The organism is Flavobacterium orientale, from assembly GCF_014638005.1.
Classification (GTDB): domain Bacteria; phylum Bacteroidota; class Bacteroidia; order Flavobacteriales; family Flavobacteriaceae; genus Flavobacterium; species Flavobacterium orientale.
Window position 1 is genome coordinate 322,092 of the sequence record NZ_BMFG01000001.1, and the last position, 57,671, is coordinate 379,762.

Annotated in this window: 60 protein-coding genes and 1 tRNA gene (2 of these 61 cut by a window edge); 26 read left to right on the forward strand and 35 right to left on the reverse strand. The window is 34.9% G+C overall.

Annotated features, from left to right (window positions below; all coding sequences use genetic code 11):
- The 6 genes from IEV15_RS01355 to IEV15_RS01380 form a co-directional block, all read left to right on the forward strand.
- A protein-coding gene (locus IEV15_RS01355) for a hypothetical protein (protein ID WP_188360694.1) crosses the window boundary here: on the forward strand, positions 1-649 show its 3' portion. It extends 101 nt beyond the left edge of the window; the window shows 649 of its 750 coding nt (coding positions 102-750); its start codon lies off the left edge, out of view; it ends in the stop codon at positions 647-649.
- Positions 650-656: 7 nt separating this feature from the next.
- Positions 657-1,757 (forward strand): glycosyltransferase family 4 protein, encoded by a 1,101-nt coding sequence (locus IEV15_RS01360; RefSeq protein WP_188360695.1) that lies wholly within the window; start codon positions 657-659, stop codon positions 1,755-1,757.
- Positions 1,754-2,899 (forward strand): glycosyltransferase family 4 protein, encoded by a 1,146-nt coding sequence (locus IEV15_RS01365; RefSeq protein ID WP_188360696.1) that lies wholly within the window; start codon positions 1,754-1,756, stop codon positions 2,897-2,899. The genes IEV15_RS01360 and IEV15_RS01365 overlap by 4 nt, the downstream gene beginning before the upstream one ends.
- Before the next feature lie 6 nt (positions 2,900-2,905).
- Entirely contained in the window at positions 2,906-4,315 is a 1,410-nt protein-coding gene (locus tag IEV15_RS01370) for an O-antigen ligase family protein (RefSeq protein WP_188360697.1), read from the forward strand.
- Positions 4,215-5,234: a glycosyltransferase family 4 protein gene (locus IEV15_RS01375; RefSeq protein ID WP_188360698.1), complete on the forward strand. Its 1,020-nt coding sequence runs from the start codon at positions 4,215-4,217 to the stop codon at positions 5,232-5,234. The genes IEV15_RS01370 and IEV15_RS01375 overlap by 101 nt, the downstream gene beginning before the upstream one ends.
- 192 nt (positions 5,235-5,426) lie before the next feature.
- Positions 5,427-6,821 (forward strand): exopolysaccharide biosynthesis polyprenyl glycosylphosphotransferase, encoded by a 1,395-nt coding sequence (locus IEV15_RS01380; RefSeq protein WP_188360699.1) that lies wholly within the window; start codon positions 5,427-5,429, stop codon positions 6,819-6,821.
- A gap of 6 nt (positions 6,822-6,827) precedes the next feature.
- On the opposite strand, the gene IEV15_RS01385 is transcribed toward IEV15_RS01380, so the two are convergent.
- Positions 6,828-7,973 carry a lipoprotein N-acyltransferase Lnb domain-containing protein gene (locus tag IEV15_RS01385; protein WP_188360700.1) on the reverse strand — a complete coding sequence of 382 codons (1,146 nt, stop codon included), beginning with the start codon at positions 7,971-7,973 and terminating at the stop codon, positions 6,828-6,830.
- Between the two features lie 86 nt (positions 7,974-8,059).
- The gene (locus IEV15_RS01390; RefSeq protein ID WP_444542645.1) at positions 8,060-9,127 is read right to left on the reverse strand and encodes a putative type IX sorting system protein PorV2; all 1,068 of its coding nucleotides are present in this window, start codon (positions 9,125-9,127) and stop codon (positions 8,060-8,062) included.
- A gap of 150 nt (positions 9,128-9,277) precedes the next feature.
- Here IEV15_RS01390 and IEV15_RS01395 point away from each other — a divergent pair, with 150 nt between their 5' ends.
- Both IEV15_RS01395 and IEV15_RS01400 read left to right on the forward strand, forming a co-directional pair.
- Entirely contained in the window at positions 9,278-10,015 is a 738-nt protein-coding gene (locus tag IEV15_RS01395; protein ID WP_188360701.1) for a CDP-alcohol phosphatidyltransferase family protein, read from the forward strand.
- Between the two features lie 12 nt (positions 10,016-10,027).
- Positions 10,028-10,903: a glycoside hydrolase family 25 protein gene (locus tag IEV15_RS01400; protein ID WP_188360702.1), complete on the forward strand. Its 876-nt coding sequence runs from the start codon at positions 10,028-10,030 to the stop codon at positions 10,901-10,903.
- Here IEV15_RS01400 and lptB read toward each other — a convergent pair.
- From lptB to IEV15_RS01420, 4 genes are all read right to left on the reverse strand, one after another.
- Complete coding sequence (gene lptB, locus IEV15_RS01405) at positions 10,900-11,640, reverse strand: LPS export ABC transporter ATP-binding protein (protein ID WP_188360703.1); 741 nt, start codon at positions 11,638-11,640, stop codon at positions 10,900-10,902. The genes IEV15_RS01400 and lptB overlap by 4 nt on opposite strands.
- A 120-nt stretch (positions 11,641-11,760) precedes the next feature.
- Entirely contained in the window at positions 11,761-12,108 is a 348-nt protein-coding gene (locus IEV15_RS01410; protein WP_188360704.1) for a carboxymuconolactone decarboxylase family protein, read from the reverse strand.
- A gap of 2 nt (positions 12,109-12,110) precedes the next feature.
- Positions 12,111-12,935 (reverse strand): twin-arginine translocase subunit TatC, encoded by an 825-nt coding sequence (gene tatC, locus IEV15_RS01415; protein WP_188360705.1) that lies wholly within the window; start codon positions 12,933-12,935, stop codon positions 12,111-12,113.
- Positions 12,935-13,900 (reverse strand): KpsF/GutQ family sugar-phosphate isomerase, encoded by a 966-nt coding sequence (locus tag IEV15_RS01420; RefSeq protein WP_188360706.1) that lies wholly within the window; start codon positions 13,898-13,900, stop codon positions 12,935-12,937. The genes tatC and IEV15_RS01420 overlap by 1 nt, the downstream gene beginning before the upstream one ends.
- A gap of 84 nt (positions 13,901-13,984) precedes the next feature.
- Between IEV15_RS01420 and recQ the strand changes: the two genes are divergently transcribed.
- From recQ to IEV15_RS01435, 3 genes are all read left to right on the forward strand, one after another.
- Positions 13,985-16,180: a DNA helicase RecQ gene (recQ, locus tag IEV15_RS01425; RefSeq protein WP_188360707.1), complete on the forward strand. Its 2,196-nt coding sequence runs from the start codon at positions 13,985-13,987 to the stop codon at positions 16,178-16,180.
- A gap of 43 nt (positions 16,181-16,223) precedes the next feature.
- Positions 16,224-17,561 (forward strand): amidohydrolase family protein, encoded by a 1,338-nt coding sequence (locus IEV15_RS01430; protein WP_188360708.1) that lies wholly within the window; start codon positions 16,224-16,226, stop codon positions 17,559-17,561.
- 178 nt (positions 17,562-17,739) lie between these two features.
- Positions 17,740-18,507, forward strand: coding sequence for a hypothetical protein (locus tag IEV15_RS01435; protein WP_188360709.1), 768 nt, complete (start codon positions 17,740-17,742; stop codon positions 18,505-18,507).
- Between the two features lie 99 nt (positions 18,508-18,606).
- On the opposite strand, the gene IEV15_RS01440 is transcribed toward IEV15_RS01435, so the two are convergent.
- Positions 18,607-18,846, reverse strand: coding sequence for a hypothetical protein (locus tag IEV15_RS01440; protein ID WP_188360710.1), 240 nt, complete (start codon positions 18,844-18,846; stop codon positions 18,607-18,609).
- A 29-nt stretch (positions 18,847-18,875) separates the two neighbouring features.
- Here IEV15_RS01440 and IEV15_RS01445 point away from each other — a divergent pair, with 29 nt between their 5' ends.
- From IEV15_RS01445 to IEV15_RS01480, 8 genes are all read left to right on the forward strand, one after another.
- Positions 18,876-19,928 (forward strand): DUF2891 domain-containing protein, encoded by a 1,053-nt coding sequence (locus IEV15_RS01445; protein WP_188360711.1) that lies wholly within the window; start codon positions 18,876-18,878, stop codon positions 19,926-19,928.
- Between the two features lie 36 nt (positions 19,929-19,964).
- Complete coding sequence (locus IEV15_RS01450) at positions 19,965-21,527, forward strand: NAD(P)/FAD-dependent oxidoreductase (RefSeq protein ID WP_188360712.1); 1,563 nt, start codon at positions 19,965-19,967, stop codon at positions 21,525-21,527.
- Between the two features lie 94 nt (positions 21,528-21,621).
- Positions 21,622-22,149 (forward strand): isopentenyl-diphosphate Delta-isomerase, encoded by a 528-nt coding sequence (gene idi, locus IEV15_RS01455; protein WP_188360713.1) that lies wholly within the window; start codon positions 21,622-21,624, stop codon positions 22,147-22,149.
- A gap of 23 nt (positions 22,150-22,172) precedes the next feature.
- Positions 22,173-22,583 carry a 6-pyruvoyl trahydropterin synthase family protein gene (locus IEV15_RS01460; RefSeq protein ID WP_188360714.1) on the forward strand — a complete coding sequence of 137 codons (411 nt, stop codon included), beginning with the start codon at positions 22,173-22,175 and terminating at the stop codon, positions 22,581-22,583.
- Position 22,584: 1 nt separating this feature from the next.
- Positions 22,585-23,040 (forward strand): peroxiredoxin, encoded by a 456-nt coding sequence (locus IEV15_RS01465; RefSeq protein ID WP_188360715.1) that lies wholly within the window; start codon positions 22,585-22,587, stop codon positions 23,038-23,040.
- A gap of 61 nt (positions 23,041-23,101) precedes the next feature.
- Positions 23,102-24,064: a type I phosphomannose isomerase catalytic subunit gene (locus IEV15_RS01470; protein WP_188360716.1), complete on the forward strand. Its 963-nt coding sequence runs from the start codon at positions 23,102-23,104 to the stop codon at positions 24,062-24,064.
- 71 nt (positions 24,065-24,135) lie between these two features.
- Positions 24,136-24,402, forward strand: a complete 267-nt coding sequence (locus IEV15_RS01475) for a hypothetical protein (RefSeq protein ID WP_188360717.1) — start codon at positions 24,136-24,138, stop codon at positions 24,400-24,402.
- A gap of 80 nt (positions 24,403-24,482) precedes the next feature.
- A tRNA-Thr gene (locus IEV15_RS01480) sits at positions 24,483-24,556 on the forward strand.
- Positions 24,557-24,604: 48 nt separating this feature from the next.
- On the opposite strand, the gene IEV15_RS01485 is transcribed toward IEV15_RS01480, so the two are convergent.
- From IEV15_RS01485 to IEV15_RS01540, 12 genes are all read right to left on the reverse strand, one after another.
- Positions 24,605-25,093, reverse strand: coding sequence for a PAS domain-containing protein (locus IEV15_RS01485; protein WP_188360718.1), 489 nt, complete (start codon positions 25,091-25,093; stop codon positions 24,605-24,607).
- Between the two features lie 253 nt (positions 25,094-25,346).
- The gene (locus tag IEV15_RS01490; RefSeq protein WP_188360719.1) at positions 25,347-26,066 is read right to left on the reverse strand and encodes a DUF4369 domain-containing protein; all 720 of its coding nucleotides are present in this window, start codon (positions 26,064-26,066) and stop codon (positions 25,347-25,349) included.
- A gap of 29 nt (positions 26,067-26,095) precedes the next feature.
- Positions 26,096-27,400, reverse strand: coding sequence for a DUF819 family protein (locus IEV15_RS01495; protein ID WP_188360720.1), 1,305 nt, complete (start codon positions 27,398-27,400; stop codon positions 26,096-26,098).
- A gap of 122 nt (positions 27,401-27,522) precedes the next feature.
- Positions 27,523-29,379, reverse strand: coding sequence for a M61 family metallopeptidase (locus tag IEV15_RS01500; protein WP_188360721.1), 1,857 nt, complete (start codon positions 29,377-29,379; stop codon positions 27,523-27,525).
- Between the two features lie 85 nt (positions 29,380-29,464).
- Positions 29,465-30,859, reverse strand: coding sequence for an alpha/beta hydrolase family protein (locus IEV15_RS01505; RefSeq protein ID WP_188360722.1), 1,395 nt, complete (start codon positions 30,857-30,859; stop codon positions 29,465-29,467).
- 65 nt (positions 30,860-30,924) lie between these two features.
- Positions 30,925-31,212, reverse strand: a complete 288-nt coding sequence (locus IEV15_RS01510; protein ID WP_188360723.1) for a TIGR03643 family protein — start codon at positions 31,210-31,212, stop codon at positions 30,925-30,927.
- A gap of 69 nt (positions 31,213-31,281) precedes the next feature.
- Positions 31,282-31,554: a TIGR03643 family protein gene (locus IEV15_RS01515; protein WP_188360724.1), complete on the reverse strand. Its 273-nt coding sequence runs from the start codon at positions 31,552-31,554 to the stop codon at positions 31,282-31,284.
- A gap of 108 nt (positions 31,555-31,662) precedes the next feature.
- Positions 31,663-32,487, reverse strand: a complete 825-nt coding sequence (locus IEV15_RS01520) for a sterol desaturase family protein (RefSeq protein WP_188360725.1) — start codon at positions 32,485-32,487, stop codon at positions 31,663-31,665.
- Positions 32,488-32,561: 74 nt separating this feature from the next.
- Positions 32,562-33,164, reverse strand: a complete 603-nt coding sequence (locus IEV15_RS01525) for an alpha-ketoglutarate-dependent dioxygenase AlkB family protein (protein WP_188360925.1) — start codon at positions 33,162-33,164, stop codon at positions 32,562-32,564.
- A gap of 66 nt (positions 33,165-33,230) precedes the next feature.
- A complete protein-coding gene (aqpZ, locus tag IEV15_RS01530; RefSeq protein WP_188360726.1) occupies positions 33,231-33,938 on the reverse strand; it encodes an aquaporin Z in 708 nt (235 codons plus the stop codon).
- Between the two features lie 15 nt (positions 33,939-33,953).
- A complete protein-coding gene (locus IEV15_RS01535) occupies positions 33,954-34,313 on the reverse strand; it encodes a DoxX family protein (protein WP_188360727.1) in 360 nt (119 codons plus the stop codon).
- Positions 34,314-34,390: 77 nt separating this feature from the next.
- Complete coding sequence (locus IEV15_RS01540) at positions 34,391-35,293, reverse strand: EamA family transporter (RefSeq protein ID WP_188360728.1); 903 nt, start codon at positions 35,291-35,293, stop codon at positions 34,391-34,393.
- A 139-nt stretch (positions 35,294-35,432) separates the two neighbouring features.
- Between IEV15_RS01540 and IEV15_RS01545 the strand changes: the two genes are divergently transcribed.
- On the forward strand, positions 35,433-36,023 hold the full coding sequence (locus IEV15_RS01545; protein ID WP_188360729.1) for a murein L,D-transpeptidase catalytic domain-containing protein: 591 nt from the start codon (positions 35,433-35,435) through the stop codon (positions 36,021-36,023).
- 4 nt (positions 36,024-36,027) lie between these two features.
- Here IEV15_RS01545 and IEV15_RS01550 read toward each other — a convergent pair whose 3' ends face one another.
- The 4 genes from IEV15_RS01550 to htpG form a co-directional block, all read right to left on the reverse strand.
- Positions 36,028-36,510, reverse strand: a complete 483-nt coding sequence (locus tag IEV15_RS01550; protein WP_188360730.1) for a hypothetical protein — start codon at positions 36,508-36,510, stop codon at positions 36,028-36,030.
- A 1-nt stretch (position 36,511) separates the two neighbouring features.
- The gene (locus IEV15_RS01555) at positions 36,512-36,901 is read right to left on the reverse strand and encodes a DUF2721 domain-containing protein (RefSeq protein ID WP_188360731.1); all 390 of its coding nucleotides are present in this window, start codon (positions 36,899-36,901) and stop codon (positions 36,512-36,514) included.
- A 96-nt stretch (positions 36,902-36,997) separates the two neighbouring features.
- Entirely contained in the window at positions 36,998-37,558 is a 561-nt protein-coding gene (locus IEV15_RS01560) for a hypothetical protein (RefSeq protein ID WP_188360732.1), read from the reverse strand.
- 109 nt (positions 37,559-37,667) lie between these two features.
- The gene (htpG, locus tag IEV15_RS01565) at positions 37,668-39,554 is read right to left on the reverse strand and encodes a molecular chaperone HtpG (protein ID WP_188360733.1); all 1,887 of its coding nucleotides are present in this window, start codon (positions 39,552-39,554) and stop codon (positions 37,668-37,670) included.
- A 163-nt stretch (positions 39,555-39,717) separates the two neighbouring features.
- Between htpG and IEV15_RS01570 the strand changes: the two genes are divergently transcribed.
- From IEV15_RS01570 to IEV15_RS01585, 4 genes are all read left to right on the forward strand, one after another.
- Positions 39,718-40,188, forward strand: a complete 471-nt coding sequence (locus IEV15_RS01570) for a lipocalin family protein (RefSeq protein WP_188360734.1) — start codon at positions 39,718-39,720, stop codon at positions 40,186-40,188.
- A 25-nt stretch (positions 40,189-40,213) separates the two neighbouring features.
- Positions 40,214-40,909: a YiaD family glycine zipper/OmpA-like lipoprotein gene (locus IEV15_RS01575; RefSeq protein WP_188360735.1), complete on the forward strand. Its 696-nt coding sequence runs from the start codon at positions 40,214-40,216 to the stop codon at positions 40,907-40,909.
- Positions 40,910-41,048: 139 nt separating this feature from the next.
- Entirely contained in the window at positions 41,049-41,720 is a 672-nt protein-coding gene (locus IEV15_RS01580) for a TetR family transcriptional regulator C-terminal domain-containing protein (RefSeq protein WP_188360736.1), read from the forward strand.
- 6 nt (positions 41,721-41,726) lie between these two features.
- A complete protein-coding gene (locus tag IEV15_RS01585) occupies positions 41,727-43,040 on the forward strand; it encodes an ABC1 kinase family protein (RefSeq protein ID WP_188360737.1) in 1,314 nt (437 codons plus the stop codon).
- A 134-nt stretch (positions 43,041-43,174) separates the two neighbouring features.
- Here the strand turns inward: IEV15_RS01585 and IEV15_RS01590 are convergent, their stop codons facing one another.
- Positions 43,175-43,981 (reverse strand): hypothetical protein, encoded by an 807-nt coding sequence (locus IEV15_RS01590; RefSeq protein WP_188360738.1) that lies wholly within the window; start codon positions 43,979-43,981, stop codon positions 43,175-43,177.
- Positions 43,982-44,359: 378 nt separating this feature from the next.
- On the opposite strand from IEV15_RS01590, the gene IEV15_RS01595 reads away from it, so the two are divergent.
- A complete protein-coding gene (locus tag IEV15_RS01595; RefSeq protein WP_188360739.1) occupies positions 44,360-46,036 on the forward strand; it encodes an SBBP repeat-containing protein in 1,677 nt (558 codons plus the stop codon).
- A gap of 119 nt (positions 46,037-46,155) precedes the next feature.
- Here IEV15_RS01595 and IEV15_RS01600 read toward each other — a convergent pair whose 3' ends face one another.
- From IEV15_RS01600 to IEV15_RS01645, 10 genes are all read right to left on the reverse strand, one after another.
- A complete protein-coding gene (locus IEV15_RS01600) occupies positions 46,156-46,938 on the reverse strand; it encodes a hypothetical protein (protein WP_188360740.1) in 783 nt (260 codons plus the stop codon).
- 200 nt (positions 46,939-47,138) lie between these two features.
- Complete coding sequence (locus tag IEV15_RS01605) at positions 47,139-48,020, reverse strand: hypothetical protein (protein ID WP_188360741.1); 882 nt, start codon at positions 48,018-48,020, stop codon at positions 47,139-47,141.
- Between the two features lie 47 nt (positions 48,021-48,067).
- Positions 48,068-48,538: a hypothetical protein gene (locus IEV15_RS01610; RefSeq protein WP_188360742.1), complete on the reverse strand. Its 471-nt coding sequence runs from the start codon at positions 48,536-48,538 to the stop codon at positions 48,068-48,070.
- Positions 48,539-48,828: 290 nt separating this feature from the next.
- Positions 48,829-49,329 carry a barstar family protein gene (locus IEV15_RS01615; RefSeq protein ID WP_188360743.1) on the reverse strand — a complete coding sequence of 167 codons (501 nt, stop codon included), beginning with the start codon at positions 49,327-49,329 and terminating at the stop codon, positions 48,829-48,831.
- Positions 49,330-49,406: 77 nt separating this feature from the next.
- A complete protein-coding gene (locus IEV15_RS01620) occupies positions 49,407-49,841 on the reverse strand; it encodes a hypothetical protein (protein WP_188360744.1) in 435 nt (144 codons plus the stop codon).
- A 202-nt stretch (positions 49,842-50,043) separates the two neighbouring features.
- Positions 50,044-50,457: a hypothetical protein gene (locus IEV15_RS01625; protein ID WP_188360745.1), complete on the reverse strand. Its 414-nt coding sequence runs from the start codon at positions 50,455-50,457 to the stop codon at positions 50,044-50,046.
- A gap of 305 nt (positions 50,458-50,762) precedes the next feature.
- On the reverse strand, positions 50,763-51,290 hold the full coding sequence (locus IEV15_RS01630; RefSeq protein ID WP_188360746.1) for a hypothetical protein: 528 nt from the start codon (positions 51,288-51,290) through the stop codon (positions 50,763-50,765).
- Between the two features lie 353 nt (positions 51,291-51,643).
- Positions 51,644-52,177: a hypothetical protein gene (locus tag IEV15_RS01635; protein ID WP_188360747.1), complete on the reverse strand. Its 534-nt coding sequence runs from the start codon at positions 52,175-52,177 to the stop codon at positions 51,644-51,646.
- Between the two features lie 166 nt (positions 52,178-52,343).
- A complete protein-coding gene (locus tag IEV15_RS01640; protein WP_188360748.1) occupies positions 52,344-53,303 on the reverse strand; it encodes a hypothetical protein in 960 nt (319 codons plus the stop codon).
- Positions 53,304-53,771: 468 nt separating this feature from the next.
- Positions 53,772-55,640 carry a T9SS type A sorting domain-containing protein gene (locus IEV15_RS01645; protein WP_188360749.1) on the reverse strand — a complete coding sequence of 623 codons (1,869 nt, stop codon included), beginning with the start codon at positions 55,638-55,640 and terminating at the stop codon, positions 53,772-53,774.
- 687 nt (positions 55,641-56,327) lie between these two features.
- Between IEV15_RS01645 and IEV15_RS01650 the strand changes: the two genes are divergently transcribed.
- Complete coding sequence (locus tag IEV15_RS01650) at positions 56,328-57,260, forward strand: ABC transporter ATP-binding protein (RefSeq protein ID WP_188360750.1); 933 nt, start codon at positions 56,328-56,330, stop codon at positions 57,258-57,260.
- Positions 57,261-57,326: 66 nt separating this feature from the next.
- On the opposite strand, the gene IEV15_RS01655 is transcribed toward IEV15_RS01650, so the two are convergent.
- On the reverse strand, positions 57,327-57,671 hold the end of the coding sequence (locus IEV15_RS01655; RefSeq protein ID WP_188360751.1) for a prolyl oligopeptidase family serine peptidase. It continues 2,058 nt past the right edge of the window; only the last 345 of its 2,403 coding nucleotides appear in the window; its start codon lies off the right edge, out of view — the gene reads right to left on this strand; its stop codon occupies positions 57,327-57,329.

A 57,671-nucleotide genomic window follows, 5' to 3' on the forward strand; every position in this document is an offset into this window, starting at 1 on the left:
TTTACATAATTTAAAAACAAAATACTCGGAAAAGAAAAAGATAGTTGTTTTGGCAAGCGGGCCCTCAGCAAATGAAGTAGCGTTGAATAAAGATACACTTTATGTTGTGACAAATTCCGGGTATAGATTGGTTAAAAATTTTGATTATTTGTATTTTATTAATGATGGTTTTTATGTTAAAAAAGTTCTGGCAATTGGCGATTACTTTTTAAAAGATACGCAAGAAATTGTGTTTTTTTATCAAAATTCTGAATTGCATAAAAAAGGGTTTTGTTTTCTGAAAAAACATTTGACAAAACTTTCAAAAAAAAATAAATACATGATTTCTGAATTGGACAGTCATTCAGCATCTTTAGAAAATTGGAATCATTTCTCAGGGTTTTACAAACAAAGAAACCTGCCGATTAAGATTCAAAACAGTGGTGTTTTTTTACTCTTGTTTGGTTATTTTTTGGCTATTGAGATGCAATTACCTATCGAAGTTTATGGCTTGGATTTGGGAGTTGGTGGGGTTAAACATTTTGACAATAAAGGGGTGGCAGGTAAAAGCGTTACTAATGACAGGGTGCGTTCTAATGTTAAAATGTATTTGGATTTCATGACACAAGAACATACTGAATTTGTGAATTTTTCATATTTCAAAGGTTGATACCTCTATGAACAAAAGGCTACTTTTACTTACCTCAGAATTTCCTCCCTTACCGGGAGGCATAGGGACTCATGCTTTTCATTTGGCATCGGAACTCTCAGAAAAAGGCTATACTGTTCAGGTTCATACCAACCGAAGGATGACTGATTATGAAGAGGAAGCTGCTTTTGACAGGTCGCAATCCTTCACGGTTCGTCGCACGGAACGAAAAAATTGGGGGCGTACTTACTTGTATAGAATTGCAGCAGTTTTACAAATCGTTAAGCAAAAGCAACCTCATATACTAATAGCTTCCGGTAAGTTTTCCCTTTGGATGGGTGCTTTAATCTCGCTTTTTTTTACAAGTATAAGCAGTGTAGCCATTATTCACGGCACTGAATTAAAAGCCGGTGGCTTTTTTAGCCGGTGGTTTACTAAAATGAGCTTAAAACGATTTGAAAAAGTAGTGGCGGTTTCTCATTTTACAAAGAATAAAATAGCAGCTATTTTACCTGATGTTTGCGTAACGGTCATTCCTAACGGAATTGTTTTGCCAGCTGCCTCTTTTTCAGACGTACAAAAAGAGCTTCCTGTTTCGTTAGTGACTGTAGGCAATCTTACCCGTAGAAAAGGACAGCACAATGTGATAAACGCTTTGCCGGAATTGCTTTCTTGGAAGGCTACGATTCAGTATCATTGTGTAGGTTTGCCGACAGAACTTGAAGCGATTAAAGCGAAAATAAATGAATTACAATTGGGAGATAGTGTTATTTTTCATGGTGTATTGACCGAAACAGAAAAACGAGTACGACTGCAAAAAAGTCATGTGTTTATAATGTTGAGTGAGCATTTAGCCAATGGCGATTTTGAAGGGTTTGGTATTGCTGTTTTAGAAGCCAATGCTTTAGGCTTACCGGCAATAGGCTCTGTCAACAGTGGCATAGCAGATGCAATACAAGAGGGGTATAGCGGTAAATTGGTTGATCCCCATGACCCAATAGCCATCAAAGCGGCATTGATTGAAATTTATGCAGACTATGAGACGTATTCAAGTCAAGCAAAAGTATGGTCACAACAATTTCAATGGAAAGATATCATTGAAAAGTATACAACTATAATTGAATCATGAAGCGAAAGAAACTAGTTATTATATCCCATACGGAGCATTACACCGATGCTTCCGGCACCATTTGTGGTTGGGGTCCTACGGTGCATGAAATCAATTATTTGGCGGATTATTGGGAAGAAGTGGTTCATGTAGGGTGTTATTATAGTTATTATCCACCACCAAGTTCTGTGGCTTATACTAAAACCAACATTACCTATGTTCCCATTCCTGCTTATGGCGGTAGTACCTTGAGGAAAAAAATAGGTATTTTAAAGAAAATGCCCGGCATCATTCGCACTGTAAAAAAGCAACTGATTGGGGCTACCGAAGTGCAATTACGAACACCTACCGCCATGGGTTTGTTTTTACTACCCTTGTTTACTTGGTTTTGGAAGCGGGATTATATTTTTTGGGTCAAATATGCCGGCGACTGGGAGCAGGAGAAACCACCCCGTTCCAATGGTTGGCAACGTTGGTTTTTGCAAAAGAAGTGGATTGATTTTCCGGTCACCATCAATGGGTTTTGGCCTCACCAAGCCCCACAATGTTATTCTTTTGAAAATCCCTGTTTGACAGAGGAAAATATTGCTACAGGTAAACTTATTGCAGCTACTAAAAAGTTTGAACCACCCTACGTGTTAACTTTTGTTGGCAGAATTGACCATGTTAAGGGAGTAGATAGAATTTTAAAGGCATTATCCCCTTTACCTCATGGGATAATTGAGGCGGTTCATATCATTGGGGATGGTCCTGAAAGAGCGTTGTGCGAAAAACTAGCCAGTCAGTTACCTATATCTATTATTTTTCACGGTTATTTAGATAGGGCTACTGTGCATCAATTTTTATCAGCTTCCCATTTTTTTTTACTGCCGAGTTCGAATGAAGGATTCCCTAAGGTCATTGCGGAAGCTGCTTGTTATGGTATTGTTCCAGTTGTTTCTAATGTTAGTAGTATAAAACATTACTTGCATGAGAATAATGCTTATGTTTGGGATATAAATGGTCAGCAAACTTTTGAATCTGTTTTGGGAGAGGCAGTTTTTTCAGAAAAGTTGCAACTTGAACAAAAGTCAAAAAAAATACAGGAATTAGCAACACTTTTTACTTACACTAGTTATTTTAATAAATTAAATAAATTGATATTTAAAGAAACATTCAACTAATTTAAAATGAACAATTCCAACTATATACAACTCATTGGTTTGCATTTTATAATTGGATTCTTGATCTTTTTTTTCAAGCCTCTTTCTTATGTATATACCCATTTGATAATTTTTGGGGGTATAATTTGGGTTTTAAGGAATAAGAATGCCAACGAAGAAGCTTTATTAGTTGCAGCTTATATTGCGGGTTCTGAACTTTTGATTCGAATGACGAAAGGTTATTTCTTTTGGGAATATGCCAAGTATAGTATTATTATTGTGCTATTTATTGGCATGTATTTTAAGGGATTTGCAAGAAATGCACTGCCTTATTGGATTTTTAGTTTGTTGCTTTTGCCTGGAATCATTATAGGAATGATAGAATTTGGAAGTGATCCACGTTTACGACAAAGCATTTTATTTAATATTTCTGGTCCAATCTGTTTGTTTGTAGGATCACTTTATTGCTATACAAGAGCTATTAGTTTGAAAAAGTTTATGAAAGTGCTATTGATAGTTGCTTTACCTATAATAAGTTGTGTGGTATATGCCTTTTTATATACTCCAGATTTAAGAGAAGCTTTAGTGCATACTGGTTCAAACTTTGCCACTTCAGGAGGTTATGGACCCAATCAAGTGGCTACTTTTTTAGGTTTGGGAATGTTTGTTTTTTTTACAAGAGCTTTATTCTCCTCTCCTACTAGGTTACAGTTTTTGATTAACTTGGCTTTGTCATTGGTTTTAGCTTATAGAGCATTGTTGACTTTCTCGAGAGGGGGTTTAATAACAGGATTGTTTATGATAGTACTTTTTTTAGGAATTGTTTTTTTTAAAGGAGGTACTAATGTTCGTTCAAAGTTGAGTATGGTAATGGTTTTACTTGGAATAGGTATGTTTTTTATTTGGATCTATACAATTGCAATAACTGGAGGTTTAATTGAAAAAAGATATAAAAATCAAGATGCTCAAGGGCGAGCAAAATCAAGTGTTTTGTCTGGAAGAGAGGAAGTCGCGATGAGCGAAATTCAACTTTTTTTAGATGAACCTTTTTTAGGTGGTGGAGTAGGAAGCGGTCACAAATATCGAGAGGAGCATTTTGATATTTCAATTGCTTCCCATAATGAAGTTACGAGAATGCTAGGTGAACATGGTTTTTTTGGGATAATAGGTCTTTTATTGTTAATTATTACACCCTTAATTTTGTATCTTGATAATAAAAGCCATTTCTTTTTATTAAGTTTATTGGCTTTTTGGTTTTTAACTTTAAATCATGCTGCTATGCGAACGGCATTACCTGCCTTTATCTATGCCTTAACTTTACTTAAAATACACATTCATGAAATCCCTATTGTATATTGGAAACAAACTCTCCAAGCAAGGCAACAATCCCTCAACGATAGAAACGTTGAGCCGGCAACTACAACAGGAGGGGTTTAAGGTTACGACTGTATCCGATTATCAAAACAAAGTCTTCCGGTTGATGCACATGTGGATTGCAATTGTGTTACATTCCCGTAAAGTAGATGTGGTACTTATAGATGTGTACAGCACGTTGAATTTTTGGTATGCTTACAGTTGTAGTTTGTTATGCCGTGTTTTTGATATCCCTTATATCCCCATCTTACATGGTGGAAATTTGCCTGCTCGTTTTCAAAATAATCCTAAAACAGCCATGGCTTTAGTTAACTATGCCTATAAAACAGTCATCCCCTCTGCCTATTTAAAAAAACATTTAGCTTCTTTTAACTTGCCAAGAGTGGAGGTCATTCCTAATACTATAGAACTGGCAAACTATCCGTTTAAACAACGAAGTGCGTTACAGCCCCATTTACTTTGGGTCAGAGCTATTGATTCGATTTATAATCCTGAAATGGCTTTGCAAACACTGGCTCTTGTTCGAGAAGAATTTCCAGAAGCTCAATTGACCATGGTGGGACCGTATAAGTCAATTTCGGAAACAGCTTGGCAACAAACGTTGCAAAAATACCAGCTACCGGTTCGAATGACCGGGAAATTGACAAAAGAGGAATGGATTGGGTTAGCGGCATCTCATACGGTATTCATTAACACCACCAGGATTGATAACATGCCTGTAAGTGTAATTGAAGCAATGGCACTTGGATTGCCGGTGGTTTCCACTGATGTAGGTGGTATTCCGCATTTGATACAGCACGAAGTCTCGGGTTTGTTGGTGCCCACTAACGATGCACCTGCTATGGCTCAAGCTGTGCTTCGTTTGTTGCGTTCGGAAGGCTTAACTGAAAAACTCACTTTAAACGCCAGAAAAGAAGTAGATAAATATGATTGGAGAGCGATTGCAGTGCAGTGGAAAGCACTGTTGGAGGGTGGTATTTAGTGTTCAGTATTTCAGTATTTCAGTATTCCGTGTTTAGTGAATTAAGGAGAGGTTGTAGCGGTTTTAAAAGGATTGCTTTTAAGTGACATAAATTTACTATTACGCAACCATAAATTTTTAATTATCCTATTGTTTACGCTATTGTCAATGTCATTGATTTTTGTAACTTGCCCTCTAAATTGAATTTTACCAATGAAATCCAACAAAAAAATTCATTTTGAAATATCCGAGCGTAAAATTCTTTTGCGGGTATTTGATGTGTTTTTTGTTTTGGGAGCTTTGTATCTGGTAGGCGGTATTTTTAACTTCAGTTATTTCTATATCACCCCTTCCAATTTTTACTGGACATTGGTATTGGGACTTTATTTGTTGTTTTTCGGAACGGTGTTTGAAGCTTATAACCTCCAAGTGGCCAGTAATCAATTTCAAATGATACGGAGTGTGACTATCACGGCTTCCACTACGGTTTTGTTTTATTTGCTGACTCCTATATTGACTCCTACCTTACCCAACAATCGGATTCAAATTCTCTATTTCTATTTGGCCGTATTGTTGGCCTTATTGATATGGCGATTGCTGTATCAAGTGTTTTTTGCATCGTATCGCTTTGAGAAAAAAGTGTTGTTGGTTTGTGATCATGAGGCGGTTTACGACTTGGTTTCGGGTTTGCAAAATGCCGATCCACATTATAAAATAGTAGGTTATGTGGCAACTGATACAAAAGAGGACTATGTGAACACCGCTCTTACCATTCCTTCAGTAAATACGCTACATTTAGAGTCATTTGTAAAACAAAATGGCATTTCTGAAGTGGTGATTGCTACTGAGAAAACCGAAGCCATAACGGTAACTTTATACAACAAACTGCTTCTTTTGTTAGAAAATGGTTTTGTCATTCGAGAATACATTCAAGTCTATGAAAGTTTGACCCAACGCATTCCAGTGCAATTTGTAGCCCGTGATTTCTACCGCTATTTTCCATTCAGCAGGAGCAATCAAAACCAATTGTATTTGATCATTGTTCGCTTTTTAGAAATAGCAGTTTCTTTGGTTGGCATTGTTGCCGGCTTTTTAGTGGTCCCTTTTTTAGTAATCGGAAATGCTATTGGCAACCAAGGTAATTTATTCTATACCCAACAACGGGTAGGCAGAAACGGCGAGGTGTTCCGCATCATCAAATTCAGAACTATGGTAAAAAATGCCGAACAACACGGTGCTGTTTTTGCTACTGCAAATGACACACGTGTCACTCCGTTTGGTAAGTTCTTGCGAAAAACCAGAATAGACGAAATCCCACAGTTTATCAATATTTTATTAGGACATATGGCTGTTATTGGCCCGAGACCGGAACGACCTGTTTTTGTAGAGGAAATAGCGGCAGTCATGCCATTTTATCAAACCCGCCACGTAGTGAAACCCGGTTTAACGGGATGGGCTCAAGTGAACTATGCCTATGGTGATTCCATCAATGATAGTTTGATTAAACTGCAATATGATTTGTATTACATCAAACACCGAAGTATCTTTTTGGATATTAATATTGTGATTAAAACGATTAGTACGGTGTTGTTTTATAGGGGGCAGTAAAAAAGGTTAATCGTTTATAGGTTCCGGGTTTGGTGAAAACCATTTGTTTAGGCGGTAGAGGAGTATGGCGTGGGTTCCGATAAAAGGGACGAGCAATAAGAAATGGGCTTTGAATGCTAAATAGATAGTATAAATTAGTAACAACACAAGGCTTAGTAGCCACACTCTTTTAAATTTTGTTGCTTTCTTTTGCCAAAAATAGGCCACTAAGGAGAGGTAGAGCGGATTAAAAAGTAAGGCGTTATAATTCCACAAAACTTCGCGGTGTAACGAATATAAGCCTACTAGTAACAGAAAAATACCCAAGACGCCTACAGTTATCAAGTAGGTGGTATATACTTTTTTATTATTCGAAAAGATGACAAGTAGTAATCCAAAAAGCAAGGTGTAGGGTGTGTTCCACCAAGTCGTTTCTATTTTGGATTTGTCTTGGAGGTTATGGGTGATGGTGTTGGAAACCAGCGAATTGTTGTTGGGTTTTGCTGTTGCAAGACTTTCAAAGAATTCATTGGGTAAGAACAATTGCTTGGCTTCGGTGTCAGGGCGGTGTCCAAAAATGATATTGATCCCTAATTTCTCATAAAACAAGTTGTCCAAATACGGATTCAAAACATGACGGTAACTTTTTTCGTAAGGTTTGTTTTTTTCAATCGTATACGATGGTATTACCCGATTTACTTTGTCTACAGCCATTGTAGTACAGTTTTTATCAATGAATTTGTATCGATAAAACCTTTCTTCGGAATATACATTCTTGGTGAGTAACTCAAACAATTCTTGCTTTTGAGCGGGGGATAAGGCTAATTCTTGCTCAAAAACATCTCGATTGCCTTGTTGGTATTCATAAATAAACTGCTCAAAAGTGGCGGTGGTCAGCACGTAATCCAAATCTCCCTTTACAAATTTCAAATAGAAGTTAGGTGTATTAAAATCAAAAGTACCGTAGTTGTAAATGATATCTAAATCAATCGCTTCATCTGCTACCCGTATGGCGGTATGTCCGAAGATGGAATACAATTGATCGCCACTACCGCAGGTGATTACACTTATTTTTGCTTGGTCAGACAGCCGATAACCCTGTGCGAAAAGTGCATTCGAAAACGAAAGAAGTATAACGAGTAGAAAACTAATTTTTTTCGTAGTAGTAATCATGTAAATTATATTATTTTTTCCCTTAGTCCCTTAGTCCCTTAGTCCCTTAGTCCCTTAGTCCCTTAGTCCCTCAGCACCTCAAGTACTTACCTAAAAATCCCCAAATCTACTTTAACTGAAAAAATATTAGAATACAAAGCGGCACTTTGGTCGCCAATGTCCGTTAAAGCATAATCAATTTGAATGCCTCTGTATTTGAATCCAATACCAATATTGGGTTGGAAACCTATTTTTTCAGTGTCATCAATCTGTCGGACGTTTTGAAAGTTACCAACGCCACCTCTGACAAAAACCAAATCAGTATAGCCAAATTCAAAACCAACAGCCGGATCAATACTCACTACGTCGGTGGAAATAATATCGTTGGTTCTTGCAAAACGCATGTTTAAATTAGTAGCCGCTAACAAACTGTAATCGTGTCTTATAATCCATTTTCGGGCTATTCCCAGTTGTGCTTTCGGTAAGGTGATTTCTGACTTTTCAGGAAGTTCTTGGTTTTCACCCGGGATCGCATCGGCTATCTTTTGATATTCTTCTTCGTTGATGTTCCAAATGTTGTACGTTGTCGTAATATCGCGAACCATCACGCCAATCATCCAATCGTTGCGTTCAAATTGAAGTCCTACATCAATACCAAACCCCCAGGAGTTGGCGAATTTTCCAATAATTCTTCGAATTACTTTAGCATTTACGCCATATTGTAAACCGGGAACTTGCAATCTTCGAGCATAGGAAAAGGTAGCGGCATAATCTGCGGTAGAAAACAAACTTATTCGATTGTAATCAATATTTCCGTCGTTGTCAATTAATTGGGTAGTGTTTAAAATATCGTCAACACCAAATCGGATGATGGAAGCACCCCAAGCACTTCTATCGTCAATTGGCATTGCAAATGCAGCATAATTGTATTGGGCAATATTGGCAAAATAGCTGGCATGCATTAAACTGATTTGGCTGTCTTCTAAGTTTACTAAACCCGCGGGATTCCAATACACAGCATTCACATCCATACTGCTAGCCGTTACCGCATTAGACATTCCCAATGCCGCAGCATCTACGCCAATATTCATGAATTCATTGGAATATTTTCGTATGGCTTGACTGTGTGAAATGCCGCTTATTAAAAGAATAAAGGCGAGTAAGCTGTTTTTCAAAGCATTTTTTATTTATACAAACCGAGATTTGTCAATTTTTTTTCAAAAGTAAAATATTTTATTGAGATTCTACTATCCCTGAAAATTACCTTTACAAAACGTAAGGAAATGTTAGATATTGTATTAAATTTGTTTTCAAAGCAATCAAAAATGAGTATAAAGAAACACCTACCCAATTTTATCACCTTATTAAATTTACTTTCAGGTTGTATTGCCTTATTATTTGTGTCTTCCCATCGGTATGAGTTGGTTTTCTTTTTTGTTTGTTTGGGCATATTCTTTGATTTTTTTGATGGTTTTTTTGCACGCCTTTTTAACGTTCAAAGTCCGATAGGTTTGCAATTGGACTCCTTGGCTGATATGGTTACCAGTGGGTTGGTTCCGGGTTATGTGATGTTCCAACTTATTTTTGACTATCAAAATGCCGGTATGTCGGTTTTAGATCCTTATTTTCCGGTGAATCATGTGCTACCTCTTTTCGGCTTTGCTATTACTTTAGGCTCGTGTTATCGCTTAGCAAAATTCAATGTAGATACGCGTCAAACGGATTCTTTTATTGGTTTACCCACTCCGGCTAATGCGTTGTTGATTCTAAGTTTACCTTTAATTATCACTTCTACGGAATCCGATATTGCGATTCAGTTGCTGACTAATCCGTATGTGTTGATGGGCATTTCGCTGTTAAGTGTGCTATTGTTGAATGCTGAAATCCCTTTGTTTTCATTAAAAGTAAAAGGATTTTCTTTTGAAAAAAATAAAGTGCAATTGGTGTTTTTAGCACTGTCAGTAATTTTGTTGGTGTTTTTAAAAATCACGGCAGTCCCTTTGGTTATCCTATTGTATGTACTGTTATCTCTTATTTCCAATCGCTTTGCTGCAAAGGCATAAGGTCATTTTGTAATGCGGAAACCCACCCGACGCTCCAGTTCTGTTTCTAAAAGGACAACCCGAAAGAAAAAAACGACTTCCAAATCGTTTTTGGGATATGGTATAGGTTTGTTTTTGATTGTAAGTATTGCATTAGCGGCCTATCATTATCGAACGGCTTTAGCCTATTATTTTAGTTTCCGTTCCCGTCATCACATTGAAACAACGGAAGCTTCAAAAGTAGAAGATGCCCGTATTTTTCAAATAGCCAAAAAGCACCATCCAAAAGTGTTGGGTTTTGATGTTTCAGAATATCAGGGTAAAATCGATTGGACGCAAGCTAAGAAATTGGAAGATACGTTTCCATTGCCTTTTGTTTTTATTCGTGCAACGGCAGGAAAGGACCGAGTGGATAAGCAATTTAAAACAAATTGGGAAAAATCAAAAGCAAACGGACTGATTCGTGGTGCCTATCATTACTATCGTCCCAATGAAAATTCCATCAAGCAAGCCGACTTATTTATAAAAACGGTTCGCCTGGAAAAAGGAGATTTACCTCCGGTTTTAGACATTGAAAACTTACCTAAAAAACAATCCATGGATAGTTTGAAAGTGGGTTTACAACGATGGTTAAATCGAGTGGAATCCCATTATGGTGTAAAACCCATTATTTATTCCGGAGAACGTTATTATGTTGATTTTTTAAAGAATGATTTTAAGGGCTATACTTTTTGGATTGCCAATTATAATTTTTTTGTTGAAACCATTAAAGACGACTGGCTGTTTTGGCAATTTACGGATAAAGGAAGTGTTCCCGGTATAAAAGGACCTGTGGATATTAATGTGTATAACGGGACACCTAGGATGTTAGGGTATATGACAATTGGCGGAAGAATAGTAAGCGATTAAAATTCCAATTTCTTTTTTCGCAATTCGAAATTCTGACCTAAATATACTTTTCTAACCATTTCATCTTCTGCAAGTTCTTCAGGAATTCCGGCTTTCAGAATTCCACCTTCAAACATCAGATACGTTTTGTCGGTAATCGCTAAGGTTTCTTGAACGTTGTGGTCGGTAATTAAGATACCGATGTTTTTATTTTTTAATTGAGCCACAATGCGTTGGATGTCTTCCACAGCAACGGGGTCTACTCCGGCAAAAGGTTCATCCAATAAAATAAACTTAGGGTCTGTTGCCAAAGCTCTCGCAATTTCGGTTCTTCTTCGTTCACCACCTGAAAGTAAATCACCTCTGTTGGTTCTGATGTGTTCCAAACTAAACTCGTCGATTAAACTTTCCATTTTGGCAATTTGTTCCGCTTTAGAAAGCTTAGTCAATTGCAACACACTTAAGATGTTGTCTTCAATACTTAGTTTTCTGAAAACGGAGGCTTCTTGAGCCAAATACCCAATACCGTGTTGTGCTCTTTTATACATTGGAAAATCGGTAATTTCCATACCGTCTAAAAAGATTTTTCCGCTGTTTGGTTTTACTAAGCCTACAATCATGTAGAAAGAGGTGGTTTTTCCGGCACCGTTAGGTCCTAAAAGACCCACAATTTCTCCTTGATTTACTTCCACAGAAACGCCTTTTACAACGCTTCTCCCTTTGTAGGTTTTGACAATATTTTCGGCTCTTAATTTCATTTTATCTGAGTTGCTGAGTTACTAAGGTTCTGAGATGCTGAGGTTCTGAGATGCTGAGTAACTTGGGTGCAAATTAACAATTTTATTGTTTTGAAAATACTTCGTTAACAGTAGTTTATCTTATTTTTGATTTTCCAGTGCTTCCCAAAATTCATACGCTCTTCTTAAATGTGGGATAACGATGGTGCCGCCAACCAGCGTTGCAATTCCCATCGTTTCCATCATTTCCGCTTTTGTAATGCCGTTTTTGTAGCTTGTTTCCAAATGGTATTTGATGCAATCATCGCATCGTAGCACGGCAGAAGCTACTAATCCGAGTAGTTCTTTCGTTTTTACGTCTAAGGCACCTTCAGCATAGGCATTGGTGTCTAAGTTGAAGATTCTTTTAATGATTAAATTGTTGTCAGCCAATAATTTGTCGTTCATTTTAGAACGGTAGTCGTTAAATTCCTGAACTAAATCTGCCATGGTTATACTGTTTTTGTTGCTTTTTCTTGTCTTCGAATCACTACAGCACTTATAAAAATGCTGATTTCATATAATATCATAATGGGAATGGCCACAATGATTTGACTAATAATGTCGGGAGGCGTAATTATAGCTGATAAAATTAATACAATGATTAAGGCATACTTTCTGTATTTTCTCAAAAATGAAGGTGAAACCAAACCAATTTTTGTTAGGAAATAGATTAAGACAGGTAATTCAAATAATAAGCCACAAGCTATCGTTGACGTTTTTATCATACTCGTATAGGATTCTAAATTGAATTCATTGATAATCTCCGAGCTCGCAGAAAAGGAACCAAAAAAGTAAACGGATAGTGGTGTTATGATAAAATAGCCAAAAGCCACTCCTAAGAAAAATAAAAAGGAAGAAACGATAATGAATGCCCGAGCATATTTCTTTTCATTTTTATAAAAAGCCGGACTGATAAACTTCCAAAACTCCCACAATATATAGGGAAATCCAACTATGAATCCAACGGTAATACATGTCCAAATTAAAAAGGAAACCTGTCCACCCATTGCGGTATTTTGAATGATAAACGGCATCTTAGCATCACATATTTCCGCTCCTTCTACACCAAAATATTGTGTGATTTGACAAAAAAACCGGTAGGTAATAAAATTAGGGTCTTTGGGGCCAAAAATAATTTGATTGTACACAAAGTCTTTTATGAAAAAAGCTCCGCCAGCCAGAACCAATATAGCAACGGTACTACGCACTAATACCCATCTCAATTCTTCAAGATGGTTTAAAAAAGACATTTCCTTGCCGGTGTTTTGTGTCATTATATAATGCCTTCTTTTAAAATGTCATGCAAGTGAATTACGCCTTTGTAGTGGTCGTTTTCTGCTACAATTAACTGTGTTATCGAAAAATCTTCCATTATATTTAAAGCATCCACCACACGGTCGGTTGGTTTGATGGTTTTGGGATTTTTAGTCATAATATCTCGAGCAGCAATACCTGTTATTGTTTCCGTTTTACTCAACATTCTTCGGATGTCACCATCGGTTATGATACCAATAATTTTATCATTTTCCACTACAGCCGCAACGCCCAAACGTTTTTCAGAGATTTCAAAAATAGTAGTTCTGATATCGCTTTCCGGACCCACTTGTGGTTTTTTGGAACTATCTAACATATCCCCTACGCGAAGTAATAGTTTTTTGCCTAACGCACCTCCCGGATGGTATTTGGCAAAATCTTCGCTGGTGAAATTTCGCAGTTCCATCAAGCAAACTGCCAAACAATCTCCCATAACCAATTGAGCGGTTGTACTGTTTGTTGGTGCTAAATTATTAGGACAAGCTTCGCTTTCCACTGTGGTATCTAAAACAAAATGGGAGTTTTTAGCCAAATAGGAAGTTAAATTACCTGTCATTGCAATTAAGGTATTGCCGAATTTTTGTAAAATCTGAACCAATACTTTAATTTCAGGACTATTACCACTTTTAGAAATACAAATAATAACATCACCCGGTTGTACCATTCCTAGATCCCCATGAATTGCTTCCGATGCATGAAGAAAACACGAAGGTGTTCCTGTAGAATTTAGCGTAGCAACCATTTTTTGAGCAATGATGGCACTCTTTCCGATTCCTGTAACAATTAATCTTCCATTAGCTTGAAAAATGGTTTCCACTGATTTTGTAAAATCTTCAGTTAGTAAATCAGCCAAATTAGCTACAGCATTACTTTCTGATAGTATGGTTTTTTTGGCCAGTGATAATAGAGCTTCTGTTGACATCAAAACGTTTCTAGATTAAATTTGTATGAATAAAAGAAAGTTGTATATTTATGGTTGCAAATTTAATTAAAATACCCATATATAAGAATGATTCCTAACGAAATTGATATTCACAAAGAATTAAAGAAATATTTTGGTTTTGACCAATTCAAAGGTCTTCAAGAGCAAGTGATTACAAGTATTTTATCTAAAGATAATACTTTTGTAATTATGCCTACCGGTGGTGGAAAATCCTTGTGTTATCAACTCCCTGCATTAGTTCAGAACGGTACTGCTATTGTGGTTTCGCCTTTAATTGCCTTGATGAAAAATCAGGTTGATGCCATTCGAAGTCTTTCTTCTGAGGAGGGAATTGCTCACGTTTTAAATTCCTCTCTTACAAAAACAGAAATCAATAAAGTAAAAAAAGACATCGTTTCCGGTATTACCAAATTATTATATGTGGCACCGGAATCTCTAGCTAAAGAAGAATACGTTACTTTTTTTAAATCGGTTCCCGTTTCCTTTATAGCAATTGATGAAGCCCATTGTATTTCAGAATGGGGTCATGATTTCAGACCGGAATACCGTAATCTTAAAAACATCATCAAGCATTTAGGTAATATTCCGGTGATTGGTTTAACCGCCACCGCTACGCCAAAAGTGCAAGAAGATATATTGAAGAATTTAGACATGTCGGATGCGGTTACTTATAAAGCATCGTTTAACCGTCCGAATTTATTTTATGAAGTACGACCCAAAACCAAAAATATTGAGTCGGACATTATTCGTTTTATAAAACAACACAAAGGTAAATCGGGGATTATCTATTGTTTGAGTCGTAAAAAAGTGGAAGAAATTGCACAAGTATTACAAGTAAACGGAATTAGTGCCGTGGCTTACCACGCAGGACTGGATGCTAAAACCCGAGCAAAACATCAAGATATGTTTTTGATGGAAGATGTAGATGTAGTAGTAGCAACAATTGCATTTGGTATGGGAATTGACAAACCCGATGTTCGATTTGTCATTCATCATGACATCCCTAAGTCGTTAGAAAGTTACTATCAAGAAACCGGAAGAGCAGGTCGAGATGGAGGAGAAGGTCATTGTTTGGCTTACTACTCCTATAAAGATGTAGAAAAATTAGAAAAGTTCATGTCAGGAAAACCTGTTGCTGAACAAGAAATAGGCTTTGCCCTTTTACAAGAGGTTGTTGCTTATGCAGAGACCTCCATGTCGCGTAGAAAATTCTTATTGCATTATTTTGGAGAAGAATTCGACAATGAAACCGGCGACGGTGGTGATATGGATGATAATGTCAGAAATCCAAAAACCAAAGTTGAAGCCAAAGACAATGTGGTAAAAGTGTTGGAAGTGGTTCGTGCTACCAAACATTTATATAAGTCCAAAGAAATTGTTTTTACTTTAATGGGTAAAATAAATGCAGTTATCAAAGCACACAAAACAGATAGTTTGTCGTTGTTTGGCTGTGGAAAAGACCACGATGAACGCTATTGGATGGCTTTAATCAGACAAGTGTTGGTTGATGGATTGCTCACCAAAGATATTGAAACCTATGGTATTTTGAAGTTGTCTGAAAAAGGAGCAAATTATATTAAAAATCCCACCTCTTTCTTCATGACCGAAGACCATGAATACAGTGAAGAAGAAGATGAAGCTATCGTTACAGCAGCCAAGTTTACAGGAACTGCCGATGAAGCTTTGATGGCCATACTAAAAGATTTACGTAAAAAAGAAGCCAAGAAATTAGGTGTTCCCCCTTTTGTGGTTTTTCAAGACCCTTCACTAGAAGATATGGCTTTAAAATATCCGATATCTATTGAAGAATTGAGTAATGTTCATGGTGTTGGTGAAGGAAAAGCAAAAAAATACGGCAAGCCGTTTGTGGATATCATTGCTCGTTATGTTGAAGAAAACGAAATTATCCGTCCTGATGATTTGGTGGTGAAATCAACCGGAGCCAATTCTGCCAACAAATTATACATCATTCAAAACATCGACAGAAAATTGTCTTTAGATGATATCGCAAAAGCGAAAGGTTTTACGATGGATATTTTGCTGAAAGAAATGGAGCAAATTGTTTATTCCGGGACCAAATTAAATATCAAATATTGGATTGATGATATTTTGGATGAAGACCAACAAGAAGAAATTTACGATTATTTCATGGATTCTCAAACCGATAAAATTGAAGAGGCCCTAAAAGAATTTGATGGCGATTATGATATTGAAGAATTGCGTTTGATGCGTATTAAGTTTATTAGTGAAGTAGCGAATTAGTTGTTAGTTTGAGGTATATTATTTAGTATTTCCATTTTATCAAATGAAAACAAACCTGTTAGGCTTTGTATTGATTTTTTTTGCTGTTTTTTTTACTCATGCACAACAAAGTCAAGATACAATTGTAATAGAGAATGTCAATGTTGTTCCAATGACATCAGAAATTGTTCTGTATAATCATCGGGTTTTAATTTCAGCCGGTAAAATTATTAAAATAGAACCCGCTTCTCATCCAATCAAAAATAAAACTACCGTAACTATTGACGGTACGGGTAAATATCTAATCCCCGGTTTATCCGAAATGCATTACCATTATAGAAGTGATGATATCCAAAGCGATTTTAAGCTTTTAATTGCAAACGGAATTACGAACGTCAGGAATATGGCGGAATTTGAAAACCAAGATCATATTGCCATAAAAAGAAAAGTAAGTTCAGGAGAATTGTTGGGTCCCAATTATTTCACTACCGGCCCGTACCTTAGCAATGATGATTTACAGACTATTGATGATGTTGTTGCCATTGTTGAAAAACATAAAAAAAGAGGTTATGATTTTTTAAAAATTGCAGCTAGTTTACCGCAGCCTATTTACTTAAAACTTTTGGAAGAATGTGAAGTTAATAAAATTCCAATAGTTGGGCATGCACAAAGAACCCTGCCTTTAGAATTTTCCCTTCGAATGAAATCTATTGAACATGTTGAAGAATTTTTATATTTATCAGATGGCACAAATGATACCTATTTTAAACAAAGTGAATCAAATCTTCAATTATTAGCAAAACAACTACACGAGAGCGGTATTTATATTGGTACTACTTTGAGCGTGTTTGAGTTTATTACTGCTTGTTTAAATGATGAAAAATTTACCAATCTACAAAAGCATGACCATGTAAAATACCTTGCTAAAAATCAAAGAGAAGGCTTTTTGACGGAGAAGAATGATTATCGTAAACTAAAAAATCAAACATTTTCCGGCTTCAAAGCACCTGTCTTATTTGATGACTATTTTTTATGGATTCAAAAATTTTCGAAACTACTTTCTGATAATCATGTCAACTTGTTGACCGGAAGTGATACGTATGGTATGGTGATAGTTGGCTTTTCGTTACACAGAGAATTCACTTTATTACAAAGAGCAGGAATGAGTCCTTATAAGATATTATTAGCCAGTACTGTAAATCCTTCCCGATATTTAAATCAATACGCATTTGAAGGAACTATTACAGAAGGAAAAAATGCTAATATGGTTTTACTAAATCGGAATCCATTAGACGACATAGAAAATACAAAATCCATTGAAATGGTGTTTTTAAAAGGTAAATGGTACGACAGAAAAGTATTAGATAAAATGCTTGAAGAAGTTCAAGAATCTTTCAAATGAAAGCTTTAAGAAGAAAGATGAAATTCTAACTTTTACCACTGTCCTTCTTTGTATTGTTCTATTTAAGGTAACTCAAGTCCGATTTTTTCAGTTTTAATTTCCTAACTTTTTTTATTTAGCATTTGCTATCTCAAAAAAATACTGTTAATTTGTGTTAAAACCTTTAATAAACTAGAATATGTCAGAAAATCAAAACGTATGGAAACCAACAGAAGAAGCAAAAGGTAAAGCAGTACAATTACGTTTGTTTGCCGGTCTAATGTGGCTTGTTGCTATAGGATTACAAACTTACACAATATTTTTTGAACTTAAAAAAGACCCTATAACCATGTGGTTAATTATCGTTTTAATGACGATAGTATTACTCTTATCTCTGGTAGGTTCTTATTTGTGGAAAAAATCAAATAGATTGGATCCTGCCTCAGAAAAAGAAAAAGTAAAGTTCTTTATTCAAAATCAATTGGGGGCAATTCTGGGTGTTTTAGCCTTTTTACCACTTGTGATTTTAGTCTTCACCAATAAAAACTTAGATGGGAAACAAAAAGGTATTCTTGGTGGAATAGCAGCTTTATATATGGTAATTGCCGGAATTGGTGGAGCTGATTTTAATCCGCCTTCAGTAGAAAAATATACAGAAGAAACCGGAATGGTAGAAGCTTTAACCGGCACAAATAATGTGTATTGGACCAAGTCTGGTGGGCGATATCACATCTATGATGATTGTGGTTATATCAAAAACAGTACAGAAAAAATGAATGGTACCGTTGCACAATCTTATGAAACTAAAGGGATTGATCAATTGTGTCAACGATGTAAAAATCAAAAAATGAAAGAACAAAATCTTTCTGAAGAATCATTGTTAGACAAAGTGAAACAATTGAATCCTTCTGAAGAGTCAAATGACGCACCAGCGGAAGAAACGGCATCAGAAAAAGAAGCTGCTTAACTTTTTGAAAGTTATAAAATGAAAAAGCTGACTAAAAGACTTAAAACTTATAGTCAGTTTTTTTTATAGTTATAAAGTATTTTGATTTAAAAATAAGTTTTAATTTTCATATAGTTCCCCTCGATGCGGTTTCAATGCATCGCGAACGGCAATCATGTTTTCTTCGAAAACTACCATAAAAGCAATAGCATGCATTTCATTGTACGTTTCAAAACCTGTAATGTGTAAAGGTAATTTTTCGGCAACTATGAATTCTTTTAAATGAATTTCATGATGTGCTGCTGTTTTTTCAGAGGTAGGCCCTCTAAAATCCCAAATTAGTTTTATCTTTCTAGACATTTTTTTATTGCAAAAATAAATTCATTTTTATGAAAAACTTCCTAATAGGCTTACTTTTATTTTCAAACGGAATAATTGCTCAGAAACTGTCGTTGGAGCAAGCAAATCATTTGGCAACGCTTCCGCTAAAATGTTTGCAACAAGAATATCCTAACAAATTGGGGCAATTGCTTTTAGATGCCACCGAAATTCATTCACCAAAAAAACTACATCCTGCTTTTTACGGTTGTTTCGATTGGCATTCGTCTGTTCATGGTCATTGGAGTTTGGTGTATTTATTGAATAATTTTCCGGATTTAAATAATAAAGAAGAAATAATTCAAAAATTACAAACCAATCTTTCCAAAGAAAATATTCAAGTTGAAATTGATTATTTTTCTAAAAACCACGAAAAATCATTTGAGCGTACCTATGGTTGGAATTGGTTATTAAAACTCCAATTGGAATTAGAAATCAGTGCAGCACCGTTTGCTGAAGAATTGGCTCAGAATCTCAAACCACTGACGGATTTATTAGTTACACGTTATCATGAGTTTTTGCCTAAATTACTTTATCCCGTTCGAGCCGGAACACATAATAATACTGCATTCGGACTCACGTTTGCCTGGGATTATGCACTATATTCAAACAACAAAGAGTTTCAGAATTTGATAATTGAAAATGCCAAACGATTATTTTTATCTGACGAAAATTGTCCAATAAATTGGGAACCCAGCGGCACCGATTTCCTCTCGCCATGCCTAGAAGAAATTGGAATAATGAGTAGAGTTTTACCGGAGAAGGAATTTTTAATTTGGTTGAAAAAGTTTAATAAATCAATCTTCAAGAAAGATTTTAATTGGGAAGTAGCACGCGTTTCCGACCGAACAGATGGTCATTTAGTGCATTTAGATGGTTTAAATTTTAGTCGTGCTTGGAATTTTTATCATTTGATAAACTTATATCCAAAACAATTTTCTCACTTAAAACCGTTGGCAGATAAGCACCTTAATTTCTCACTTCCTTCTGTTGTTGATGGAAATTATGAAGGCGAACATTGGTTGGCTTCGTTTGCATTGAGGGCTTTTGAGGAAATAAAATAGATTTCTTTTATTTACTTTTGCCAAAAAAAGAATAGTATGCCGAAAGAACTTCTTATTCAAGTTGCACCCGAAGTTGCCGCCAATGATTTTTTATTAAAAGATCACGTGGCAAAAATGATTCGGACTTCGGTTTCAGAAGTTCAACATATTTCCATTCTTAAGCGTTCGATTGATGCTCGTCAAAAAGCCATCAAGATCAATTTAAAGTTGCTGATTTTCTTTCAGGGAGAACCTTTTTCTGAACAGAAAATCGAATTACCTAACTATCCCAATGTTGCCAATCAACAAGAAATAATCGTTATTGGTGCCGGTCCTGCCGGACTTTTTGCAGCACTTCAACTCATTGAATTAGGTTTGAAACCCATCGTAATCGAACGCGGAAAAGATGTTCGTGGTCGTCGTCGTGATTTGAAAGCCATCAATGTTGACCACATCGTTAACGAAGATTCCAATTATTGTTTTGGTGAAGGTGGAGCAGGAACGTATTCTGATGGAAAATTATACACGCGTTCTAAAAAACGCGGTGATGTAGATAGAATTTTACAATTATTAGTCGGTTTTGGAGCTTCTTCCGATATTTTAGTGGAAGCTCATCCGCACATTGGAACCAATAAATTACCACAAATTATTCAAGATATTCGAGAAAAAATCATCGCATGTGGCGGTCAAGTTTTGTTTGAAACCCGTGTCACCGATTTTATTGTCAAAAACAATGAAATGCAAGGCATTGTTACCCAAAAAGGTGAAACAATTTCAGCTAACAAAGTTATTTTAGCCACCGGACATTCGGCTCGTGATATTTTTGAATTATTAGATAGAAAAAACATTCTCATCGAAGCCAAACCGTTTGCGTTAGGCGTTCGTGCGGAACATCCTCAAGAATTGATAGACAGTATTCAATACAGTTGTGATTTTCGAGGCGATTATTTGCCACCGGCTCCGTATTCCATCGTAAAGCAAGTGAATGGTCGCGGCATGTATTCATTTTGTATGTGTCCCGGCGGCGTGATTGCTCCGTGTGCAACAAGTCCCGGTGAAGTGGTCACGAATGGTTGGTCGCCATCCAAAAGAGATCAACCTACTGCCAATTCCGGAATTGTGGTGGAATTAAAATTAGAAGATTTCAAACCCTTTGCCAAATTCGGACCTCTAGCCGGAATGGAATTTCAAAAAGCTATCGAACAAAAAGCGTGGCATTTGGCGGGACAGACTCAAAAAGTTCCTGCTCAACGCATGATTGATTTTACACAAAATAAAATTTCTTCATCAATTCCCAAAACATCTTATGTTCCCGGAACAACTTCAGTGGAAATGGGACAAGTTTTTCCCGGTTTCTTAACTCAAATTATGCGAGAAGGATTCTTGCAATTTGGTAAGTCGATGAAAGGTTATTTAACCAACGAAGCCATTTTGCACGCACCGGAAAGTCGCACATCATCACCGGTTCGAATTCCAAGAGATACTCAAACCTTAGAACATCCTCAAATTAAAGGTTTGTATCCGTGTGGAGAAGGAGCGGGGTTTGCCGGCGGAATTGTTTCTGCAGCGATTGATGGCGAGAAATGTGCGTTGAAAATTAAAGAGCGTTTAACGCAGTAAAATTCTCTTCAACACCCGTTAAACTTTTCACAAATCCATATAAATCCAAATAAAAAAGAACTTTTTCATACCTTTGAAGAGCTTAAAAAACGCTATGACAGAAGAAAAAGTAATCTTAGTTAACGAAAATGACGAGCCTATTGGCTTGATGAATAAATTGGAAGCTCACGAAAAGGCTGTTTTGCATCGTGCCTTTTCTGTATTTATTCTGAATGATAAAAACGAAGTGATGTTGCAACAACGAGCACATCAAAAATACCATTCACCTTTGTTATGGACAAATACGTGTTGTAGTCACCAACGAGAAGGTGAAACAAATATTCAAGCCGGAATCCGAAGATTATATGAAGAAATGGGTTTTACGGCTGAATTGAAAGAATTGTTTCATTTTATTTACAAAGCTCCCTTTGACAATGGTTTAACTGAACACGAACTCGATCATGTGATGATTGGATATTATAATGATGAACCAAAAATTAATCCCGATGAGGTGGAAAGTTGGAAGTGGATGAGCATTGAAGCCATTAAAGACGATATCCAAATCCAATCTGAAAATTATACCGTTTGGTTTAAAATTATTTTTGACGAGTTTTACCATTACCTTGAAGAGCACAAACTTTAACCTATTACCCATAACCATTTACCATGAAAGTCACTGTTTCCAGAAAAGCTCACTTTAACGCTGCTCATCGATTGTATCGAAAAGATTGGTCGATGGAAAAAAACGACTTGGTTTTTGGTAAATGTAATAATCCAAACTATCACGGACACAATTATGAATTGATTGTGAGTGTAACCGGCGAAATTGACCAAGAAACCGGTTTTGTAATGGATGTGAAAATTCTATCTGACCTCATAAAAGAGCACGTTGAAAATGCTTTTGATCATAAAAACTTAAATTTAGATGTTCCTGATTTTATAGATTTGAATCCTACAGCTGAAAATATTGCTGTTGTGATTTGGAATAAATTGCGAGACCACATCAAAGATTCGTTAGATTTAGAAGTTGTTTTATATGAAACCCCTCGAAATTTTGTAACCTATAAAGGAAACTAAAATGGCAATGAAAGTTGGGGATAAAGTACCGCATTTTACTGCAAAAGATTCCAAAGGAATTATTTTTGACAGTTCAACAGTAATTGGAAAAAAGCCTACTGTCATTTATTTTTATCCAAAAGATGATACACGAGTTTGCACCGAGCAAGCGTGCAGTTTTAGAGATAGCTATCAAGATTTTACCGATTTAGGTGCAGAAGTTATCGGTGTAAGCGGTGATTCAACTACTTCGCATCAAAAATTTTCTGAAAAATACCAACTCCCTTTTACCCTTTTATCGGATAATGATAAAAAATTACGCAATTTATTTGGTGTTCCCACGGCTTTATTTGGCCTTATTCCGGGTCGCGTGACCTATGTGATTGACGAAAAAGGAATTGTTCGATTGATTTTTGATAACTTATCAGGCAAAATTCACATTGAAAAAGCATTGCAAATGCTGAAAAAGATAGTATAAGTATTTTTCAAGTTAATTAATTTCAGTTCAAATGCTTATTTTTGACGTTTCAACTAAACCAATGAAACCACTTTATCCACTCACGTTTGAACCTATTTTCAAAGAACGCATTTGGGGCGGAACTAAGTTGAAAACGTATTTGAACAAGCCTATTACTTCTAAAATTACAGGTGAAAGCTGGGAATTGTCAACAGTTCCCGAATCAATAAGTGTGGTCAATAATGGTGAATTTAAAGGTAAAAACCTCAATGAATTAATTGATTTATATCCCGAAGAAATTTTAGGAAAGAAAGTTTTCAATCATTTTGGAAAACAATTTCCATTACTTTTTAAATATTTGGATGCTAAAGAAGATTTATCGATTCAATTGCATCCCAACAATGAATTGGCAAAAGCTCGTCACAATTCTTTTGGGAAAACAGAAATGTGGTATGTGATGCAAGCTGATGAAAATGCTCGTTTGATAGTTGGTTTCAAAGAAGATTCGTCCAGAGAAGACTATTTGCAGCATTTAGAATCCAATTCTATTCTTTCTTTATTGAAAGAAATTCCGGTGAAAAAAGGCGATGTTTTCTTATTGGAAACCGGAACGATTCACGCTATTGGAGCCGGAATTGTGATTGCAGAAATTCAGCAAACCAGTGATGTCACTTATCGAATATATGATTGGGATAGGGTAGATGCTACTGGTAAAGGACGCGAATTGCACACCGAATTAGCCGTAGATGCCATCAATTATAAAACAACTGCTGCTAAAAAAGAATATGCTGCTCCGGAAAATAAAAGTACGCCAATAGTTCATTGCCCTTATTTTAAAACCAATATCATTCCGCTTAACGGAGAATTGGTGGTTGATAAAAAAGAAGATACATTCCTAGTTTTAATGTGTACTGAAGGTAGTTTTGAATTGCATTTGAAGGATGAAAAATATAGGTATAAAACGGGAGACACTGTTTTAATACCCGCAGTACTAACTTCCTTTTTGTTAAAGGGAACGGCAACAGTTCTTGAAATTACGGTTTAGGTTTTTAAAACTAATTCATTTAATTCTAAATTTTTACGTAGTTTTGCACCGCAATTAAAATTAAAATAAAAATGGCAAGTATTAGAAATTTGAAAAAGGACATCAATTATGTGATGGGTGATATTATCGAGGCGGTTTATATCCACGAGATGACAACAACAGGAAAACCAACTGATTCTTCAAATGCATTGATTGATGAAGCAATAACAACTTTTGATGCTTTGATCGCTAAAGTAAACGATAAAACAGCAGAAGACAGAAGAGCTCATTTGAAGCAAGTAGAAAAAGATTTAGAAGCGGCTGCGATTCAATTAGTTGAAAAAGTAAACGCACTTTAATCCGTTTTTTTTGATAAAAAAAGTGTATTTTGTTTTGGAATATTGATTTTCAAAATTATATTTGCACTCGTAATTGAGACGCCGGTGTAGCTCAGCTGGCTAGAGCAGCTGATTTGTAATCAGCAGGTCGTGGGTTCGAGTCCCTCTATCGGCTCAATTGTTAAGGACAACTTTAGGGTTGTCCTTTTTTTTATTTCTTATTCTAAGAAGCTATTCTTTCAAATGCAATGTAATTAATCAATTTCCCTGAAGTATCAAATTTCGGATAGGCTTCAATTTCGCATCGATATGTAGTGCCGTCTTTTTTGTAATTGATTATAACTTCTTTAAAAGGTAGGTTTTTGGACAACGCTTTTCTAATGCTGTTTCTTGTAGTTTCAGAAGTCAATTTACCTTGAAAAATTTTTGGTGATTTACCAATTATTTCACTGGGATGATAGCCGTTCATTTCATGAATACCATGCGAAGCAAAAACTATTTTGAATTTGGCATCGGTAATTACAATTTCTCTTTTAGGAACTGAAATAATTGAATGAAAATCTATTTTTTCTTTCCAATTTTTTTGAAACGAATTAAAAACACTAATGTCTAAATCATTTACGGAAAATGTATTCCAAGAAACAAGTGGTAATGGAAGTATCCTTAATTTTTCATGATACTTAGCGATGGCTTTTTCGAATTCTACTGTCATTTTTATTCCATTTAAAAAGTTATAAAAATGAATAAACCGGAAGGCTTTTCATGACAAATGAAAAGTGATAGGTTTAAGCATTTTCGTGATGCTCAAACAAAACCAATTTTATGTATCTGACTTATTCCTTGTTTACAGGAAAACACAGTTGCACGACAGTTTAAGATTTTCACTTAATTCCATAATGAAGTAAAATTTACTTCTAAATTGATTTTATTTTAGGAGTCAAATATAGTATTTTTTCACTACTACGTTAGTTTGATTCTTCTTTTCTTCGTTCGTCAATATGTTCTTTTAAAAGCTTACCATATTTGGAAGTTTTAATTTTTTCAGGATACAAATTAGTTACAGAATCTAAATATTTTAAGTTAGCATCGTAAACATCATACAAAAGAACATAAGGAGAAACTTCATGTTCTTTGTTGTTAAGAGCAAAATTAATAACTCGCAAATACCTGCGTTTGGTCAGCAAATCTTTTTCCTTAACTAAACTATCAACAACTGCGTTTTGTTCGAGCTTACTCGCTTTTAATTCTTTTTGAATTAAATCAAGATTAAGATTGACAAATGGTTCGTTTATTTTTTTGTATTCTAAATACAGCTCGTGATTTTTGGAACCGGTAACTTTTACATTTTTATAAAAAGATTCCAATGTGGTTTCAATTGTCATATTTCCGGGTTCTGCAAATACAAATAAGCTATTGTCTATAGAATTCGTAACACCTTTGTCCAAATAAAGATAGAGCATTTCAGGAGAGTCAATTGACAGATGGCTTTCAAAAGTTGATTTTCCGTCAATTGCAATAGAATCAACCATCACTAAAGTGGAATCAGAAAATTTTTGAATATAAAGCGTTCCTTTTTTTAGTCCTTTTATGGTTCCCGTTAGATGTAAATTGGCCTCGTTTTTTTTGTCGTTAGTACATGACACGCCTACTAATAAAAGCAATAATCCGAAAAATGTTTGTTTCATGAAGTTGTTTAATTATATGTAATTTAAATTTATAAAGGAGAAGCGATTTCCATTAGATAAGCACAAAGTAACGCACCATAGGTTCCTACGACATAGCCAAAAACCGCTAATAAAACACCAACACTCGCCAGCGATGGATGGAATGCCGAAGCAATAATCGGAGCGGAAGCGGCACCTCCCACATTGGCTTTACTACCAACCGCTAAGAAGAAGAATGGAGCTCTTATTATTTTGGCTACAACGACCAATAAAAGAACGTGAATAGCCATCCAAACCAAACCTACTACTAATAAACCGGGATTACTCAATACGGAACCTAAATCCATTTTCATGCCAATTGAAGCGACTAAAATATAGATAAAAACACTTCCGATTTTACTGGCTCCAGCACCTTCGTATTGTTTGAGTTTGGTAAACGAAAAGAAGATGCCTAAAGCGGTTGCAAAGGTTACCATCCAAAAGAAGCGATCACCAAATGTTGATACAAAACTGGTTGGGTCATTCACAGCTTCAAAATTAGCTTTTAGAAAATCAGAAATGGAATTGCTTCCCCAATGCGAAAGTCCAACCGCAGTAAAGGCAATACCCAGAATAATCATAAAATCAGTTAAACTCGGATTTCTGGTTACGCTGGCAGCATAATTAGAAACTTTGTTTTTTAGTTCTTCAATAGAACTGTTGTCGGCTTTTAGCCATTTGTCAATTCGTTCTTTTCTACCAATTCCAAAAAGTAAAATAGCCATCCAAATATTCGCAACAACTATATCGACCAAAACCATGGCTCCATATTTTTCCTGGTTGTATTTGAAAATTTCAAGCATGGCGGCTTGGTTAGCTCCACCGCCAATCCAACTTCCGGCTAGGGTAGAAAGACCTCTCCATACAGCATCAGGTCCGGCTCCACCAACAGTTTCCGGAGAAAAAACAGAAATGATTAAAATGGCAATAGGACCACCAATAATAATTCCTATGGTTCCGGTAAAAAACATGATTAGGGCTTTTGGGCCCAATTTAAACATGGCTTTTAAGTCAATGCTCAAGGTCATTAACACCAAAGCAGCCGGTAAAAGATACCTACTAGCAACATGATATACCGAAGATTTTTTTGTTATGATTTCACCATTTTCGGCCACTTCTTTCCATTCGGGAGCTATTATGTTTAGTGAACTAAAGATAGAAGGCAACAAATAACACATTAACAGCGATGGAAAGATCACATAGAATTTCTTCCAAAAACCTTCTTTTAGGGAAGCCGTATAAAAAACAAAACCCAATAAGAGCATTAATAATCCAAAAACTATGGTATCGTCTGTAAAATAAGGAGGGTTTTTCATTCGTTTAAATTTGATTGCAAAATAATGATTTTTTGAAAAATACAAGCAGTTTTTGAGTCCTACTTTTACCTAAAAAAAATCCCTGAAACATTTGAATCAGGGATTGTTCTATTTTTATTGTTTTAACCTCTCAACCATGCTTCCATTAGTTCTTTCTTAGAAGCATCTGTTGCTTGAAAACCATCCATTTCGTCATACGGAATTTTTACCACACCTTTCAAAACAGATTCTTTATCACCTCGTTTGATTTTGAATTGAACCGGATCGTTTTCTTTCCAAGACATGCTTTTTGTAATCATATCATAAATGTTATCTAAATCATAGTTAACGTCGTCAATGGCTAAAATTATATCGCCACCTTGTAAGCCCAAATCTTTCATAAAAGTATTAAGTTCGATACCGGGTATGATAATAATTTCTTTGGTGCTTGGGTTTACCGTGATATAAGGCGATTGTCCTTTTAGAAACACATTCCCGGGAACTTGAATTTTTGTTTGTGTAACACCCATTTTTTCAAAGTAGTTTTGATAAGGTAGTGGTGCCGGTCCTGCTACATAAGTATCTAAAAACGTTCGCACTTCGGGATAAGTTAACGCAACTATTTTGTCAAAAAGTTCGGCATCTTCAAATGGTTTTGTGCTGCCATATTCTTTGGATAATTTTTGCATTAGGTCTAAAATACCTCTTTTACCCTTACTGCTTTCTCTGATTTGAATGTCCAAACACATGGCAATTAACGCTCCTTTTTCATAAACATTCAAATAGGAATCTTTGTATTGTTTGCTTAAAATTTCGGAACTCATTTTGGTAAATGGCATTTTTTCGTCAAAACGTTTGGCATTTTGTACTTTGGCGGCCATGCGTTCAAAAAACTCAGTATCGCTAATTAAATCTTGATTGACTTGAAACAAATTAGCAAAGTATTCGGTGATTCCTTCGTACATCCACAAATGTTGTGACATTTTTGGGGTATTAAAATCAAAATAATGAATTTCTTTTGAATGCACACTTAAAGGGGTCACGATATGGAAAAATTCGTGCGATACTACATCAACCATGCTTTTACTTAATTCTTCAATAGGCATTGCTTCAGGCATTACCACTACTGTTGACGTATTGTGTTCTAAGGCTCCAAAACCTCTCGCGTCCTCTTTTTCAAAGTCAGCTAAGTATAGTAAAATAGCATACCGTTTCGTGTTGTCAATGGGTCCTAAAAATCTTTTTTGGGCTTTCATCATGGTTTCCATCGCTTCCTTAAAATCGGCTTCTGAGTAGCGATTGTTTGGTGAGTAAACACTTAAGATGATTTCCATATCATCTACCATGAATGTTTTAAACTGCGATTTTGTATATAAAATAGGATTGTCTACCAATTCAGCATATCGAGAAGCAACAAATACATCTTTGGTAGTGCTTTTGTCTAAATTATCCATGGCAGTAGCACCATATAGATTTTCTGGTTTTGTGATGTTTAATCGATAAGGGAGTTCTTTTAAATCTTTAAAATAGCCTACAAAAGCGTGGTTATTGATGACAAAATTTACGCCTTCTTCTATGTTGGTTCCGGCCGGGGAAAAAATATCACCTTGACCAAATTCGGTACCGGTTTCGGTGTCAAAAGTATCATTGACCAAGTAGGTTACTTTGGCCAACTTTTTGGCATTTTTTATAACCCATGAATTTTCGTCCATTTTTGCCACGGGAAGTTCTTTTCCTTTGGCATCAAATGCTTTGAAATTATCCAAATACCTACCGTAATTATCTTCAGAATAGGTTCCGGGAATAATTTTTGGCATGAAAAAAGTAGTTTCTTCAGTCTTAATTTTTGGAGGCGTAACTGATACAGCAACGCGATCGTTGTTAATGTTAACCAAATCCATTGTTACTTGAATTTCATTGGTTTTTGATTGCGAATATGTAAAAGAAACCGAAAAAAGCAGTAGGCTAGTTAAACAAAATGAGGCAAAATATTTTTTCATAGTTATTGTTTTATCTGTTTGTATGATTTAGGCATTTAAAGTTACAAGTAGCTTCAAAAATAGTGTTACAACTTTTTGAACCAATTTATTTTTGAAGCAGTATCCAGTTTTTAATATCTTGTAAAACTTCAGGAGAAAAAGTTTGTTCTATCGTTTCATATTCTTCAATTTTACCTGTTTCACTTTCTTGAAAAAGGTGGTTCAAATTGGGATATTTCTTTGTAGTGCTATTTTTGTTTCCTGCTTTTTTTAATGCTTCAGCAATTCCGGTTAAGTTCGACTCAGCAATAACTTGAAGGTCTTTGTCTCCATTTAAGGCAAGAATCGGGCATTTTATTTTTTCGATATAGTCACTCGGATTGAAACGCATAAAGTATCTGAACCAAGGCACCGTAATTCCTTGTGTTTGTTGTGTTAATGTTTTTTCTTTTTCTTCCGGGCTTTGCATTTGGAACAGCATGTTTTCTTTTAAGTTTTCTGACATCACAGCATTTATTTGCTTAACCAAATCATTGTGATTTAAATCACTTTTAACCAAATTATAAATAGTTTCATTGGTTTTCCCTGCTTTAACCAATTCTTCTTCGGTCATTCCGGCTGCTTTACCAATTCGATGAGCTTGTTCTTTTAGTAACTCATTACCCGGAATTCCTGGAGAGGCCAATAGGACAATAAAAGCAATTGACTTGTCTTTTGAAGCTACAATTTGAGCAATCATTCCGCCTTCGCTATGACCAATTAATCCAATTTTTTTTGGGTCAATTTGTTTTTTTGTTTTCAAAAATGAAATAGCAGCTTCAACATCAGTAGCAAAATCGTTTGAAGTTGCTAATTTGCGATCACCGGTTGATTTGCCAACACCTCGGTCGTCATAACGCAAAACGGCAATGCCATTATTTGTCAAATAGTCCGCAATAACCCAAAACGGTTTGTGATGAAAAATTTCGGAGTTTCTATCTTGTGGACCGCTTCCCGAAATTAAAATTACGGTAGGAAATGATTTTTTGTCTTTTGGATATGTTAATGTACCGGATAATGTAACGTTGTCTTGTTTGTTTTCAAAAGTCACCTCTTCAATAGCATAATTAAAGGGAGCTTTTGGCTCTTGTGGTCTTTTTGGCTTGATTATTTCGGTAAAACCTCTGGTTAAAGTTAAATCAAATTCTTGTCCTCTTTGAATAAATTTACCTACTAATTCGTTGTTTTCATTTAATTTTGCTGAATAGGTAATGGTTGCTTCTTCAAGGAAAATATCTAACGTATTGTTTTCAAATTTAACGGATGTTAGTTGAATTCCCATTGCTTTTTGTTGTGGAACACTCATACTACCAATATAATCCTCATTGTTTTTTGCAAAGTTAAAATTGAGTTCTAAGTCAGTTCCCATAACTTTCAATGTGCCTTTCCAATCACCTGTTATATCTTGAGCAAAGGAGCTTATAGAGTATAAAAAAGCTAAAAGGAGTAGTGATTTTTTCATTTTTATTAAAATTTAGGCTATAAATGTACTAAAATTACACCATAGTTTTGACCTAAGAAACGGTCTTATCTTTTTGAAATCTTGTTGTGTGAGATTTGTTTTTGCAAGGTGCATTTGAATCTATCAATACCATTGACACGCAGTTTTGCATGTTTAGTGGTTCTTCCTTGAACTCGTTCACGCCACATTTTGAAACTCGAAGGTTTCATCTCGCGACGCATAATTGCTATGGTTTCTTGTTCAGATGTGCCAAACTGGAAGGTTATGGCTTCAAAAGGGGTTCTGTCTTCCCAAGCCATTTCTATTATTCGATCGATTTCAATTTCGGTAAGCTCTTTTTTAAGTGAAAGCATCAAATTGAATTTTTTTACAAAGTAAGGGTTAAAATAAAAAAACTCTTGCTGAACAAGAGTTAAAATTAGTTAATCAAATTTATTTTTGATGTAATACTTACTGTCTAAATCGTCAAAATCATCAATAATGGGTTTGGGTTTTGGTTTACTGGCCGTAACTTTCTTTTTCCAAAGTTCAAAATTGTCCTTTGAAAGTTTTTTTCTCATCAACTCGGTGACTTCATTTTCAGAAATACCAAATTCCACTTTAATTACCTCAAAAGGTTTTTTTTCTTCTTGAGCCATGCTGATAACGCGTTCGATTTGTTCGTTATCCAATTCCACTCTTTTACTTTTTTTCATTAGTTCAAAAGCACTGATGTTGTTTTTTAATTTTTGTTGGTCAAATTGTAATTCAATATTAGTAAAAAAATAAATTACTTTTTCAATACGGTTCTTTTTTTTTGGTTTTTAACTTTCAGGGTTTCTGTACTTTTGAAAAGGAATTTTTAAAAGACTTCCCAGTTGGTTGTTTTCTTGCGGTTTCATGTGTGTATCAACACCATAAACAATTTGTTCTCTTTCTAAATACTTATAGGTCCCAAATAGGCGATCCCAAACAGAAAAAATGTTGCCATAATTGCTGTCAGTATAGGGCAGTTTGTAATGGTGATGCACTTTATGCATGTCAGGCGAAATGATAAAATAACTTAAAAATTTATCAAGTTTTTTTGGCAAAGGAATATTGGCATGATTAAATTGAGAAAAAACTACAGAGAGTGATTGGTATAAAAACACCATCCACATAGGGCTCCCAACAATGAGCACCCCTAAAACCGTAAAAGCAAACCGAATCACACTTTCTCCGGGATGATGGCGGTTTGCTGAAGTGGTGTCAATCCAAGTATCCGTGTGGTGTATCAGATGAAATCGCCATAAAAATTTTACTTTGTGTTCCACCAAATGTACAAGATAGGCTCCAATTAAATCTAAGAGTAATAAACCAAGAAGGGTATATATCCAGATATTCATCGTTGGTAACCATTGTAGAATTCCGATATTTTGTTGAATGGCAAAATCTGCAGCCAACAACAAAATAAAAGCCATAACAAAGTTGACAATAATAGTGGTTATCGTAAAAAAAATATTAATCCCGGCATGTTCAATTTTATTGTATTGCATTTTAAAAAGCGGAAAAGCATTTTCAATAAGCCAAAAAATGGCAATGCCACCCACCAAAATCAAACCTCTGTGAAAAGAAGAAATCGTTTCAAAATAATCAATTATAGCATTCATTGTGGAGTAATTATCAAACTAAAGTACTAAAATTTAGATTAGAAAAGTTTATTTAACGCAACTTTTAAAGTTGTTTATTTTATAATTCTGAACGTTAAATTGATGCGTTCTCCAATCGGTTTTGCGGTTTTCGGAATTTGATGTTTCCAAAAATGTTGCGTTGTTCCTTTCATCAAAAGCAAACTTCCATGTTCTAAAACTATTTTTTGTTTGGCTTCTTTGATGGAATTGTGTTGCAAGTGAAAACTTCTTTCGGCTCCAAAACTCACAGAAGCAATAACCGGATTTTTGCCCAATTCTTTTTCGTTATCAGCATGCCAGCCGTTACTGTCTTTTCCGTTTCTGTAGCGATTGAGTAAAACGGTGGTGAAATTTTCATCACAAATTGCTTCCATTTCATTCTTTATAAACAAAAGTAATGCATTCCATTTGTGAGGATGCATGATGATGTTGGAGTACGAATACATTTTTCCATCATTCCCGAATAATGCAGTAAGTCTTGGTTGTAAATGAGTTTTTCCAAAAACAGTGATATGATCTTGTTGCCAGGGAATCTCGGTTTTTAATTTTTCAAATAGCAAATTTGCTTTTTCAACATTGAAAAATTCGGGATAATACTCGATTTCGGCATCAGGTAAATCAAAAGCAATTTTTTCTTTCGGAAACAACGATTTCATGATGTAAAAATAAAAAAAAGCGACAGATTTATCCTGTCGCTTTAACATATTTTAAAGTCAAACTAACTAGTCTTCGTTTTTTTGTAAAACATTTTTATAGATTATACCTGCTACAATTGCACCTAAAATCGGAGCCAACCAAAATAACCAAACTTGTGATAAAGGTTCACCACCCGCAAAAATTGCTTGCGAAGTAGAACGAGCCGGATTCACGGAAGTGTTGGTTATTGGAATACTGATTAAATGAATTAGAGTTAAAGCCAAACCAATAGCAATTCCTGCAAATTTTCCGTTAGCAAATTTATCCGTTGCACCAAGAATTATAAGCAAGAAAAATAACGTTAGTACAAATTCAGTAACAAATGCAGCCATCATAGAATATCCGGTTGGTGAAAAAGCCCCATAACCGTTTGAGGCAAACGCACCTGCCTTGGTGTTGTCGATTCCTAAAAAGCCATCTTGACCGTTTAAAATCAAATAAAGTGTTGCAGCGGCAGCCAAAGCACCAAAACATTGCGAAACAATGTAAGGAACCAATTCTTTAGCTTCAAAACGCCCGCCCGCCCAAAGACCAAAGGATACAGCCGGATTAAAATGACCACCTGAAATATGACCAACCGCATAGGCCATAGTTAAAACCGTTAAACCGAATGCTAAAGAAACACCGGCAAAACCTATTCCTAATTCCGGAACTCCGGCGGCAAAAAGGGCACTACCACAACCGCCAAAAACCAACCAATAGGTTCCAAAAAATTCTGCAAATAGTTTTTTCATAAAATTAGAGTTTAGTTAATAATTAGTGTATTGATATGCCCAAAAGATCAGCCCCAGTTGCAAGGGTAATCGGAGTAAGCGAACCCATTTTGGCAACCCTAATGCGGCTTTGTCATTTTGATACATATATAAGTTTGCTGGAAAAACAGCTACTAAGAGTGCTATAATTCCCCATGCTGCGATTGAAGTAAATAATGGAATACATAGAAAAATCCCCAGTATTATTTCTGCAAATCCGGAGAGTTTATTTAATAACTCAGGATTTTTAAAATAGGGGGGTATGATTTTTAAATAAAGTCTGGGATTTCGAAAATGATTTAAGCCGGCTATTACATAAATAGCAGCCATAACATACAAATGCCAAGGTAGATTCATTGATGAATGGTTAGTTTCAAAAACGAATTTATAAAAAAAATGTTAAAAAAATACGATTGTAGAACTATTTCGACACTCTAAGTGTTAATTTTTTTGTTGAAACCCAAATTCATTATGACAATAGCAATAAGAATTAATAAAATCCCAACCCATTGAGCGAGGTTAACAGTTTCATTTAGAAGAAAATAAGCCATCAAAACGGAAACAGGTAGTTCTAAGGATGCTACAATGCTTCCTAATCCAATTCCGGTATGCGGGAAACCTGCATTTAAAAGCATTGGAGGTATTATTGTGCCAAAAAGAGCTAAAATAATTCCCCATTTCAGAAAAATTTCAAAATTGAAAGGTGTTGTTTGAGTGATTATTGCAAAAATCAAAACAATTACAGCTCCACCCAAAAGCATGTACAAGCTTCGTTGAGCAGATGAAATTCCGAGTGAAATACGATTGGCGGTAAACATGGTTGTTGTAAACGAAGCAGCGGCTAAAATTCCCCAAAACAAACCTCTCCAATCCAATTCGATTTCATTTTTTAATAGGTTGGTGGCTAAAACAGTTCCAATCAAAACAATGATTACAGCAACTACTTTTTGAATGGATGGTAGTTTTTTATCCAAAATCATTTCCAACAAAACACCCATCCAAACAGTTTGCATCAGTAAAACGATAGCAATGGAAACGTCGATATAGCGAACACATAAATAGTAAAACACACTAGTCATTCCTAAAGAAGTACCGGCAAGCATCAATTGAAAAATATTCTTTTTGGTTGCTTTTACTGCTGTATTGTTGTTTTTTATCCGCTGAAAAGAATTGATGATTAAAACACCTATAATCCCAAGCACAAATTGTGCAATAGTTACTTCGGCAGTAGTGAAATTATCTTGGTAGGCTAATTTTACAAAAGTGGCCAACATGCCATAGCTTGTAGCTCCAAGACCAACCAAAAAAACTCCTTTTAATATCCTATTTCCAAACATGTTTTATAATTTAAAAAGCCGGCAAAGATAGGGAAAAAGTTGCGAGTTGAGGGTTAATAGTTTCAAGTTTCAGGTTTCAAGTTTTTAAAAAGAGATTATACTATTTTGGTGCTTTTTTAGTTTCAAAAATAAAAAGCCTATGCAAAAATTCTTTCTACTGCTAGTTTTGTGTTTTGTTTGTTGTAATTCAACGGCACCTGATGTGTCCAAAGATTATAGTTCTTTTCATCAAGAAGCTTTGACTTATTGTAAAAACAACCAATTCAATCAAGATTTTTATATTTTGATTGATATGACAATTCATTCCGGAAAAAATCGCTTTTTTGTTTATGATTTTAAAACTAATAAAATTAGTGATCAAAATTTAGTCACTCACGGTACTTGTGATGTTTTTGAAGACAATCCTGAAAAATATAAGAAAGCCAAATTCAGTAATACAATCAATAGTCATTGTTCAATGAAAGGCAAATTTAAAATTGGTAAACGCGATTACAGTTCGTGGGGAATCAATATAAAATACTGGCTTCATGGATTGGAAACTACCAATACTAATGCCGTGAAACGAGTGGTGGTTTTACATTCTTGGCCTGCCGTTTCCAACGAAGAAATTTATCCCAGCTATTCTCCATTAAGCTGGGGTTGTCCCGCTGTTTCAGATGCATTCATGCAGGTTTTGGATGAGAAATTGAAAGAAGTTAATAAGCCGGTTTTGATGTGGATAGTGGATTAATTTTTTATGTTTTTTTAATCCAATCAATATCTAAAACATCTTTAAGTCTATTTAGACTATTATTAGATAAAAATTTAAATGCCAATTCGATAAAAACAAATCGAATTAACAGTACTTGAAGAATTGCAATCAATAGTAAAATAAATGTATTTTCAATGTTTTCTGAGATTACAGAAAGTCCAACGGCTACAATTGGGAAAAATATAATAATGCCCAATAAAATTTGAAAAGGTTTATTAATTTGAATTTCTACAAAACCTTCTTTTGCTTCAACTTTACCGCTCATTACACAAAAAGCACCTCTACCAATTTCAGATGAAATTACTTTGAATGTACTTCCATCAATCTTTCCTAAAAATGATTTGTCAGTTCTTTTTGAAGCAAAACTTTCAGAGGGTTCTGTTCTTCTGTTTAGTCTTTCTATTGCTTCATTTTCATTGCCATATAATCTGAAAGTATAATGACTGGAAGGGAATAGCTTCATCATATTATTCAACCAAATCCTTTAAATGCACTCGCAACGCCTTTACCGAAATGCTAATTTCCCAAAAAGAAATTCCTAGTGAAATCAACAAGCACAACAAACTCAACCCAAAAATATAGATGCCGGTTAATTGCTGTTCGAAAAACAAAACCAACATAGCAAAAACCGACAAAAATAAACTCAAAACACCCGCCAATTGCATATAACGAATTAGCGTTAATCGCAAATTAAGGTTTTTAATTTCTATCAAAATGCTTTTGTTTTCTTTTTCGTCATAGGTTTTTTTCAACCCTCGAACAATTTGAGCAATAGTCAAAAATCGATTGGTATAGGCCAATAAGATCAAAGATGTTGCAGAGAAAAGTAGGGCAGGGGTTTCTATGGATAAAGTCATGATGAGGTTTCAGGTTTCGGGTTGAGAGTTCAAAGTTCGTTATTTTTTGATTACTTTGAATAAAAGATTTGAAATTTGAAAGTTATGTGCAAAACTTCACTTCGTCCATTTCACCTCATACCCTTTAAACGCATTTAAAGTAGGAATCGTAATCACAGTAAAAGGAAGTGAAACGGTTTCCCATTCAGTGGCATCTTTTTTCAATTGACTTACAGCTAATTTGCTGGCTTTTAAATTCAAATACCTGAATTTCTGAAAGTCATCTGTTCGCTCTGATTCACCGTAATATAAAAGTTCAAAATCATTATCGTTGTATTCAAAAAACCAATAGTAATTGATTTTGTTTTTGGTAAAAATCAAATTGAGTGTGTTCTCACTAAATGTAAAAGAATAACAAAGCAAGTGATCCTCAGATTCCGATTTATTGAAAATTATTTTTTCACTCTTTACTTCATGAGTAATTCCTTCGATTCCATAAAAATAAACTTCAATCTGAACGGTATCAAATTCCTCTGATTTTTCTTGTGTGTAATAGGCAACGTCTTCAAAACCATTCCCATCAAAATCCGCTTTTACTACTTTTTCTAATGATATGCCATCTTGAGCACAACAAATGCCAAACCAAAATAAACTTAAGAATGTAAAAATAAATCGCATGCTACATTTAATTACAGTCTAATTACGTAAAATCTTATAATTTATTGCACAAAAAAACCTGCAAGCTTTCACTCACAGGTCTTTTCTCTTTCTTCTATTTTCTTTCTTCTTATTTTATCATCTCAAAACTCCTCTTCACAAAAGCCGTCAACTCTTCACCTTTCAATAATCCTTGCGATATTTTGGCTAAGTCCATCGCTTGTTTTACCAAATGTTCTTGAGCCGATTTGTCTTCTGTGGAAAGAATGGTTGTCGCTAAATTAGAATTCGTATTCACCACCAAATTATACATCTCCGGGAAGTTACCCATACCGAACATGCCACCACCGCCGGACTGACTCATTTCTTTCATGCGTCGCATAAATTCCGGTTGCGTAATCATAAACGGAGCAGCATTGCTATCCATCGCTTCCAACTGAACAGTGTACGTTGCTTTTGGAACCAATTCTTCTAAAACGGTTTTCAATTTGGTAGATTCTTCTTCCGATAATTTTGAAATCTGCGTATCTTCTTTTTGAATCAATTTGTCAATATGATCCGAATCAACACGAACAAACGTCAGGTTTTCATTATCCGATTCTAATTTTTGAATTAAATGCGATACAATCGGACTGTCTAACAACATGACTTCATAACCTTTTTCTTTGGCAATGTCGATATAACCGTGTTGTGCTTCTTTGTTGGAAGCATATAAAACCACCAATTTTCCGTTTTTGTCCGTTTGATTGGCGGCAATTTTTTCTTTTAATTCGGTTAATGTAAAATACTTTTCATCAACCGTTGGATATAAAACAAAATCCCCTGCTTTTTCATAGAATTTGTCTTCCGAAAGCATTCCGTATTCCAAAACGATTTTGATGTCATTCCATTTTTGTTCAAAATCTTCACGGTTTTCGTTGAATAACGATTTCAATTTATCCGCTACTTTTCTGGTAATGTAATTCGAAATCTTTTTCACATTGCCATCCGATTGCAAATACGAACGCGAAACATTCAACGGAATATCCGGCGAATCAATCACCCCGCGAAGCATCACTAAAAATTCAGGAACAATTCCTTCTACATTATCGGTTACGTATACCTGGTTTTGGTACAATTGAATTTTATCTTTTTGAAGTTGTAAATCCGCCGACATTTTTGGGAAGTATAAAATTCCGGTCAAATTAAACGGATAATCCACGTTCAAATGAATGCTGAACAAAGGATCTTCAAATTGCATCGGATACAATTCGCGATAGAAATTCTTATAATCTTCATCTTTCAATTCCGTTGGAGCTTTTGTCCAAGCCGGAGTTGGGTTGTTGATGATGTTATCTACTTCAATTTCTTCTGCTTTAAAATCTTCAGGAGCATCTTCCGGTTTAGGAAGTGTTTCTTTTTTAGTTCCGAATTTAATTGGCACCGGCATGAATTTGTTGTATTTTTTCAACAATTCACGTATTTTAAAATCCTCTAAAAATTCTAAAGAATCTTCAGCAATATGCAGTATGATTTCTGTTCCACGGTCGGTTTTATCACTTGGAACTAAAGTAAATTCCGGGCTGCCGTCACAGGTCCAATGAGCTGCCGGTTCGTCTTTAAATGATTTGGTGATGATTTCTACTTTGGAAGCTACCATAAAAGCAGAGTAGAAACCTAAACCAAAATGGCCGATGATTCCTGAATCTTTCGCTGAATCTTTATATTTTTCTAAAAATTCTTCTGCACCCGAAAAAGCCACTTGGTTGATGTATTTTTCCACTTCTTCGGCGGTCATACCCAAACCTTGATCGATAATATGCAGTTTCTTATTTTCCTTATCGATTTTTACTTCAATAATTGGGTTTCCATATTCCACTTTGGCTTCGCCAATGCTGGCTAAGTGTTTTAATTTTAAAGTAGCATCCGTGGCATTGGATACCAATTCACGAAGAAAAATTTCGTGATCGCTGTATAAAAACTTTTTAATTAAAGGAAAGATGTTTTCTACAGAAACATTAATTTTTCCGGTTGTCATAGGTGTTTTATTTTAGTTAAACGTTTGTTGTTTTCTTCTGTGCAAAAGCGATACCAAAAAAAAATTATGACAAAATGTCGTAAAATTATTCTACAATTATGTAACTTTATAATTCCATTATGGTACTATCTTTGTAAGTCAAAATTTAATAAAATTTTAAAACATGAAAAAAGTAATTATTTTAAGTATTTTATCCATAGCTGTTTTTGCTTGTAAAACAAATACAGCTACAAAATTGGACAATAAGACAGAAGTGGCTATGAAAGGAAATTGGGTAGTTGCATCCGTTTACTATCCCGGTTCAGAAGTTATCAAAGTTAATTCATTTGGTCTTGCTGATTCACAGTGTTTCGTAGGGAGTACTTGGAAATTTGTTTCCAATAATAACAAAGGCGATATGGCTTTGACTAAAATGGGCTGTCCTGCTTTTAGTTCGCCAATTACATGGTTTGTTAACAAAGACGGAAACTTTGTTATGAAAGTTTTAAATGCGGATGAAAAAGCAAAAAGAGTGCGTGAAGGTTACGTGCTAAGAGTTGCTAACGTAGCTGAAAATTCATTCCAACTAGTAGACAAAATCGATGTTGGAGGAACCATGACAGATGTAGTTTATCAATTTCAAAGAGCTAATTAATACTAAAAATTAAATTTAAATTTATATGAAAAAATCAGTAAGCCTATTATTGACGGGAGTTTTCGCAATCGCTAGTGTATCAACAGGTTGTGAGGCTATGAAAAATACAAATAATACACAAAGAGGTGCCGGAATTGGAGTTGCTGCAGGAGCAGTAATTGGTGGTATTCTTGGAAACAACCTTGGTAAAGGTGGAAACACAGCTCTTGGAGCTGTTATTGGTGGAGTTGTTGGTGGAGCCGTTGGAGGTTCTATTGGGAATAAAATGGACAAACAAGCTCGCGAGATTGAACAAGCATTACCGGGAGCAGAAGTGAATAGAGTAGAAGAAGGTATCGTTTTAGTATTGGGTGAAAACTCTGTAAATTTTGAAACCAGTAAATCAGTTTTAACTAATGTGGCTAAGGCAAACTTAGATAAAGTAGTACCTGTTTTTCAAAGCTATGCTGATACAGATATCGTGGTTTATGGGTATACAGATAGTACAGGAAGATTGGAGTTCAATCAAAAATTATCTGAAGATCGTGCCGCTTCTGTGCGTAATTATTTAGTGAGCAAAGGTTTAGCTGCTTCTAGATTCAAAACAAGAGGTATGGGGCCAAACGATCCGATTGCAAGCAACGAAACTGTAGAAGGCAGAAGCAAAAACAGAAGAGTTGAGTTTACCATTACCGCTAACGAAAAAATGATAAAAGATACTGAAGCAGAGTTAAAAAACTAACAAGTATTTTTTTGATATCTAAGACCATTACGAAAGTAATGGTCTTTTTTTTGAACGATTTTTAACAAATATTTGTTTAATTATTTTTGATAAAGATTAAACAAGTTGCTATCTTTGAAAAGATTTAAACAAATCTATTATGACCACAACCAAGAAAAGTACAACAAAGAAAAAAACAATCACTGACGATCATATTATCAGTGTTTTTATGGACAATGTGTTGCAGCACAATGCAGAGCCCAAAAACGTTTACCTGTTTTGCAAAGACAATAAAATCGAAGAGAGTGATTTTTACACATTCTACGGTTCGCTTGACGCCTTGAAGCAAGACATCTGGGTAAAATTCTTTGACAATGTCAAAGGAACTATTGAAGACGACGAAAATTATTTGACCTATTCGAATAAAAATAAATTACTCACCCTATATTTTTCTTTAATCGAAATACTGACACTTAACAGAAGTTATGTCATGTTTGCTTTGAAAGAAGAAAAAAATATGTTGAAAAATTTACAACAATTGAAAACTTTTCGAAACCATTTCAAAAGTTTTATCGTAGATATGATAGACACACAAACTTCTGAAGAGGATTTTAAAGTTAATAAAATTGCAAAACCGCTGTATGTAGAAGGTGCATGGGTGGAGTTCTTATTTATATTGAAATTCTGGTTGGATGACACTTCCAAAGGATTTGAAAAAACAGATGTGATGATTGAAAAAGCGGTGAAAGCTACTTTCGATGTGTTGAACACCACTCCTTTGGATAGTTTAGTAGACTTGGGAAAATTTGTTTGGAAAGAAAAATTTAAATAAAAGCCATTGAAAACATTAGACAAAATACCGACCAACAAAATTGAAAGAGCCGGACAATTAGTAAAAACCGGTTTAAAAGTGGGCGGAAATTACATTGCTTACTATGGCGAAAAGGTGGTAAACCCTTCGCTAACAAAAGATAAGTTAAATGAAAACAATGCAGAAGATATTTATGATGGACTAAAAAACCTGAAAGGGAGTGCGTTGAAAGTGGCTCAAATGCTTAGCATGGAAAAAAACATCATGCCTCGAGCCTATGTAGAGAAATTTTCACTAGCCCAATTTTCGGTGCCACCATTGAGTGCTCCATTGGTTAGAAAAACATTTAAAAATTATTTGGGAAAATTTCCTGAACAACTATACGATTCGTTCACGCCTGATTCTATAAATGCGGCGAGTATCGGCCAGGTACACAAAGCAACCAAAGATGGGAAAAATTTAGCTGTGAAAATCCAATACCCGGGCGTGGCGGATAGTATTAGTTCAGACTTGGCAATTGTGAAACCTTTTGCAATTAAAATGTTCAACCTCCAAGGAAAAGACTCTGAGAAATATTTTAAGGAGGTTGAACATAAATTAATGGAAGAAACCGATTATGATTTGGAGTTAAAACAAGGAAAGTTTATTGCCGAAGCTTGTTCCACTATTCCAAACTTGCGTTTTCCCATTTATTATGAAGACCTGTCTTCAAAGAGAATCCTAACCATGGATTGGATGGAAGGCGAGCATTTGTCGGAGTTTACGGCCTACAATACCGATAGAGCAAAAGGAGATAAATTAGGTCAAGCCTTGTGGGATTTTTATATGCATCAAATGCACCATTTGCGTCAAGTGCATGCTGATCCGCATCCCGGTAATTTTTTAATTGATAAGGAAGCGAATTTGATTGCGATTGATTTTGGTTGTATCAAGCAAGTTCCGGAAGAGTTTTATGTGCCTTATTTCGAATTGGCAAGACCTGAGGTGATTGGTAACCCAAAATTGTTCAATGAAAAGTTATTTGAATTGGAAATATTACGAAGCGACGATTCGCCTAAAGAGATTGCATATTTCACAGGCTTATTTCATCAATTACTGAGTTTGTTTACACAACCGTTTCATGGTGATTTCTTTGATTTTTCAGATGAAGAGTTCTTTGGAAACATTGCCAAAATGGGTGAAGAATTTTCAAAAGACACCCAGTTGCGAAAAATGAACGGCAACAGAGGTTCAAAACATTTTTTATACATTAACAGAACGTTCTTTGGTTTGTATAATCTCCTGCACGATTTAAAGGCAAGAGTAAACACCAAAGACTTCGAGAAATATATTACTAACTAATGCCATACATTAGTTTTTAAATTAGTTTGTTTATTTATTGGTTAGGTTGATAAGAGCGACACTCCACGTTTGAGTTTTGTCGCTCTTATTCTTTTTAGGAAACTCGTGAGAATCAATTATGAAATAGTTCCTTTTTATTGTTTTAAATACTCTTTAGTTTTAAAAAAAGTCATCGTGTCGTTGAACGCTTTATTTTCCATGAAATCAACCACCCACATAGTAACCTTTAGTCCGGTTAAAAGTTCGTATTCAAAACGTAAAAATCCATAAACATCAGAGAAATAGCTTTTTAAAGTAGTAGTGCCTAGTTTTGAATCTGCTTTACTCTCAATAATGTAACATTCAATTACACCCAAATCAGTAGTTATGCTTTCTTTTCCAGTAATTTTATAATGATAGGAAAGTAGTAGTTGACCACTCCATTCACCCCAAAGTTGGTTACCCCAACCTTCACCAATTGACATAGCATCTTGCCATTCTAAACCAATAGACAAAGGTTTTTTTACAAAAGGGAATGGGCAAGTCTCTAATGATTCAAAAAAACCGGATCTTATCGGATGAATCCATACGTTTGATGAATTATCAACCACACCGGTAGAAGAAAATGAACCAAATTCAGGGCCCTGCATATATGATATTTGAGTTTGATTTTCATTTGTTCTCGGCGAATCAATACTTGGTCGCACCAACAAATGAATTTTAGCCACACCAACTGAGTCAGATGTCTTGTTTACTAATTCAAAACCATCATTGGAATTTGTTTTTAGCTTTTTAGAAATTCCGTTTTTAATAATTTCGTAGTCAAAAACATATACGTTGCCAACTTTATAAACTTGATTATTACTGTCGATACTATCCTTTTCGATGACAACGGAATCATATTGTTGAGCATATCCAAATTGAAGAATAAGTAAAACTAAAAAACATAATTTATTTCTCATTTGTAATTCTTAAAGAGGCGGTTACTGATAGAATAGCATAATAAGACGGATAAAGGCTAACCATCCCAAATATAAAATTTCTTTTTGAATTTTCTTAAAAGAGTACTCGCCTAATTACTATTGTTTTAAATACTCTTTAGTCTTAAAAAAAGTCATGGTGTCGTTGAATGCTTTATTTTCCATAAAATCAACCGCCTACATCAGTTTTATTTTTAATATAATTGGGGTAATTATTTTAGTTAAAGGACTATGATTTTTTTCGAATGCTATTAAATTAGATGTATTTTGTAAAAGTTTTAAATCCCTGATAATGTTTATATTTGCCTTTTCGATTTATTTAATTTAAAAAAATCAAAACAGCAAGATCAAAAACAAGTTATGAAAAATAGAATTTACCTAACACTAGTAGTAATTCAACTGGTTGTTACAACTGGTTTTTCTCAAGACATGGTTTGGCATAATGTAATTGCCGGACAAAGTGAAGAATATGGAAACGCAATTGCAATTGATAATTTGGGTAATGTCATTACAACAGGAAGTTTTAGAACTATTTGCTATGGTGATGGTTTTGCATTGTCCAGCTATGGAAATTCGGATATTTTTCTACAAAAGTTATCGCCAAATGGAGCAGTAATTTGGGTTACTCAATTTGGTGGAGTAAATTCAGATATCGGACATACAGTAGTGACTGATAGTTTAGGTAATATTTATGTAGCGGGAACTTTTTTGGGGACTGTATTTTTTGGCACTGCTTCTTTAAGTTCAGGAACTAGCAGCAGTAATTTTTTCTTATTAAAATTAAACCCTGCAGGAGAAATCATATGGAGGAAAGCAATACCCGGAACAATCTCAGATAAACCCAAATTAGCGATTGATGCCAATGATAATTTGTTCCTTTCAGGAGCTTTTCAAGGAAGTAGAAGCTTTGATGGAATAACTTTAAACTCCAATAATGGTAGGGGATATTTGGCTAAAATTAATTCTGATACAGCAAATATTATGTGGGCTACACAATTTGGTTCAGGAACAACTTTAAACGGCCAACCCGTTGTTGTAAATGTAACCACTACCCATATAGCAGTGGATAATTTAGGTAATATATATGTAACCGGATGTTTTGCAGGTCATGGAAGATTTGGAACCGAAACCTTCCTTTCGCCTAATTCCTTAAGTAACGCTTATATTGCCAAAATAAATGGACAAGGTGTCTTTCAATGGACTAAATTATACACAGGAACTTCGGAAGGAACGAGTATTGTAGTTGATTCAAATAACAATATATATACCGCCGGTAAATATTCGGGTACGGTTACCATAAACAATACAACGTATACAACTGAACCTTCAATTTATTCGGTTTACCTGGAAAAATTTAATGCCAATGGTGACTTGGTATGGATTAAAAATTATAATATGAATTCTAGCGAGAACTCCATTGTTATACCACAATTAGCCATTGACAGTCAAGCCAATCTTTTTTTCAAATGCCATTTCTACAATACCATTACTTTTGAAGGAAATACTTATAATCATTTAGTTTCTCTTAATCCCAATATTTTAAAGAATCAAATTTTGGCAACTTTCTCGAGTGGGGGAGCTAATACATGGGTAAACCAATACGAAGGTTCAAACGATCACATTACCTTCGGATTACGTCCGGATAAAAACACAAACATTGCCATTACAGAAGCAGGTTTGTTTTTTACTAGCGGAAGCTCTAGGTTTAATAATGTTTCATACTCTCTTGAAAGTGGTGCTAATATTTTTACTGCAAAACTTACGCTTCCATTTTTATTGAGTCAGCCTGATTTTATAAAGAATGATTGGGTTCAATTAAGCCCAAATCCTACCAACGGGAGAGTAGTTTTAGATTTTAAAGCAGTTTCTTCAACGGTTGATGTTTTGATTTATAATGCAGTAGGTCAAAAAATAAACCAACTTAATTATCAAGGTATGGAAAGAATTGAAATTGATTTACCATCACAAAACGGAGTATATCTATTCGATATTCGTTCAGATAATCAAAGAGTGATAAAGAAAGTCGTTAAAAATTAAAATCGGCACAACAATCGTCACCATCATCGAAAAAAGGAAAGAGGTAGAAGTAAAGTGCATAATAGTAAAGAATCTCTTGAACTCAGTTATTAAATCTAATTGTCTGTTTCTAACTTTTCTCAGTTCAGTTTCTCAAGTTCTTTTTCAATCTGTATATGTATTTGTTCCAATTGTTCTTCATATTTATCAGTGTCTTCATAAATTGATTTTCTGAATAATTCAAATGCTTGGATTCTTAGTTCTGAATATTTTAGTAAAATATTATTTTGTTCAACTAGATCAGGAGGTAAATTATTTAATTGATTTGTTTTTTTAATTATTTCTAGATTTGCCTTCCATTTTGGAATCGTTTTTTCGTCCAATTCTTTAAGTAAAGAGGAGTTGTTTTTCGTCTCCAAATTGTCATAAAAGACTAACGATTCTTTTTCGTTTTTTGAGAATTGAGCAAGTTCGGTATCATATTTTTCATAAATCTCGTTATCTGAAGAGAGAAAGGCATAGCCAAATATTCCAATCACGAGTACTAACAAGGAAACGAATCCAACGCCTGCAGCTCTCCAACCGGAAAAAAAGGGATTATTATTTTCTTTATGTGCTTTAAGCATATCACCTTGTTTCCACTCTACAATTCCCAAAATAATTCCTGTGTAGAGAAGTGGAATTAGTTGTTTAGGAATTTTGTCAATTGTGTTTTCAGGAATCATAAATAGTGCCCCAAAAAGAAGTACTGTAAAAACGATTCCAAGAACTAAAGAATTTCGTCCTTCAGTTGGTTTATCTATTACTTTATAATTTTCTCCAATTAAATATCCTGCTGCAAGAGGTCCGCCCAAGAAAGTAGCTAGCCCTATTGCTCTTGATGAATAAAGTTTAAAGTCTTGTGTTTTGTTATTTGTATTCATTTCGGTTTTAGTCATTTTGTTTAAAGCTTGTAAGTCCAGTCGTTAATAGCTCCTAAGCTATTTACTGCCAATCCCAAATATAAAATTTCTTTTTGAATTTAGAAATTAATAACACCCTCAGAACTTACGGTTTTCAAAAAACTACTGAAATTTAACCCGATATTTTTTCGATTCTTAAAATTAAAAGCAATAGAATATGCTTAATCTTTTTTAGTATTCATTTGCACATCAATTTTGATTTTCCCTTCTTTATCTTTTGTTAGTGTTCTTTTTGTGTCTGGCTTTAGATTGCCTTTTAAAACTTCTTTTACATCATTTTTAAGTTTTCTGAAATCGATAGCCTCTTTATAGGTGTAAGCGTACAATGTGCCACCAATTTCCTCCGTAGCTGTTTCAAGTCGTTTGTCAAGTACATAGTCAAAATTCTCATTAGTGCTGTGAAACATTAAAACGTGTAATCGGTATAGTTGGTCTTTATCAGAACCGTCAGAATTGGTGCTGTAAACATAATAAACAACTTTGGTGAAACTACTTGAAAAACGGTTCTCTGGTAAATCAGCATACCATTCATAGCCCCAAACATTCTTGTCTTCAAACTTGAAAAAATCATAATTAAAATAGGCATCAATTCCTTCAGGCAATAAATTGTTTTTTTTCGCCTCATACATTTTTTCTTTCCATTTATTTCCTGCTTCAAAGTTTCCTAAACCATAATATGAAACAATAATGTTTTTGGTCATAAAATAGTATCTTTTAGCAAACTCTGCATCAAATATTACTTTGCCTTTTTCAATTGCGTCAAGTGCTTCAAGTCCATAATCTAGTGATTTGTCAAACTTTTCTTTTAACCGATTTGTCTCTTCTAAATAGGTTGCTGTAGTTACTTTATACCAAAGGGCATAATTATATAAAGTATCATTTTTTGGCAAACTCTTTTCTAAATCCCTGAATTTTATAAAAGCGGAATCAATTTCATTGGTTCGCAATAGGCTATCCGCTTTCTGATATTCGTTTATAAAATCGTTTTGACTATACCCTATCACGGGAAGTAGTAATAAAATAAAAAAGTTTATTTTTTTCATCAAGTTTTTTTTAAAATCATGCAGCAAATTTAATCCGCTCCGGCAATTTAGCTTTTACTATTCTTAATGATACTTTTTATTTTTTTTGAGGGTTTCATTTTATTATTGGAATCGGAACAATAATTCACCAATAGTTCTTCAGCTTGGTTATAAATTTCGTCATTAGACAATGGTTTTTCCTTATTGTCTAAAACTGCTTTTGTCATCGCTGCAAGATAAAGCCCCAACAAATCAGAGTTCCCTTTTGTCAATTCCATAGCTTTCTCACCAATTTCAAAAGTGTATTCAGGGGTTCCTTCCATCCATTTCATTATATATTGGATTGCGTGTAACCTATTCAATTCGTTAAGATCAGCGGGAGTTGTAAAGAGATAATTAGCACTCATTAAAACTTTGCTTTTTTCGGTTTCATAGCTCTCTGCACTTTTAAATTCATAGGCGGCTAATTCTTTAAAATTTTGTCCAAATGAGAGTGTGGAAGCAAAAATAAGTACGATAATTAGAATAATTTTTTTCATTTGTTTGTGTCTTTTAATTTATGTTACGTAACGCTAATAGCTCTCTAGCTATTTACTACCAATCCCAAATATAAAATTTCTTTTTGAATGTTTGAAGAAAATTAAGTAGGTCCCTAGCTCAATGAATTCTCCAACTTAGCAACAACCCAACTTTCAACTGAAAACCAAATAACGACAAACGTCCTGATTTTGCTTCTGCCTAGGCTGATCGGGGCAAACAAAATCAGGCAGTTTTTAAAAACACATGCGCTTCTCTCATGAACCAAGTCAATCAGCACAATTGTATTATATTATTTTTTCCTGTTTTTATTTAGCCATTCACTTCCATTCCAACTTGGACTTATTCCTCCTAAATTTGAAAAATCCAAATCAGGATTGTCAGATTGAACAAGTCCAATGAGTTTTTGCCCGCTTAAAAGCCAAACTCGTGATTCTCCTGTAATGATATCAAGAATTGCTTCAGCAAACTTTCCGTCTTCTTCCACAAAATGGTCATAACGTCTAAAAACTAAAATAAGTCCTTTATATCTTTTATTGTACATATCAGTCAGACAGTCAGCAAAAGCATTTAGATTTTCTCCATAATAATCGGGAAAGTTAAGAGCGACTTTTAAATGCTGATGTGCGTTTTTGCTGTTCCAATTCCTACAATTCATTTCTATAATTTCAAAATTGTTATTGGAAAACCAAATCAAATCTTCGTCAAGAATCCCATTTTTGAAATATTTACAAATCGGTCCATGTCTCAGAATTTCAATATCTTTTTCTATTTTATCTTCTTTCGATTCCATTTTTATTTCAAATTTAAGATTTGTTAATGATGCATTCTGCTCTCTTTGACCAAAGTAGCAAACGCTATTGTGCTGAGTTATTTTATTTTTAATAGTTTCAATATTTTTTCATTCGCTTGTGTCGTGTAAATCGGTTGTGTCCAACCACCAGGTGATGGAGAGTTCAAAAAGCCGTATTTAATTTCTGAAACGAAACTGAAGAATACTATTTCACTTGATTCATTATACATTGCAGTAAAGTTTGATGTATTACCAATCAGTTCAATAACAAAATCAGGCGTTTCTCCCGAATAATTTTCTCTCGAAATTACGAACTCCAAATTTTTCCATAACTCGATTTCATTCTCTGTTAAAATACGAATCGGTCCATTATTAACTCTTATTTTCTTGATAGTTGATAGTTCAGTTCCTGTTAGTTTTACAGGCGGGTTTTTAATTCCGAAAAGCAGTAGTAATGCAATTCCAATTCCTAAAATTCCAGCTCCAATTTTATATGACGTTCTGATTTTCATTAAGATAGTGCAAATAATGGAAACGCTATTTTGTTTTTAAAAGTCATTATGAATAAAGCTAACGTCCTCCCTCTGGCTATGGTTTGCTACGTTGGTTAAGCAATAAAGTTAATAAATAAACACTAACCATTCACGAATGCGTAGTTTTTTCCGAAAGTAAAACTACGTAGCAGTGAACAATAGCCTATGTCGTGTGCTGGCATTATTTTATTCTTGTTAGTTTTATTCTATAATCAAATTGGTCATTTCCGCTGTCAATCGGCTCAATTTTTGTCAGTTCGACAATTTTGAATTTGTCTTGAATTCCATTTACGTTTTTTAAGTAAACGAATATATTTTTATCTTTTTCCTCGACAAGAAATTCGTAATAGTCTTCATTTTTGGATGCCAACTTTGTTGGTGGTTCATTACAATAATCCGCAAATTCAAGTCGAAATTTATTCCACTCGTAGAAAGTCCAATTAATTATTTTACAATAATCTCTTTTAAAACTTCGAGCAGTTTTGAAAGTTAAAGTGTCTTGGGTTTTATAATCGTTTTCGGTGTTGTCATAAAACCAAGAATTAGTTGCATCTGATACATAATTTCTCGATTTGACTAATGTTTCCGTTAGCATTTTTTTCAATTCGCTTTTTAAAACAGATTGTCCAAATGACGATACACTCGTAAATATTAATATTATTATAATCAGTTTAATTTTCATCGCAATTTTTTCTGCTTGCACATAACTACTAGATATCCTCAAATATAACCAACTTTTCCATCCCTTTCAAAAAATACCCAAGCTTTTTCCTATGTATATCTCTAAAAAATACATTTCAATAATTTTACAATCAAAAAACTAAAAGAACCAAATAATCTGAAAAAAAACTAAAGATTAATAAACCCAAAAAGGATTAACCCCACTGTTGCCGGTAGGTTTTAAAAAGTTACACTTGTATATTCGGATGTACACCAATCAATTATTTTCCCTTGCTGATTAAATTCTACAGTATAATATTTGCCGCTATTTTGATATTTCTCGTGCACTACGACGAAAATTCTATCTCGATAAGTTTTGGGATAATGAACAAACAATTTTGGAAAATAACCACGATTCGACTTTTTTATTTTGAACTGTTTCCTGTCAATATTTTTTAAATCAAGATCCAACCTCATATCTTCAAAGCTTTTCCAATATTTCTTATATTCTAGGATTTTTATACTGTCACGTTCTTTTGGAACGCTCATTTTTAAGCCATCGGATGGCAAATAAGTAATATGTTCGCTAGAATCATAGTTTAGAGATTTAAATACAGTTATCTTTTTTTCTACTGGAAAGACTTTAAGAATACTTTCTTTGTAGAAGTCAAAAGCTAATTGTTCATAAAAAGGGTTTTCCGATTGAGAAAAACAATCAAGATTCAAAAACAGTAAAAGAAAAAGTGTATATACTATTTTGTTGTTCATCTTTATACGGGTTTTAAAACTTCCAGGCAACTAGTAGGTGTCATCAAATATAACCAACTTTCAATCACCTACAAAATCACTACCCACTTTGTCATCCGCAAGATGTCGAAGACGAAATTTTATCCCGCCGCGGTGGAAGGAACCTCCTACGAAGTAGGCAACAACCCAACTCTCAATTGAAAACCAAATAACGACAAACGTCCTGATTTTGCTTCTGCCGAGGCAGACTGGGGCAAACAAAATCAGGCAATTTATACATACACTCGGTGATGTGAGAGGCTCTCTCTGCTAATTTCAAGTAGGGCAGTCTACTTGATTAGCAGAATTTTTTAAATACTAAATAGCTGAAGTAGTTAGTGAATCGAAAATGTACTTTTTTCAACATTAAACTTTATTCTTCTAACGCTAACTGAACACCAACCCAAAAAACAATTAATGAAATCTTGATCTAATTTTGTTTTAAAATTATAAGGATCATATTCAAAATTAAATTGTTGGATTAAAATAATTTTTTCATCGTTATTATTTACGTAGCCAAAAAACTGCTTATCAAAATTTACACTTTGTTTTGCTTCTTTTTTGACATCATTAATAAATGGTTCATAAAATTTTTCAGCTTTAATCCCTTTAGTAAATATTTCAAGATATTGTTTTGCCAGGTTATTGTTTATATATTCAACGTCTTTCAATTCTGGAGTAAAATAATTTTTAAAAATGTTTGACGAATCTTTTCTAAAATTCATCTCGCAATATTCTTCTGTAAAAATAAAATTTGTTGAGCGTTTAAATTCAACTATTTTAACTAGTTTATTTTTATCATATGATTTTACCATGCTAGATTTGCAACCAATTAAAATCAGGAAAAAAAATAAAAGTAAAAATTTCATAGAAATATAATTTTGTCTTACGATTTACTATTTCTGCTAACTAGTAGATATCCTCAAATATAACCAACTTTTCATCCCTTTCAAAACAACCTATGCTAATTGATGTGAGAGGCTATCCTTGCTAATTTCTGGTAGTGCAGTTTACTCGATTCTACACCGTTTTTTTTCAATATAATGTTGGGTCAGTTATATATATATCTTTTCCACTAAAACTTAAATCTCGATAGAAAACATATTTAGAGTCAACAAAATCAAACCTTATTTCTCTAAAAGCTTTCTTTAAAATCCGTCTGCATTTTTTGTAATCATTATCAAACATTCGTTCCCAAAATCCAATATCGACTTTCATACTTTTTAGTCGTCCTTTTTTATTAAAAGTCAGGCGATAATCATCAAAACAATCTAAATCTGCGGAATTTGGTATTAATCGGTTAAGTTCAAATTCCAAATAATTGTCTATTGTGTCTTTTATGGTTTTTAAATATTCTCTCATTGGCTTATTCTTTTCACGCCATTCAAGTTGTTTTTCAGATAACTTGAACATTGTTATCCAACCATCAATTTTGTAAGATGCTCCTTTAGGTAGTTTATTTGTAAAACTTTCAAATGATGAGTCCAATTCTAAAATATTGGATATCGTGTCTTTCAGATTTTTAATTTCAGTCACATAATTAATACTATCATTTTGATTTTGCGGACAAGTGAAAGTTACACTTGATGTTTTATCTTTTATCTTGTACTTGAACTTTATAGAACCGCAGTCTAGCCAATTGAAATTCCAGTTTGATATTAAACTATCTGTTGGGATTTTATATGACTTTTTGTTTAATATGTACTCTCCAAGTTTTGAGGCTTTTAAGTCTGTGATCTTTATCTTATCAAACACATAATTCGTCGGTTCTGAATTGTAACCGTATTCTGTTTTGACTTCTTTTGTTTCTTGTATAAAATTTGTTATCTGACCAGAAAAACTCTCATTATTTTCTCTATACAAATCAACAATTTGCCCAGATTTAATATAACGGAAATGAAAATCATATTTCGAGTTTTCCAAAGGCAAAAGGTCAAAGTAATATTCGACTTGGATAAATTCTGTTAGATATGTCCAGCCAATATCTTCGTTCAAATTCTTACGTTCCAAATCATCTTGCGAGAATGAATTTAAACTCGTCAAAAGCAAAATTGTTAATATGTAGAATGTTGTTTGTTTCAAATTGCGTAGAACGGGAGTGTTCAACAAATATAACCAACTTTTCCCTCCCTTTCAAAAAATACCCAAGCTTTTTCCTATGTATATCTCTAAAAAACACAAATCAATAACGTTATAATCAATAAACTAAAGAATCAAATAATCTAAAAAACCAAAAAACTAAAAGAACTAAAAAAATCAATAAACTAAAGAATCATAAACTTCCCAAAAACAAACAAAAAGTACCACACCAAAATAAAAATTCAAACAGTAATCCCGCAAAATGGCGAAGACAAAATTTTATTTGCCATGCTAGAAGTAACCCCAATATACTAAACACCAAACCAAAATCGCTACCCTTTCAAAAAAAGATAGCGATTTTAGTACTTGTAAAAGGGATGATATTTAATTTACTAAAAATTTTGTACCAGTTGAAGCCCTATCGTTTAGAATTCTGATGAAATACATGCCCGGACTTAATGAAGCAATAGCTATACTAATCTCTTCATTAATCGGAAGGCTGTTTTGTGAAGATAAAACTCGCTGGCCTAGTTGGTCATAAATTTCATAGCTTATAGGATTTCCGGTAAAATAGTTAGAACGAATGTTGATGACCTCACGACTTGGATTAGGATAAAGCATCAAAGTAGAAGCACTAAAGCTAGAAATTGACAAGAATTCCGTTCCTTCATAGGCTCCTAAAAATGTTTCGGGTGTTGCTCGGAGATTAGAAAGAATGTCTACGGGTACAGCGGCCAAATTAGGGCCTAAATAAGCGTCGCTAGTTACTAGATTCTCATTAAAACTTAAATCACCTGAAGCGGCATTGGTAAAGACTGGTAAGAAATTAACGCTGTTTGAATTGGTTTCAGAAAAGATAATAAAATCGGCTAGATTGTTTGAAAACTGTTCTGTACCGCCAAGTTCTCTACCAATTCCGCCTAAGTAGCCATTCGTACCATCTGCAAACAAGTTGTTGTTATTTGAAATTAAAAAGCCACGAGTGGTATTACCATCTACTAGTGCATAGGATTTATAAGGGGAAGTCGAAGCTGAAATTCGGTTGACAATAATATTATTGAACACTTCGGCGGGAAATTGTCCTGTAGAACCGCCCGATAAATTCACCCCCGCAGTGCTGTAAGTTACAGGATTCTCTAAGTCTAAATAAACCGAATTATGTAAAACTCTCGCCAAACCATTGTTGCCTGATTGGCTAAAAATCCAAATCCCGGTAATGGTGAAACTTGGGTCTGTTGTAGAGGCTACAAAGTTACTTCTTTTGAGTCCTGATATCTTGTTGTTAGTAATTAAAGTAGTTTCTCCCAGAAAGGTGCTGGATCTAATACCAAACACCAAACCATTAGAACCCTCATATTCAATATTGTTAATAAAATTTCCACTGACTATGCCGGAACAGGAATCCAAGCTAATTCCTGCGGTGGATACAGGAAGTGCAGGAGCTGAATTAAAATTTTGAATACTTTGGATTACGTTATTATTAATAACCATATTGCGTCCCCCCAGAGCATTGATGGCCAAAGCTCCGCTACTTAAATCATGTCCCAAACTTAAATTGGCTCCAAAGGTAGAGTTGATTACTTGGTTGTTGAAATCAGATTGTGTGATTTGACCAAATAAATTGGCAGCACATCTAAACTGAATACCCCAAGAGGCATTATCTACGCTAATGTTGTCAATAATATTATTACTGTTAGAAGCCGCTACCGATTGAGCTAAGGAAGAGAAAAAGATTCCACGCGTAGCAACAATAGGTCTTGCACCGTTCGCTCCTAACGTAATGGCTGTGTTTTTTATGATGTTGTGGGTGCATCCCACTGTAGCAGACCCCTGAAAGTAAATACCATATTCAATTACTGCAGTAGTGGTACTAACATCAACAAGCGTTAAACCATCAAAAGTAATATAACTTAAGGAATTGATTCTAATTAAGGCGTCGTTGTTGGCACTGGTACCTATAGCTTCGATTGTTACCGTTCCGGGTGTAGCCATAAAAGTAAGTCGATTGTTTTCCGCAAGTCCGCTAATGTTTTCTAAGACAAAATTTTCGCTATAAACACCCGGTTGTATACTAAAGGTAACGCCGCCTTGACCTACTCCTTCAGTTTGCAATTCGGATATCGCTGCCGCAAAGGTTGCATAATCTGCTCCATTGGGTCCAATGGTAAGGGTTCCCGTGAGTGCTTGTGCCGTGAGTGAATTAGAACTCAAAAAGACGAATAGCAATGTTATCACTTGGTAAATTTTCTTCATGATATTAAATTTTATGATTTAAGGCAAATTAGTTCTTTACTGCCCAAATTCAGTTAAATTGAATTTAAAAAATGTTAAGAAAAAACCAATTAACTTTTGTTGAGCGTTGCACATCCTAACCTTTTTGTCATCAATCATCAATAAAATCACCATCAGCCTTACACCAATTTTATTATCCACATCTCCTCTATCATCCGGAGTGGTGTCGAAGACGAAATTTTATCCCGCCGCGGTGGAAGGAACCTCCTGCGTAGCAGGCAACAACTCACAACACCAAAATCAATCTGCTTCCAAGCCCATTCAATTCGTTCCAAAGCCCATCCAATTCGTTCACAAGCCCATCCAATTCGCTCGCAAGCCCATCCAATTCGCTTCCAAGCCCATTCGATTCGCTCACAAGCCGATGCAATTCGTTTGCAAGCCCATTCGATTCGCTCTAAAGCCCATCCAATTCGCTTCCAAGCCCAATCGATTCGTTCACAAGCCCAATCAATTCGCCACCAACCAAAATCTAAATCACCCCAACCACCTCAAAATCCCCCCAATCCGAAGCCAATAAAACAACACCTCCCCAAAACCGACAACCGACAACTGACAACAGATAACAGACAACCGACAACAGAAACCAGACAACCGCCATCCAATCCAAAAAAACGTTAAATTTGCACCAAACCACACCAACAACACATGTTAAAAGTCAATAACGCCACATTCTCCTACCAAAAAGAACCCGTCATCAAACAAATCAGCTTTGAACTACCCAAAGCACAAAACCTCGCCATCATAGGAGAAAGCGGCTGCGGCAAAAGCACCCTCCTCAAACTCCTATACGGCCTCCACGACCTCGATAACGGAACCATCTTTTGGAAAGAAACTCAAGTGCAAGGCCCAAAATTCCACCTCATCCCCGGAATGCCTTTCATGAAATACCTCGCACAAGACTTTGATTTAATGCCCTTCATCACCGTAGCCGAAAACGTCGGCAAATACCTCTCTAATTTCTACCCCGAAGAAAAAAAGCAACGCATCGCAGAGCTTCTCGAAATAGTAGAAATGACCTCGTATGCCAACATAAAAGCAAAATACCTCAGCGGTGGCCAAATGCAACGCGTAGCCCTCGCAAGAGTACTAGCCCTAGAACCTGAAGTCCTCCTCCTCGACGAACCCTTCAGCCACATCGACAACTTCAGAAAAAACAGCCTCCGCAGAAAGCTATTCGCCTACCTAAAACAAAAAGAAATCACCACCATAGTCGCCACCCACGACAGCACTGACGTACTCTCTTTCGCCGATGAAGTCCTCGTCATGCAAAACGGTGCAGTCGCCACCACAGGTCAACCCAAAGACCTCTACAACAACCCAACCGATATATACACCGCCTCCCTCTTTGGCGATATAAACGAAATACCAGGCAAGTATTTGAAGGAAGAAAACACACAATTGCTTTACCCACACCAATTGCAAATCGTAGCAAACGCTCCTTTGAAAGTTACCGTAACCGTAGCCTACTTCCGAGGCAACCACTACCTCATCGAAGCCACTTACCCCGACGGAATCCTCTATTTTGAAAATGACACACACCTAACCGAAGGCACCACTATCCATTTATCCAAAAAATAAACCCCGAAATCTCTCGACTTCGGGGCTAATTTTATTTCCCATTACCCATTACCAATCACCCATCACCTACTTCAGATACTTCTCCAAAAACTGATCCTGTTCCCAAAGCAAATGCAGAATGTTATCCTTCGCAGCATAACCATGCGATTCTTTAGGTAAAATAACCATACGAACGGGAGCTCCAAGGTTTTTCAACGCCTGAAAGTAACGTTCCGTTTGCAAAGTAAACGTCCCCGGATTGTTATCCGCTTCGCCATGTGTTAAAAGCATCGGTGTTTTCATCTTATGAGCATTCATAAATGGCGACATGCCGTTATAAATCTGTGGCACATCCCAGTAATTACGTTGCTCACTTTGAAATCCAAAAGGTGTAAGTGTTCGGTTGTAAGCTCCACTTCTGGCAATACCACA

Coding starts and splice junctions, on each gene's coding strand:
- IEV15_RS01360 (WP_188360695.1), top strand. CDS start 657: ATGAACAAAAGGCTACTTTTACTTACCTCAGAATTTCCTCCCTTACCG.
- IEV15_RS01365 (WP_188360696.1), top strand. CDS start 1,754: ATGAAGCGAAAGAAACTAGTTATTATATCCCATACGGAGCATTACACC.
- IEV15_RS01370 (WP_188360697.1), top strand. CDS start 2,906: ATGAACAATTCCAACTATATACAACTCATTGGTTTGCATTTTATAATT.
- IEV15_RS01375 (WP_188360698.1), top strand. CDS start 4,215: ATGAAATCCCTATTGTATATTGGAAACAAACTCTCCAAGCAAGGCAAC.
- IEV15_RS01380 (WP_188360699.1), top strand. CDS start 5,427: ATGAAATCCAACAAAAAAATTCATTTTGAAATATCCGAGCGTAAAATT.
- IEV15_RS01385 (WP_188360700.1), bottom strand. CDS start 7,973: ATGATTACTACTACGAAAAAAATTAGTTTTCTACTCGTTATACTTCTT.
- IEV15_RS01395 (WP_188360701.1), top strand. CDS start 9,278: ATGAGTATAAAGAAACACCTACCCAATTTTATCACCTTATTAAATTTA.
- IEV15_RS01400 (WP_188360702.1), top strand. CDS start 10,028: ATGCGGAAACCCACCCGACGCTCCAGTTCTGTTTCTAAAAGGACAACC.
- lptB (WP_188360703.1), bottom strand. CDS start 11,640: ATGAAATTAAGAGCCGAAAATATTGTCAAAACCTACAAAGGGAGAAGC.
- IEV15_RS01410 (WP_188360704.1), bottom strand. CDS start 12,108: ATGGCAGATTTAGTTCAGGAATTTAACGACTACCGTTCTAAAATGAAC.
- tatC (WP_188360705.1), bottom strand. CDS start 12,935: ATGACACAAAACACCGGCAAGGAAATGTCTTTTTTAAACCATCTTGAA.
- recQ (WP_188360707.1), top strand. CDS start 13,985: ATGATTCCTAACGAAATTGATATTCACAAAGAATTAAAGAAATATTTT.
- IEV15_RS01430 (WP_188360708.1), top strand. CDS start 16,224: ATGAAAACAAACCTGTTAGGCTTTGTATTGATTTTTTTTGCTGTTTTT.
- IEV15_RS01435 (WP_188360709.1), top strand. CDS start 17,740: ATGTCAGAAAATCAAAACGTATGGAAACCAACAGAAGAAGCAAAAGGT.
- IEV15_RS01440 (WP_188360710.1), bottom strand. CDS start 18,846: ATGTCTAGAAAGATAAAACTAATTTGGGATTTTAGAGGGCCTACCTCT.
- IEV15_RS01445 (WP_188360711.1), top strand. CDS start 18,876: ATGAAAAACTTCCTAATAGGCTTACTTTTATTTTCAAACGGAATAATT.
- IEV15_RS01450 (WP_188360712.1), top strand. CDS start 19,965: ATGCCGAAAGAACTTCTTATTCAAGTTGCACCCGAAGTTGCCGCCAAT.
- idi (WP_188360713.1), top strand. CDS start 21,622: ATGACAGAAGAAAAAGTAATCTTAGTTAACGAAAATGACGAGCCTATT.
- IEV15_RS01460 (WP_188360714.1), top strand. CDS start 22,173: ATGAAAGTCACTGTTTCCAGAAAAGCTCACTTTAACGCTGCTCATCGA.
- IEV15_RS01465 (WP_188360715.1), top strand. CDS start 22,585: ATGGCAATGAAAGTTGGGGATAAAGTACCGCATTTTACTGCAAAAGAT.
- IEV15_RS01470 (WP_188360716.1), top strand. CDS start 23,102: ATGAAACCACTTTATCCACTCACGTTTGAACCTATTTTCAAAGAACGC.
- IEV15_RS01475 (WP_188360717.1), top strand. CDS start 24,136: ATGGCAAGTATTAGAAATTTGAAAAAGGACATCAATTATGTGATGGGT.
- IEV15_RS01485 (WP_188360718.1), bottom strand. CDS start 25,093: ATGACAGTAGAATTCGAAAAAGCCATCGCTAAGTATCATGAAAAATTA.
- IEV15_RS01490 (WP_188360719.1), bottom strand. CDS start 26,066: ATGAAACAAACATTTTTCGGATTATTGCTTTTATTAGTAGGCGTGTCA.
- IEV15_RS01495 (WP_188360720.1), bottom strand. CDS start 27,400: ATGAAAAACCCTCCTTATTTTACAGACGATACCATAGTTTTTGGATTA.
- IEV15_RS01500 (WP_188360721.1), bottom strand. CDS start 29,379: ATGAAAAAATATTTTGCCTCATTTTGTTTAACTAGCCTACTGCTTTTT.
- IEV15_RS01505 (WP_188360722.1), bottom strand. CDS start 30,859: ATGAAAAAATCACTACTCCTTTTAGCTTTTTTATACTCTATAAGCTCC.
- IEV15_RS01510 (WP_188360723.1), bottom strand. CDS start 31,212: ATGCTTTCACTTAAAAAAGAGCTTACCGAAATTGAAATCGATCGAATA.
- IEV15_RS01515 (WP_188360724.1), bottom strand. CDS start 31,554: ATGAAAAAAAGTAAAAGAGTGGAATTGGATAACGAACAAATCGAACGC.
- IEV15_RS01520 (WP_188360725.1), bottom strand. CDS start 32,487: ATGAATGCTATAATTGATTATTTTGAAACGATTTCTTCTTTTCACAGA.
- IEV15_RS01525 (WP_188360925.1), bottom strand. CDS start 33,164: ATGAAATCGTTGTTTCCGAAAGAAAAAATTGCTTTTGATTTACCTGAT.
- aqpZ (WP_188360726.1), bottom strand. CDS start 33,938: ATGAAAAAACTATTTGCAGAATTTTTTGGAACCTATTGGTTGGTTTTT.
- IEV15_RS01535 (WP_188360727.1), bottom strand. CDS start 34,313: ATGAATCTACCTTGGCATTTGTATGTTATGGCTGCTATTTATGTAATA.
- IEV15_RS01540 (WP_188360728.1), bottom strand. CDS start 35,293: ATGTTTGGAAATAGGATATTAAAAGGAGTTTTTTTGGTTGGTCTTGGA.
- IEV15_RS01545 (WP_188360729.1), top strand. CDS start 35,433: ATGCAAAAATTCTTTCTACTGCTAGTTTTGTGTTTTGTTTGTTGTAAT.
- IEV15_RS01550 (WP_188360730.1), bottom strand. CDS start 36,510: ATGATGAAGCTATTCCCTTCCAGTCATTATACTTTCAGATTATATGGC.
- IEV15_RS01555 (WP_188360731.1), bottom strand. CDS start 36,901: ATGACTTTATCCATAGAAACCCCTGCCCTACTTTTCTCTGCAACATCT.
- IEV15_RS01560 (WP_188360732.1), bottom strand. CDS start 37,558: ATGCGATTTATTTTTACATTCTTAAGTTTATTTTGGTTTGGCATTTGT.
- htpG (WP_188360733.1), bottom strand. CDS start 39,554: ATGACAACCGGAAAAATTAATGTTTCTGTAGAAAACATCTTTCCTTTA.
- IEV15_RS01570 (WP_188360734.1), top strand. CDS start 39,718: ATGAAAAAAGTAATTATTTTAAGTATTTTATCCATAGCTGTTTTTGCT.
- IEV15_RS01575 (WP_188360735.1), top strand. CDS start 40,214: ATGAAAAAATCAGTAAGCCTATTATTGACGGGAGTTTTCGCAATCGCT.
- IEV15_RS01580 (WP_188360736.1), top strand. CDS start 41,049: ATGACCACAACCAAGAAAAGTACAACAAAGAAAAAAACAATCACTGAC.
- IEV15_RS01590 (WP_188360738.1), bottom strand. CDS start 43,981: ATGAGAAATAAATTATGTTTTTTAGTTTTACTTATTCTTCAATTTGGA.
- IEV15_RS01595 (WP_188360739.1), top strand. CDS start 44,360: ATGAAAAATAGAATTTACCTAACACTAGTAGTAATTCAACTGGTTGTT.
- IEV15_RS01600 (WP_188360740.1), bottom strand. CDS start 46,938: ATGAATACAAATAACAAAACACAAGACTTTAAACTTTATTCATCAAGA.
- IEV15_RS01605 (WP_188360741.1), bottom strand. CDS start 48,020: ATGAAAAAAATAAACTTTTTTATTTTATTACTACTTCCCGTGATAGGG.
- IEV15_RS01610 (WP_188360742.1), bottom strand. CDS start 48,538: ATGAAAAAAATTATTCTAATTATCGTACTTATTTTTGCTTCCACACTC.
- IEV15_RS01615 (WP_188360743.1), bottom strand. CDS start 49,329: ATGGAATCGAAAGAAGATAAAATAGAAAAAGATATTGAAATTCTGAGA.
- IEV15_RS01620 (WP_188360744.1), bottom strand. CDS start 49,841: ATGAAAATCAGAACGTCATATAAAATTGGAGCTGGAATTTTAGGAATT.
- IEV15_RS01625 (WP_188360745.1), bottom strand. CDS start 50,457: ATGCTAACGGAAACATTAGTCAAATCGAGAAATTATGTATCAGATGCA.
- IEV15_RS01630 (WP_188360746.1), bottom strand. CDS start 51,290: ATGAACAACAAAATAGTATATACACTTTTTCTTTTACTGTTTTTGAAT.
- IEV15_RS01635 (WP_188360747.1), bottom strand. CDS start 52,177: ATGAAATTTTTACTTTTATTTTTTTTCCTGATTTTAATTGGTTGCAAA.
- IEV15_RS01645 (WP_188360749.1), bottom strand. CDS start 55,640: ATGAAGAAAATTTACCAAGTGATAACATTGCTATTCGTCTTTTTGAGT.
- IEV15_RS01650 (WP_188360750.1), top strand. CDS start 56,328: ATGTTAAAAGTCAATAACGCCACATTCTCCTACCAAAAAGAACCCGTC.